Origin of the sequence: Aeromonas sp. ZOR0001, assembly GCF_000801015.1 — a bacterium.
In the GTDB taxonomy this organism is placed as follows: domain Bacteria; phylum Pseudomonadota; class Gammaproteobacteria; order Enterobacterales; family Aeromonadaceae; genus Aeromonas; species Aeromonas veronii.
Genome location: NZ_JRJY01000110.1, coordinates 108,604 through 166,274, shown reverse-complemented (window position 1 = coordinate 166,274; position 57,671 = coordinate 108,604). Strand labels below are relative to the sequence as shown.

50 protein-coding genes are annotated in these 57,671 nt (G+C 60.0%); 38 read left to right on the top strand and 12 right to left on the bottom strand.

Annotated features, from left to right (window positions below; translation table 11 throughout):
* The first annotated feature begins 20 nt into the window (after positions 1-20).
* From L972_RS15125 to L972_RS21500, 3 genes are all read left to right on the top strand, one after another.
* Positions 21-929: a hydrogen peroxide-inducible genes activator gene (locus L972_RS15125; protein WP_047439225.1), complete on the top strand. Its 909-nt coding sequence runs from the start codon at positions 21-23 to the stop codon at positions 927-929.
* Positions 930-1,123: 194 nt separating this feature from the next.
* Positions 1,124-1,573: a C40 family peptidase gene (locus L972_RS15120; RefSeq protein ID WP_005337703.1), complete on the top strand. Its 450-nt coding sequence runs from the start codon at positions 1,124-1,126 to the stop codon at positions 1,571-1,573.
* 311 nt (positions 1,574-1,884) lie between these two features.
* Entirely contained in the window at positions 1,885-2,061 is a 177-nt protein-coding gene (locus L972_RS21500; RefSeq protein WP_005337704.1) for a hypothetical protein, read from the top strand.
* Between the two features lie 168 nt (positions 2,062-2,229).
* Here the strand turns inward: L972_RS21500 and dsdC are convergent, their stop codons facing one another.
* Positions 2,230-3,174, bottom strand: a complete 945-nt coding sequence (gene dsdC / locus L972_RS15115; protein ID WP_047439224.1) for a DNA-binding transcriptional regulator DsdC — start codon at positions 3,172-3,174, stop codon at positions 2,230-2,232.
* Positions 3,175-3,396: 222 nt separating this feature from the next.
* On the opposite strand from dsdC, the gene dsdX reads away from it, so the two are divergent.
* The 3 genes from dsdX (at position 3,397) to L972_RS21495 (ending at position 6,567) form a co-directional block, all read left to right on the top strand.
* A complete protein-coding gene (gene dsdX / locus L972_RS15110) occupies positions 3,397-4,734 on the top strand; it encodes a D-serine transporter DsdX (RefSeq protein ID WP_047439223.1) in 1,338 nt (445 codons plus the stop codon).
* Between the two features lie 16 nt (positions 4,735-4,750).
* Positions 4,751-6,082: a D-serine ammonia-lyase gene (locus L972_RS15105; protein ID WP_047439222.1), complete on the top strand. Its 1,332-nt coding sequence runs from the start codon at positions 4,751-4,753 to the stop codon at positions 6,080-6,082.
* Between the two features lie 308 nt (positions 6,083-6,390).
* Positions 6,391-6,567 (top strand): hypothetical protein, encoded by a 177-nt coding sequence (locus tag L972_RS21495; protein WP_005337712.1) that lies wholly within the window; start codon positions 6,391-6,393, stop codon positions 6,565-6,567.
* A gap of 72 nt (positions 6,568-6,639) precedes the next feature.
* Here the strand turns inward: L972_RS21495 and icd are convergent, their stop codons facing one another.
* A complete protein-coding gene (gene icd, locus L972_RS15100) occupies positions 6,640-7,893 on the bottom strand; it encodes an NADP-dependent isocitrate dehydrogenase (RefSeq protein ID WP_005347179.1) in 1,254 nt (417 codons plus the stop codon).
* Positions 7,894-8,049: 156 nt separating this feature from the next.
* Positions 8,050-8,925, bottom strand: a complete 876-nt coding sequence (locus L972_RS15095) for a helix-turn-helix transcriptional regulator (protein WP_005361632.1) — start codon at positions 8,923-8,925, stop codon at positions 8,050-8,052.
* 129 nt (positions 8,926-9,054) lie between these two features.
* On the opposite strand from L972_RS15095, the gene manA reads away from it, so the two are divergent.
* From manA to L972_RS15070, 5 genes are all read left to right on the top strand, one after another.
* Positions 9,055-10,254, top strand: a complete 1,200-nt coding sequence (gene manA, locus L972_RS15090; protein WP_047439220.1) for a mannose-6-phosphate isomerase, class I — start codon at positions 9,055-9,057, stop codon at positions 10,252-10,254.
* 863 nt (positions 10,255-11,117) lie between these two features.
* Positions 11,118-12,758, top strand: a complete 1,641-nt coding sequence (locus L972_RS15085; protein ID WP_005353179.1) for a methyl-accepting chemotaxis protein — start codon at positions 11,118-11,120, stop codon at positions 12,756-12,758.
* 523 nt (positions 12,759-13,281) lie between these two features.
* Positions 13,282-15,174: a PTS fructose transporter subunit EIIC gene (locus tag L972_RS15080; RefSeq protein WP_047439218.1), complete on the top strand. Its 1,893-nt coding sequence runs from the start codon at positions 13,282-13,284 to the stop codon at positions 15,172-15,174.
* 233 nt (positions 15,175-15,407) lie between these two features.
* Entirely contained in the window at positions 15,408-16,160 is a 753-nt protein-coding gene (locus tag L972_RS15075; RefSeq protein ID WP_047439217.1) for a DNA/RNA non-specific endonuclease, read from the top strand.
* A gap of 326 nt (positions 16,161-16,486) precedes the next feature.
* On the top strand, positions 16,487-17,590 hold the full coding sequence (locus L972_RS15070) for a YdcF family protein (protein ID WP_047439216.1): 1,104 nt from the start codon (positions 16,487-16,489) through the stop codon (positions 17,588-17,590).
* An 81-nt stretch (positions 17,591-17,671) separates the two neighbouring features.
* On the opposite strand, the gene L972_RS15065 is transcribed toward L972_RS15070, so the two are convergent.
* Positions 17,672-18,046, bottom strand: a complete 375-nt coding sequence (locus L972_RS15065) for a DUF805 domain-containing protein (protein ID WP_005337730.1) — start codon at positions 18,044-18,046, stop codon at positions 17,672-17,674.
* 366 nt (positions 18,047-18,412) lie between these two features.
* Here L972_RS15065 and L972_RS15060 point away from each other — a divergent pair, with 366 nt between their 5' ends.
* Positions 18,413-20,338, top strand: coding sequence for an NAD(P)-binding protein (locus L972_RS15060; protein WP_043821315.1), 1,926 nt, complete (start codon positions 18,413-18,415; stop codon positions 20,336-20,338).
* On the top strand, positions 20,335-21,540 hold the full coding sequence (locus L972_RS15055) for a c-type cytochrome (protein ID WP_047439214.1): 1,206 nt from the start codon (positions 20,335-20,337) through the stop codon (positions 21,538-21,540). Before L972_RS15060 ends, L972_RS15055 begins: the two co-directional genes overlap by 4 nt.
* Before the next feature lie 88 nt (positions 21,541-21,628).
* Here L972_RS15055 and L972_RS15050 read toward each other — a convergent pair whose 3' ends face one another.
* The 3 genes from L972_RS15050 to L972_RS15040 form a co-directional block, all read right to left on the bottom strand.
* A complete protein-coding gene (locus tag L972_RS15050) occupies positions 21,629-21,964 on the bottom strand; it encodes a DUF3634 family protein (RefSeq protein WP_005353195.1) in 336 nt (111 codons plus the stop codon).
* A 106-nt stretch (positions 21,965-22,070) separates the two neighbouring features.
* The gene (locus L972_RS15045) at positions 22,071-23,039 is read right to left on the bottom strand and encodes a nucleoside hydrolase (protein ID WP_047439213.1); all 969 of its coding nucleotides are present in this window, start codon (positions 23,037-23,039) and stop codon (positions 22,071-22,073) included.
* 219 nt (positions 23,040-23,258) lie between these two features.
* A complete protein-coding gene (locus L972_RS15040) occupies positions 23,259-23,552 on the bottom strand; it encodes a hypothetical protein (protein WP_005337735.1) in 294 nt (97 codons plus the stop codon).
* A gap of 212 nt (positions 23,553-23,764) precedes the next feature.
* Between L972_RS15040 and L972_RS15035 the strand changes: the two genes are divergently transcribed.
* The 4 genes from L972_RS15035 to L972_RS15020 are packed head-to-tail and all read left to right on the top strand — an operon-like array spanning position 23,765 to position 27,556.
* Positions 23,765-25,210 (top strand): coniferyl aldehyde dehydrogenase, encoded by a 1,446-nt coding sequence (locus L972_RS15035; RefSeq protein WP_042056461.1) that lies wholly within the window; start codon positions 23,765-23,767, stop codon positions 25,208-25,210.
* A gap of 11 nt (positions 25,211-25,221) precedes the next feature.
* Positions 25,222-25,854, top strand: coding sequence for a TetR/AcrR family transcriptional regulator (locus L972_RS15030; RefSeq protein ID WP_047439265.1), 633 nt, complete (start codon positions 25,222-25,224; stop codon positions 25,852-25,854).
* Positions 25,823-26,353, top strand: a complete 531-nt coding sequence (locus L972_RS15025; protein WP_047439210.1) for a hypothetical protein — start codon at positions 25,823-25,825, stop codon at positions 26,351-26,353. The genes L972_RS15030 and L972_RS15025 overlap by 32 nt, the downstream gene beginning before the upstream one ends.
* A gap of 18 nt (positions 26,354-26,371) precedes the next feature.
* Positions 26,372-27,556, top strand: coding sequence for an iron-containing alcohol dehydrogenase (locus L972_RS15020; protein ID WP_005337745.1), 1,185 nt, complete (start codon positions 26,372-26,374; stop codon positions 27,554-27,556).
* 3 nt (positions 27,557-27,559) lie between these two features.
* Here L972_RS15020 and L972_RS15015 read toward each other — a convergent pair whose 3' ends face one another.
* Complete coding sequence (locus tag L972_RS15015; protein ID WP_136501573.1) at positions 27,560-27,865, bottom strand: hypothetical protein; 306 nt, start codon at positions 27,863-27,865, stop codon at positions 27,560-27,562.
* Positions 27,866-28,059: 194 nt separating this feature from the next.
* Between L972_RS15015 and L972_RS15010 the strand changes: the two genes are divergently transcribed.
* From L972_RS15010 to L972_RS14965, 10 genes are all read left to right on the top strand, one after another.
* A complete protein-coding gene (locus tag L972_RS15010) occupies positions 28,060-28,320 on the top strand; it encodes a GNAT family N-acetyltransferase (protein ID WP_005337747.1) in 261 nt (86 codons plus the stop codon).
* The gene (locus L972_RS15005) at positions 28,307-28,897 is read left to right on the top strand and encodes a nucleotidyltransferase family protein (RefSeq protein ID WP_047439207.1); all 591 of its coding nucleotides are present in this window, start codon (positions 28,307-28,309) and stop codon (positions 28,895-28,897) included. Before L972_RS15010 ends, L972_RS15005 begins: the two co-directional genes overlap by 14 nt.
* A 71-nt stretch (positions 28,898-28,968) precedes the next feature.
* Positions 28,969-30,792, top strand: coding sequence for a SulP family inorganic anion transporter (locus tag L972_RS15000; RefSeq protein ID WP_047439206.1), 1,824 nt, complete (start codon positions 28,969-28,971; stop codon positions 30,790-30,792).
* A gap of 121 nt (positions 30,793-30,913) precedes the next feature.
* A complete protein-coding gene (locus L972_RS14995; RefSeq protein WP_047439205.1) occupies positions 30,914-32,275 on the top strand; it encodes an MATE family efflux transporter in 1,362 nt (453 codons plus the stop codon).
* Entirely contained in the window at positions 32,272-32,883 is a 612-nt protein-coding gene (locus L972_RS14990; RefSeq protein ID WP_005337761.1) for a hypothetical protein, read from the top strand. Before L972_RS14995 ends, L972_RS14990 begins: the two co-directional genes overlap by 4 nt.
* Positions 32,884-33,159: 276 nt before the next feature.
* Positions 33,160-33,375, top strand: coding sequence for a YdcH family protein (locus tag L972_RS14985; RefSeq protein WP_005337763.1), 216 nt, complete (start codon positions 33,160-33,162; stop codon positions 33,373-33,375).
* Positions 33,376-33,537: 162 nt separating this feature from the next.
* Positions 33,538-34,731 (top strand): sugar ABC transporter substrate-binding protein, encoded by a 1,194-nt coding sequence (locus L972_RS14980; protein ID WP_047439204.1) that lies wholly within the window; start codon positions 33,538-33,540, stop codon positions 34,729-34,731.
* Positions 34,728-36,866: a diguanylate cyclase domain-containing protein gene (locus L972_RS14975; protein ID WP_047439203.1), complete on the top strand. Its 2,139-nt coding sequence runs from the start codon at positions 34,728-34,730 to the stop codon at positions 36,864-36,866. Before L972_RS14980 ends, L972_RS14975 begins: the two co-directional genes overlap by 4 nt.
* A 139-nt stretch (positions 36,867-37,005) precedes the next feature.
* The gene (locus L972_RS14970) at positions 37,006-37,665 is read left to right on the top strand and encodes a YceH family protein (RefSeq protein ID WP_047439202.1); all 660 of its coding nucleotides are present in this window, start codon (positions 37,006-37,008) and stop codon (positions 37,663-37,665) included.
* An 84-nt stretch (positions 37,666-37,749) separates the two neighbouring features.
* On the top strand, positions 37,750-38,307 hold the full coding sequence (locus L972_RS14965; RefSeq protein ID WP_047439263.1) for a HutD family protein: 558 nt from the start codon (positions 37,750-37,752) through the stop codon (positions 38,305-38,307).
* 84 nt (positions 38,308-38,391) lie between these two features.
* Here the strand turns inward: L972_RS14965 and azu are convergent, their stop codons facing one another.
* Entirely contained in the window at positions 38,392-38,832 is a 441-nt protein-coding gene (azu, locus tag L972_RS14960; RefSeq protein ID WP_005337768.1) for an azurin, read from the bottom strand.
* Between the two features lie 335 nt (positions 38,833-39,167).
* Between azu and L972_RS14955 the strand changes: the two genes are divergently transcribed.
* The 11 genes from L972_RS14955 (at position 39,168) to L972_RS14905 (ending at position 55,577) form a co-directional block, all read left to right on the top strand.
* Positions 39,168-40,214: an FAD:protein FMN transferase gene (locus L972_RS14955; protein WP_047439201.1), complete on the top strand. Its 1,047-nt coding sequence runs from the start codon at positions 39,168-39,170 to the stop codon at positions 40,212-40,214.
* A 159-nt stretch (positions 40,215-40,373) separates the two neighbouring features.
* On the top strand, positions 40,374-42,020 hold the full coding sequence (locus L972_RS14950) for a tetratricopeptide repeat-containing response regulator (RefSeq protein WP_047439199.1): 1,647 nt from the start codon (positions 40,374-40,376) through the stop codon (positions 42,018-42,020).
* 66 nt (positions 42,021-42,086) lie between these two features.
* Positions 42,087-43,049 carry an ion channel gene (locus tag L972_RS14945; protein WP_047439198.1) on the top strand — a complete coding sequence of 321 codons (963 nt, stop codon included), beginning with the start codon at positions 42,087-42,089 and terminating at the stop codon, positions 43,047-43,049.
* A gap of 251 nt (positions 43,050-43,300) precedes the next feature.
* Complete coding sequence (xthA, locus tag L972_RS14940) at positions 43,301-44,107, top strand: exodeoxyribonuclease III (RefSeq protein WP_005337776.1); 807 nt, start codon at positions 43,301-43,303, stop codon at positions 44,105-44,107.
* 397 nt (positions 44,108-44,504) lie between these two features.
* The gene (locus L972_RS14935; RefSeq protein WP_042056448.1) at positions 44,505-45,704 is read left to right on the top strand and encodes an efflux RND transporter periplasmic adaptor subunit; all 1,200 of its coding nucleotides are present in this window, start codon (positions 44,505-44,507) and stop codon (positions 45,702-45,704) included.
* Positions 45,705-45,713: 9 nt separating this feature from the next.
* Complete coding sequence (locus L972_RS14930) at positions 45,714-48,824, top strand: efflux RND transporter permease subunit (RefSeq protein WP_047439197.1); 3,111 nt, start codon at positions 45,714-45,716, stop codon at positions 48,822-48,824.
* A gap of 116 nt (positions 48,825-48,940) precedes the next feature.
* Positions 48,941-49,693, top strand: coding sequence for a substrate-binding periplasmic protein (locus L972_RS14925; RefSeq protein ID WP_047439196.1), 753 nt, complete (start codon positions 48,941-48,943; stop codon positions 49,691-49,693).
* Between the two features lie 58 nt (positions 49,694-49,751).
* Entirely contained in the window at positions 49,752-50,252 is a 501-nt protein-coding gene (locus tag L972_RS14920; RefSeq protein ID WP_081990739.1) for a hypothetical protein, read from the top strand.
* Between the two features lie 293 nt (positions 50,253-50,545).
* Positions 50,546-52,054, top strand: coding sequence for an efflux RND transporter periplasmic adaptor subunit (locus L972_RS14915; protein WP_047439194.1), 1,509 nt, complete (start codon positions 50,546-50,548; stop codon positions 52,052-52,054).
* The gene (locus L972_RS14910; protein ID WP_047439192.1) at positions 52,051-55,179 is read left to right on the top strand and encodes an efflux RND transporter permease subunit; all 3,129 of its coding nucleotides are present in this window, start codon (positions 52,051-52,053) and stop codon (positions 55,177-55,179) included. The genes L972_RS14915 and L972_RS14910 overlap by 4 nt, the downstream gene beginning before the upstream one ends.
* Before the next feature lie 44 nt (positions 55,180-55,223).
* Positions 55,224-55,577: a copper-binding protein gene (locus L972_RS14905; RefSeq protein ID WP_042055517.1), complete on the top strand. Its 354-nt coding sequence runs from the start codon at positions 55,224-55,226 to the stop codon at positions 55,575-55,577.
* 119 nt (positions 55,578-55,696) lie between these two features.
* Here L972_RS14905 and L972_RS14900 read toward each other — a convergent pair whose 3' ends face one another.
* From L972_RS14900 to L972_RS21965, 3 genes are all read right to left on the bottom strand, one after another.
* Entirely contained in the window at positions 55,697-56,614 is a 918-nt protein-coding gene (locus tag L972_RS14900) for an ABC transporter substrate-binding protein (RefSeq protein ID WP_042055514.1), read from the bottom strand.
* An 83-nt stretch (positions 56,615-56,697) separates the two neighbouring features.
* A complete protein-coding gene (locus L972_RS14895) occupies positions 56,698-57,501 on the bottom strand; it encodes an ABC transporter ATP-binding protein (protein ID WP_005361712.1) in 804 nt (267 codons plus the stop codon).
* Positions 57,501-57,671, bottom strand: coding sequence for an iron chelate uptake ABC transporter family permease subunit (locus L972_RS21965; RefSeq protein WP_442853370.1), 171 nt, complete (start codon positions 57,669-57,671; stop codon positions 57,501-57,503). The genes L972_RS14895 and L972_RS21965 overlap by 1 nt, the downstream gene beginning before the upstream one ends.

Genomic DNA, 57,671 nt, shown 5'->3' with positions numbered 1-57,671 from the left:
AGCATTAATCGGGTTTTTCTATGCAACGTTGGCCCAGCCTCAAACAGCTGCAATATCTGGTCGCTCTCGATGAGCACAAGAACTTCAACCGCGCCGCCAAGGCCTGTCATGTCAGCCAGTCGACCCTGAGTACCGGGATCCAGACGCTGGAGGACATGATGAACCTGCAACTGGTGGAGCGGGACCACAAGAGCTTCATTATGACCCCGGTCGGCATGGAAATCGTCGAGCGCGCTCGCAATTTGCTCTCCGATGCGCGGGATCTGATGGAGCTCGGGCAACATCAGGGCGGCGTGATGCAGGGGACGGTACGTCTTGGCTGCATTCCCACCATCGCCCCCTTCCTGTTGAGCAAGCTGCTGAAAGAGTGCAGCAAAACCTATCCTGACCTCGAATTGTTGCTGCGTGAAGACACCACCAGCAATCTGCTCAAGCAGCTGGAACAGGGTCAGCTCGACTTGCTGATCCTCGCCCTGCCCATCGAGATCGGGGGATTTCACTGCAAGACCGTCGGCCAGGATCCGTTCCACATGGTGATGCCCGCCAGCATAGCGGCCGGTCTGCATACCCCGTTCGACTACAAGGAGCTGCCCAACCAGAGCATCTTCCTGCTGGAGCGGGAGCACTGCCTCACCGAGCACGCAGTGAGCGCCTGCCGCCTGCGGGACAAGAGCAAGATCAACCCGTTTGCCGCCACCAGCCTGCACACTCTGGTGCAGATGGTGGAAGCGGGTCTTGGCACCACCTTCCTGCCGCAGATGGCCATCGATGCAGGCATTCTTGCCAACTCCGATCTGGTGGCCATCCCGCTGCCGGGAGAGACCTCCTATCGCGAAATCGGGTTGGTCTGGCGCCCCAGCACCACCCGGGTGCAGACCTTCTACAAGCTGGCCGAGCTGCTTAAACCGCTGATCAGCCACAACGAGTGACAACAAACGCCAGCCCTCGGGTTGGCGTTTTTCAGTTCCCCACCACATTTTTCCTCTCGGAGACTAGGTCTGGAGCCAGCTCCCTGTTTATGATGGAAAAGTTGTCGCGTGCCCTCCTGCCCCCAGAACGATTTGGCAGGATATGGCGTTCGATAAATGTCTCGTTTGGTAGACCCGTCCGTGGAGAGAGCCCGATGTATCGCAAGCTGCTGCTATCCCTGCTGACTCTGCTGCTGGCCGCCTGTTCCAGCACGCCGGAGCCACCTCCGGCCCCCCGGCAGAGCAGTGCCTTTGATGGCTTCTACCAACAGTGGCGCGGAGTTCCCTACCGCATGGGCGGCGCCAGCCGCGCCGGGCTAGACTGCTCCGCCTTCACCCAGCTCGCCTACAGTCAGGTGCTGGGCTTCAACCTGCCAAGAACCACCGAATCTCAGGCCAGCATTGGCAAACCGGTGGATCGCTACCGGCTGCAACACGGGGATCTGGTCTTCTTCAAGACCGGCTGGCAACAGTACCATGTGGGGGTCTATACAGGTGCCGGCGAGTTTATTCACGCCTCCACCAGCAAGGGAGTGATCCGCTCCCGCCTCGACAACGTCTACTGGAACAGTCGCTACTGGCAGGCACGTCGGGTGACCCAGTAACCGCTCAAACGCCTGCTTGCGGCACAAGTTGCGTGCCGATACTCTCCGTCAATTCCTGTCGCTATGTCGGGACACACAACCCGCGCTTATAACTCAATTGGCCCCAAAGCCTGCATATCACACCATTTTGTGATAAGGTGGTGGCCAATTTTTAACACTTTCGCCTTTTTCTCATACGCTCTCTGTCCTGATTGACAACAAGCGAGGCAATAACAAGCAGCGCGCGGCGAAAGTGGAGTGTGGCGCGACACTGCCGGACGGGTGGCCCACAGCTGCAGTATCAAGGGTTAAATAGATAAGGAGATCGTGCAATGAAACAGTATCAAAGCTGGCTGGGGCAATACCTGATGAGTCGCCGTGACGGTGACCACGCCATGGCATGCGAGATGGCGAGTTCCATCTGCGAGTTCTGGCAGCAGCAGGGTGATGAAAACGAACTGGACAAGTGGCAGCAGATTTACCAGAACCATCTGGAAAAGACCACCTGATCCCGACCGTTGCCTTGCTGCCAGCCACCCGGTGTTGGCAGCAAGGCCACTCGCGACCAACCACCATCAGCCAACCCCCCTCCCCCTATTTTCCCGCTACGTTAAACCGCTACCTTCGTTCACTCGCGCTTTACCATCTTCATTTTGCTCTTGCGCACCGGCCTCTGTTCATTCCATCTCGGCAGCCATTTCCTTCGCCCAGTCGATAAAGGCCTGGATCTTGGGACACGCCCGATTGGGCAGGGTCGCCATGTAATAACGCTGCTCGCACTTGATCTCCAGCCCGGCAAAAGGGGCCACCAGCTCGTTGCGTGCCAGTCGCTTGCTCACCAGATTCTTGCGCCCCATGGCGATCCCGGCGTGATTCATGGCGGCGATGATGGCGAGATCCGAGCGATCAAAACCCATGCTCAGCCGGCATGCCTCGAGGCTGACCCCGGCGTGGCGAGCCCAGCTGCTCCATTCGTCGGTATCCGAGTCAAATCCCCATGCCTGCCGATCATGAAGCAGACGGCACAAGGACAAGTTGGCGGGATTACCGACAAGCCCGTGCTGCTTGGCATATTCCGGACTGCAGACCGGCAGCATGAACTCATCCATCAGCGGGTGGATGGCAAGCCGCTCCGGGCTCTTCTCATCGAAATAGAGGGTCAAATCGATGCCATAACCATGCAGGTTGATGTTCTCGTTACCGGTGATGATATTGAGCTCGATCTGCGGATGCAGGCGGGAGAAATCAGCCAACCTGGGCACCAGCCAGCACTGGGCGATAGAGGGACGCGAATAGATGGTCAGGGTACCGGAGAGTTCCTGATTCTTGATCTCCAGGATCTCCTGATTGATGAACTCCAGCGAGGATTTGAGCGCCCAGAACACCCGCTGCCCATCCGCCGTCAGTACCACCTTGCGGTGAAAATGCTCAAAGAGCTTGAACCCCAGCTCCTCTTCCAGTGCGCTGATCCGGTGACTCACGGCACTGGGACTCAGCGACAATTCATCAGCTGCCATGGCAAAGGATCCGTGGCGGGCGGCCGCCTCGAAGGTGTGCAGCTTGGCCAGCTGGTAGCTGCTCAGCAGCTTGTTGCGCGATATGTAATTATCCCCGTTATACATTCATCCCCCTCTTCGCAATGGCCGCCGATCATACACCCACAGGCCACCTTCAGGATGAAACCAAAATACCCAAAGAGTGTAATTTCGATAAATTGTGACCAATGTAGCGCCTTTGAATCACCTCAGTTCACCCAAGTGGTCGATTTCATCATTTGTCAGCCCCGCCTCATTTTCATTCAATAGCGCATAAACAATCACACACAACAGATGTCGAGGCGCAGTATGAGTTCAGAGGTATGGGTCATCGCTACCTTGCTAAGTAGCATCGTTCTTATCGTGGTCACCATAGTGAAGGGCAAGGTGCATCCTTTCCTCGCCCTGCTGCTGGCGAGCTTCTATGTCGGCACCCTGATGGGGATGAACCTGGTCAACATGGTCAATGCCATGGAAGCGGGCATTGGCGGCACGCTAGGCTTTCTCGCCGCCGTCATCGGTCTTGGCACCATACTTGGCAAGATGATGGAGGTGTCAGGGGCAGCGGAGCGCATCGGTCTCGCCCTGCAGAGATGCCGCTGGCTCTCGCCTCAGGTCATCATGGTGCTGGTTGGTCTGGTGTGCGGTATCACCCTGTTTGTCGAAGTGGGGGTAGTGCTGCTGATCCCGCTCGCCTTCTCCATCGCCCGCAAGACCAGAACCTCGCTGCTGACCCTGGCCATTCCGCTCTGCACCGCCCTGATGGCCGTGCACTGCATAGTGCCGCCCCACCCGGCAGCCCTCTACGTCACCAATCAGCTGGGGGCTGACGTCGGCTCCGTCATTGTCTATGGCCTCGCGGTCGGCCTCTTTGCCTCGCTTATCGGCGGCCCCCTGTTCCTCAAACTGCTGGGCAACAGGCTCCCGTTCAAGGTGGTACCCGCTGCCTTTGCCGACATCAAGGCCCGCGATGAGGCAACTCTCCCGACCTTAAGCGCCTCGCTCTTTACCGTGCTGCTGCCCATCCTGCTGATGCAGGCCAAGACGGTCGCCGAGCTCAATATGGAGCACGCCAGCCACCTCTACACCGTGCTGGAGTTTATCGGCAACCCCATCACCGCCATGTTTATCGCCGCCTTCACCGCCTACTACGTGCTGGGGATCCGCCAGCAGATGAAGATGGAAGGGCTGCTCAACAAGACCGAGGAGTGCTTCTCCTCCATCGCCAATATCCTGCTCATTATCGGAGCGGGCGGCGCCTTCAACGGCGTGCTCAAGGCAAGCGGGCTGGGCGATAGTCTGGCCACTATCCTCTCCCAGCTGGATATGCACCCCATTCTGCTGGCCTGGCTGGTGGCCATCGTGCTGCACGCCGCCGTGGGCTCCGCCACCGTCGCCATGATGGGCGCCACCGCCATCGTCTCCCCCATCATGGTGCACTACCCGAACATCAGCCCGGAGATCATGACCCTGGCCATCGGCTCTGGCGCCATTGGCTGCACCATGGTGACCGACTCTCTGTTCTGGCTGGTCAAGCAGTATTGCGGCGCCACCCTGAACGAAACGCTCAAGTACTACACCACCGCCACCTTGGTCGCCTCCCTGATGGCGCTGGCCGGTACTTTCCTGCTCTCCTATATCGTGTAACAAGACCGAGAACACTATGAAAAACATCGACGTCCAACAACTCACAGCGCAATTTCCACTGGTGCAATCCCTGATCGCGCTTGAGCCAGTCACCTGGTTCAACCCCAACACCACCACTCTGGCTGCCGGTCTGCCCTATGTGGGGCTCGATAGCAGCAATGTGGCAGACGCATCCGCCCGCTTGGCCCGCTTTGCCCCCTACATGTGCGAGGCCTTCCCCGAGACCCGCACCAGCAACGGCATTCTGGAGTCCGAGATCGCCGCTATTCCGGCGATGCAGGCTACGCTCAACCGGCGCTACGGGGTTGAGGTCACCGGTCGGCTGCTGCTGAAAAAAGACAGTCACCTGCCCATCTCCGGCTCCATCAAGGCCCGTGGCGGTATCTACGAGGTGCTGACTCACGCCGAACAGTTGGCGATCAAGGCGGGACTTCTCTGCGAAGAGGATGACTACCGAAAACTGTTCAGCGACGAGTTTCGCCAGTTCTTCAGCCAGTACAGCATCGCAGTGGGCTCCACCGGCAACCTTGGCATGTCCATCGGCATCATGAGCGCCAAGCTCGGCTTTACCGTCACCGTCCACATGTCGGCCGATGCGCGGGAGTGGAAGAAGCGCAAGCTGCGCGAACACGGCGTCATCGTGGTCGAATATGCCGAAGATTACGGGGTGGCGGTGGAACAGGGGCGCAAAGAGGCCGAGCGCGATCCCAACTGCTTCTTTATCGACGACGAGAACTCCCGCACCCTGTTCCTCGGCTACTCGGTGGCGGGCGAGCGGGTGAAAGCGCAGTTCGACCAGATGGGTATCAAGGTGGATGCCGACCACCCGCTGTTTGTCTACCTCCCTTGCGGCGTGGGTGGCGGCCCGGGCGGCGTGGCCTTTGGTCTCAAGCTCGCGTTCGGAGACAACGTTCACTGCTTCTTCGCCGAGCCCACTCACTCCCCCTGCATGTTGCTGGGGGTCCACACCGGATTGCATGATGCCATTGCGGTGCAGGATCTGGGCATCGATAACCTCACCGCAGCCGACGGCCTCGCGGTAGGACGCGCCTCCGGCTTCGTCGGCCGCGCCATGGAACGGCTGCTCGATGGCTTCTACACCCTGAGCGATCAGGAGATGTATGACCTGCTCGGACTGCTGGCGCGCGATGAGCAGATCACACTCGAGCCCTCCGCTCTGGCTGGTATGGCCGGCCCGTGGCGCGTGGCGGCCAATCCCGAGTGGCTCACCGGGCGCGGTTTCGATGCCGCAACCATGGCACAGGCCACCCATCTGGTGTGGGCCACCGGCGGTGGCATGGTGCCCGCCGAAGAGATGACAAAGTACCTGGCCAGCACCAAGATCTAGGCTGTTTTGCCACATTTATCTGCAAATAAACCCGCCATCACGGCGGGTTTTCTGTTTTGGGAACAAGGGGATGGGGCAGTTCTGTCGCAATCCATGGCGACAATTTCCCCAAGTTGGTCAGTTTGTGCTAAAATGGCGCTCATTTTTTGACATCTCGCGTCACGTTCGCCGCCAGATTGCCCATCGGGCTCTCTGCCCGGGTCGTGACTTTGCACCATCATGTCTGATGATGTTTCCTCCAGGATGAGCCGACAGGCTCCCGTCAAGGTGGGCACCCTCATGGGCACATGAGATAAGGAGATCGGGTAATGAAACAATATCAAAGCTGGCTGGGAGATTATCTGATGAGTCGACGTGACGGAGATCACGCGATGGCTTCGGAACTTGCCAACACCATCTGCGCCTTCTGGAAGGCCCAGGGTGATGAAGCAGAAACCAGCAAATGGCAGCAACGCTATCAGCAACACGTAGAGCAGGCGCAATAAGCCCCTGCACTCTTTCGCGATAAAAAAACCGGCGCACATGGCGCCGGTTTTGCGTTTCTGGCAAGCAGCAGATTACATCTGGTCGATCATGTCCTGAGCAAACTGGGAGCAGGAGCGCAGGGTGGCCCCTTCCATCAGACGCTCGAAGTCATAGGTGACGGTCTTGTTGCGGATCGCCGCTTCCATCCCCTTGATGATGAGATCGGCCGCTTCGACCCAACCCATGTGGCGCAGCATCATCTCGGCGGAGAGGATGAGGGAGCCCGGATTGACCTTGTCCTGACCGGCATACTTAGGTGCAGTACCGTGGGTCGCTTCGAACAGGGCCACGCCGTCACCGATGTTGGCACCCGGCGCGATACCGATACCGCCTACCTGAGCGGCCAGCGCGTCGGAGATGTAGTCGCCATTGAGGTTCATACAGGCGATGACGTCATACTCGGCCGGACGCAGCAGGATCTGCTGCAAGAAGGCATCGGCGATGACATCCTTGATGACGATGGTCTTGCCGGTTTTCGGGTTCTTGAAGGAGCACCAGGGGCCGCCGTCAATCAGCTGGGCACCGTACTCGTTCTGAGCCAGAGCATAACCCCAATCCTTGAAGGCACCTTCGGTGAACTTCATGATGTTGCCCTTGTGCACCAGAGTCACGGAGTCGCGATCATTGTCGATGGCATACTCGATGGCGGCACGCACCAGACGCTCGGTACCGGCCTTGGACATCGGCTTGATGCCGATACCACAGGACTCGGGGAAGCGAATTTTCTTCACGCCCATCTCGTTTTGCAGGAAGGCGATCACCTTGTTCGCTTCGGCACTGTCGGCCTTCCACTCGATGCCGGCGTAGATGTCTTCGGCGTTTTCGCGGAAGATCACCATGTCGGTCAGATCAGGACGTTTCACCGGGCTCGGGGTGCCGTCGTAGTAACGCACCGGGCGCAGGCAGATGTAGAGATCCAGCTCCTGACGCAGGGCTACGTTGAGGGAGCGAATACCGCCACCGACCGGAGTAGTCAGCGGGCCCTTGATGGCCACGCAATATTCGCGAATGAAATCCAGGGTTTCGGCCGGCAGCCAGGCACCTTCGCCATAGACATGAGTCGATTTCTCGCCGGTATAGATCTCCATCCAGGCGATCTTGCGCTCGCCCTTGTAGGCTTTCTCGACCGCAGCATTCACCACATTCAACATGGCCGGGGTTACGTCAACACCGATGCCATCCCCTTCAATAAACGGAATGATCGGATGGTTGGGAACCTGCAGCTTGCCGTTGGCATCGACTGTGATTTTTTGACCCTGGGTCGGGATTACTACTTTGCTTTCCATCGGCATCTCCTAACTTCCGTTTGTTATCAACTTGTTTGTTGCGCGCGGCCATCTTAGCCCATTCATTTTCATAATAAAACGACAAGAAAGCATGTCAGACCAAAGAGGTAGCCACCCGCCAGTGCGCCGTCACCACGCCTTCCCGACACAGCCCCGTTATCCCTCCAGCTCGCTGGCCGCCGCCTGCGGCTGACTCAGGGAACGGTACTGGGAAGGGGTCAAACCGGTCTTCTGTTTGAACACCCGGCAGAAGTAGTTCACGTCACTGTAACCGCAGCGACTGGCCACCTCTTCAAGACGAAAGCGGTACTTTTTCAGCATGAATTTGGCCCGATCGATCCGCACCCAGCTGATGTAATCGGCAAGGCGCATATGACCCTGCTCGCGAAACAGGTGGGAGAGATGGCTGGCTGAAACGTTGAAGCGGTGGGCAATGGAGTCACGGGTGATGGGACGGTGAAAGTTCTCCTGGATATAGATGCAGATCCCGTGAAAGAGCTCTGCCCCCCGTGGCCGATCCGTGGCGGACTCCAGCAACAGCTGACGGGCACTCGCCAGCAGGGCCTGCAGCAGGTGATCATCGGTGGGGGAGCGACCGGGATCCTCGGTCAGCACATTGAGAGCAGCCAGAATGTGTTCGATTACATGGCCAGCCCGCGCCATGATGCTGTGCTTTTGCACATCGAAAAAGTCCGGATCTTCACGGCGCTTGCTCACCAGACTGAACCCCAGCTGGCGTTTGCCAAACAGCAGGCTCAGCACCGAGCAGTCGGTGGTCCAAAGCGGCTTGTTCCAGCCGTTGGGAGGGATATAGAGCGCCTGTCCCGGCAATACACTGATCTCTCTGACCCCCTCCTCCCTGTCCCAAATTTGGTTGAGATACTCGCCGCTAAAGACCAGCTCGAGGCGGGGAAAGTTGACCTGATAGCTGAAACTGGGTGGCACCCCCTGTTCACTGGCAAACCAGATTTGGTCAAATGGAACCTGTTCGCTCAGGGCTCCGTCGAGCAGTTGGCTGAAGATGAGAGACATGGTGATCCTGATCAAGAGAGAGGCAAGCGGTTGCGGCGCGCACGACCGCCCATGTTATAGTCCGGTCCACAGCAGTAATGCCACCCTTTTCTGCACCCGATTTTCTTCAAACTAGACGAGGCGTCCCTTATGAGCAGTAGCGATCTGCCCTCCTTTCTGTTGATGCAAAACCCGATTCAAGGCTATGACTGGGGCAGTCATGACTCCCTCACCACCCTGTTTGGCATTCCCAACCCACAAGGCAAACCCCAGGCCGAGCTCTGGATGGGCGCCCATCCCAACGGCTGCTCCGAGGTAACGCTGGCGGGCAGTGTGCAAAAGCTTTCTACGGTGATCGACCGGGCCCCGGCCGCTGCGCTGGGTGAGGCCACCTTCGCCCGTTTTGGCAGCCTGCCGTTCCTGTTCAAGGTGTTGTGTGCCGAGAAGGCTCTCTCCATTCAGGTGCACCCGAGCAAGGCTCAGGCCGAAGCAGGCTTTGCCAAAGAGGAGGCCGCAGGCATCGATATCAAGGCGAGCAATCGCAACTACAAAGACCCGAACCATAAGCCGGAGCTGGTCTTTGCCCTCACCCCCTATCAGGCGATGAACGGCTTTCGCGCCATTCCCGCCATTCTGGCACTGTTCGAGCGGGTCAATCTGGCGGCCATCGCCGATCTGACCGCAGCCCTTGCCGCCAGCCAGAATGAAGCGGGCCTGCAGCACTTCTTCCACCAGCTGCTGGTACTGGAAGGGGCGCGCAAGGAGGAGGCGCTGGCAGGGCTGCTAACCTATGCCGCCGCCCATCAGGATGAGGAGACGTTTGCCCTCATCACCAGTCTGGCGGCCCAGTACCCGGGAGATGTGGGCCTCTTCTCGCCGCTGCTGTTGAACGTGGTGACCCTCCAACCCGGTCAGGCGATGTTCCTCGATGCCTGTACCCCGCACGCCTATGTGCGCGGCACCGGCCTCGAAATCATGGCCAACTCGGACAACGTACTGCGCGCCGGCCTCACCCCCAAATACATCGACGTGGCAGAGCTCTTGGACTGCACGCGCTGCTTGCCCAAGCCGGACGACCAGATCCTGCTGGCCCCCCGCTGTGATGGTGCGGTACAGCACTTCGACGTGCCGGTACCTGACTTCACTTTCAGCGTCTACCCGGCTGGCGAGCATCAGCTCACCACTGCCAGCGCCGAGATCCTCTTTGCCATCGATGACACAGTGACCCTCAAGCAGGGCGAACAGTCACTGCGTTTGGAAAAGGGGCAATCAGCCTTTATTCCTGCAGCGACTGGCAATTATCAACTGCTGGCCGAAGGACGGGTCGCCCGCGCCGGCAACCGCTGCTAATCAACATAAGAGCCGACTCTCGTTGGAGGGGGAATATGCCTCCCCCTCCCAACAGAGCAATATGGCCTACCAGTCAAGTCCGTCTGTATCTCTACTGCTCTCTTATGCCTACCTTCCTTCAGGCATCTCGCTCTGAAGTCCATCCCTGACTGCATCCTGCCCACAACCAGCTCCACAGGTTTGTCGCCCAAGCTTGGCGCTACCCTGATGCAGATGACTGGGTTTGCTGATACGAAGAAAATTCCAGCCTGCACAAGCAACGGCGACACTCTGAGTATCCGAAAAAATGGAGGCAATAAAAATAACAACTCTACTCTCTACTATTTTCACCCCCTGATGAAAGCTAAAACAGCACATAGATGCATCGCCATTAAACCTTTCCCAGGCCATCATCATTCGGTCTGTAAACATTTAGCAGCCGTAGTCATACAGAACCATTAATAATGCAAACGAAAGGGTTCTCTTTTGATTTTTCGAGATGCGGCCCTATTTTTTAGTCGTTCTATAATTTAATTCCAAGCAGACCATTCGATCTTTGCTGAGAATAACAGCATAAGAAATCAACATTAAAACACTGATATATAAACAGATTTATTTTTAACTCTACTTTAAGTTGACGTAATCCGTAAAAAAGCCAGGCCGCATTAACTGACAATCCAATCAATTTAAAGGCAGGATAATGAGAGATTTGATATTTATTTTTTGATATGCCAGCCAAACCTCATTGCAGTAAAGAAATAGACCTTAAATACCCTCTGTGATTAAGATCTCTTTTATTTGATTTATTTTTAAGGTATCACATCTATTCGCCGCTATAAATTTCACACAAAGATCCCCTGACAAAAATAGATAAAAGAGGATATATGCTGACAAAAATGACAATTGGGCAAAAGCTGACCATGGCGTTTACCACTCTCGCTTTGTTGATGCTGGGTTTTGCCTGGTTTGCCACTTTACAACTCTCCAATATTTACCGTGACGCCAGTGAGGTCAGCGATAATATCGTTCCCTCCATCCGGGCATCCAGCCAGATGCATGTGTCCTTGCTGGACGCGCGCCGTGCCGAACTGAACATGGTGATAGATGCACTGGGCAAGGATCCCGACTCCCTCAACAGCAGCACACAGTCTTTCGAAGCGGCAAAGAGTCAGTATATGGCCGCCGAGCAACGGTATGGATCGATGCCTTTCGTGTCGGAGCGAGATCGCAACATGTTTGCAGAGCTGAAAACTGCAGCAGCCAAATATTTTTCAGCCCATGGTGACTTGGAAACAGCCATACGGCAGGGAGATATTGCCAAGGTGCAGTCGCTGATCAAAAACGAATCTCGTGCAGCCCTCGAGCAGGCCGGACAGGATGGTCTGGAGCTTCGCAAGGAGAACGATCGGGTTGCCAACCTGCTGACCAAGCAGAGTGAGGCTTCCTATGAACGGGCAAAACTGCTGAGCACTACAGTCGGTGCGCTAACCTTGCTGTTCGTCGTTATTGTGGCCTGGTTGCTGATCCGGCAGATCCGAAATCCTGTGATGACCCTGCTGGAGCAGACCCGCCAGGTGGCGGCAGGCAACCTCACCAGCCAACTCGACATGAAGCAATTCTCCCATGACGAACTGGGTAAGCTGGCTCAAGGGTTCAACGAGATGCAATCCAATCTGCGCATGCTGGTCAACGAGGTCTCCGGCTCGGTAGTGCAGTTGGGCGCGGCCGCCGAAGAGATCAGCGCGGTGGCACAGCAATCGGCCAACAACATGGGTGCCCAGCAGCATGAGCTCAATCAGCTGGCCACAGCCATGAACGAGATGCAAGCCACGGTACAGGAGGTGGCCCGCAACACCAACGACGCCGCCAGCGCAGCAACGTCGGCCAGCGACACAGCCGCACAAGGCAGCGAGACCGTCAATGACTCAATCGGCAGGATTGAAAAGGTGGCTACCGCCATCGAAGAGACTGCCCTGGTGATCCGCCAGCTGGGTGATGACAGCCGAAATATCGGCATGGTGCTTGAAGTCATTCAGGGGATTGCCGAGCAAACCAACCTGCTGGCACTGAATGCAGCAATCGAGGCAGCCCGAGCCGGTGAACAAGGTCGTGGTTTCGCCGTGGTAGCAGATGAAGTCCGCACTCTGGCCAAACGAACCCAAGACTCCACTTCCCAGATCAACCACATCATCTCCGAACTGCAGCAGCGTGCTAACGAAGCGGGCGTCACCATGCAACAGAGTCAGGATATGATGTCCGAGACGGTCCACACTGCTCGCGAAGCGGGAGCCTCTATTGCCGAAATAAGCAGCTCGGTTAACAGTATCTCCCACATGAATATTCAGATTGCCACCGCAACTGAAGAGCAGGGGGCGGTAAGCGAGGAGCTCAATCGCAATGTAGTCAACATCAGCAATGCCTCGGAAGAAGTGGCGACCGGCGCCAAACAAATGGCTCAGGCTTGCAACGACCTCAACCTGTTGGCAACACAACTGCAGGAGGTTGTACGCAAGTTTCGGACATAACGCCCGATTCTCCTCCTCTCATTAATCAGCTCAATAAGGCTGAAGCACTAAACAGCCCGCCATCCATAAAAGTGGCGGGCTTTGTCAAATAAAGAACCATACAAAACCCGAAGACACCCATGCTGCACATAACAAGTGATCAGTGGAGGGATTGACTCACATCAAGAGCTGCTCTCCCTCTTTCTGATTGTTCTCTCAACGCGTTTTGCCAGCACCTTCACATTTTCCGCCCTCAAAGCAGCACACAAATCTCCATACCTCCGAAGGCGAAACCTTTTCGTTGCACTCATGCAAGTAGCAAGACACATTCACAATCCATTGTTTTTATTTAAAAAAATAAAAATATCGGTATGAATTTGCTTTCATGATGATATGCGAGCTGGGTCACATGACGACTTGCGCAGCACAAAAATCCAGTAAACGGCACATTTCTCCGATTTCGGCACCGCGCCAACGGGAGAACAATATCCAGGTCAATTGTTCCCCCCATCATGCGGCTCGGCAACGGAGCCAGGAGAGTAATATGTTACCCACCATGACCAACGGCAGACTCATCTGCCTGGAGTTGAAGGCCACCAGTAAGGAGGCGCTATTCGACGAGATGGCACAGATGCTGGCGCGCGATGGCGCCGTGTCTGATCAACAGCAATTCGTCAAGGATATCTGGGCCCGCGAGCAGCTGGACTGCACCGGCTTCGAGCAGGGTGTCGCCCTGCCCCACGCCAAGAGCAAGGCAGTCAGTCGTCCGGCCATTGCCATCGGTGTCAGCCGCCAAGGTATCGAGTACGGCGCCGAAGATGGCAAACCGACCCAGTTGATCTTCATGATCGCCTCCCCAGATGGCGGCGCCAACCACCATATCGAAGTGCTGGCGGAGCTCTCTACCCGTCTGCTGGAGCCGGGTTTTATCGAGCAGATGAAGGCGGCCACTACCGTCGAGCAAGCCCTGACTCTGCTCAAGCAAGGCCCGAAAATGGAAAAACCCGCCCCTGCCGCCAAACCGGCTGCCACTGCTCCGGTTGAACCCACCGATCGCACCTTCAAGGATCGCCTCAACACCATGAAGCAGCACCTGCTGTTTGGTACTTCCCACATGATCCCCTTCATCGTGGCAGGCGGTGTGCTGCTGTCACTGTCGGTGATGATGAGCGGCAAGGGCGCCGTGCCGGAAGCGGGCTTCCTCAAAGACATGGCGACCATGGGTATCGCCGGTCTGACCCTGTTTACCGCCGTACTGGGTGGCTACATCGCCTACTCGCTGGCTGACAAGCCGGGCCTGGCCCCGGGCATGATCGGCTCCTGGATTGCCGTACAGCACTATCAAACCGGTTTCCTCGGCGCCATTCTGGTGGGCTTTATCGCAGGTTTCGTGGTCAATCAGCTCAAACGGATCAAGCTGCCTGACTCCATGACCTCCCTTGGCTCCATCTTCATCTATCCGCTGATCGGTACCTTCCTGGTGTGTGGCATCGTGATGTGGGGGATCGGTGCCCCGATCGCCGCCATGATGGAAGGGATGAACCACTGGCTCTCCAGCATGGCGGGCTCAGGTAAAGTGATGCTGGGTGCCATTCTCGGTGGTATGACCGCCTTCGATATGGGCGGCCCGGTCAACAAAGTTGCTACCCTGTTTGCCCAGACTCAGGTCAACACCCAGCCCTGGCTGATGGGCGGCGTCGGTATCGCCATCTGTGTGCCGCCGCTGGGTATGGCGCTGGCGACCTTTATGTCTCCGAAGCGTTACAAGAAAGAGGAGCGTGAATCCGGTAAAGCGGCCGCCATCATGGGCATGATCGGTATCAGTGAAGGTGCTATCCCGTTCGCCGCTGCTGACCCCATGCGTGTTATCCCGGCAATCGTCGCAGGCGGCATCGTCGGCAACATCACCGGCTTCATGATGCACAGTATCAACCACGCCCCCTGGGGTGGCTGGATTGTCCTGCCGGTTGTTGAAGGCAAGATGGGCTACATCCTGGGTACCATCCTCGGCGCCCTGACCACCGCCATCATCGTCAACCTGCTGAAGAAGCCGGTGAGCGAAGAAGATGACGTCACTACCACCCAAACCAGCTTCGAAGTCATTGAAGCGGAAGGAGAAGCAGACGTACTGGCCATCACTGCCTGCCCGTCTGGCGTTGCCCACACCTTCCTCGCCGCCAAAAGCCTGCAGAAGGCCGCTGCCCAGCAGGGGATCAAGATCAAGGTCGAGACCCAGGGCGCCAACGGCATCATCAACCGCATTACCGCCAAGGATGTCGCCAACGCCCGCTGCGTCATCTTCGCCCACGATGTGGCGATCAAAAACCGCGAGCGTTTCACCAATATCGAGGTCATCGATGTGAAGACCAAGGAGGCGATCCACAATCCGGAAGCACTGCTGGCCCGCACGCTGGGCAACAAGGCAAACGCCGCCTGATAGCAGTCAGACAGCTCATCACAAGGGGCCCATCGCGGGCCCCTTTTCGTTGTCTGCCGAGCAACCGCATATCATCCCACCGACCAAGCCACTGATTTAAAACATATTAACCAGTCACATCACGGATCTTGGCGAGCCGTCACAGAACGGTGACGTGTAAAAAAACAGCAATTGAAGCGCTGGTCAGATCTCATGTCAAATGGCTCCGCCTACTAAACTGGAGCATCACAAAAATGATAAAAATCAATAAATTGGTTCTGGCTGTTACCCTCACCCTCACTGCCACCCCCTTGCTGGCCGCCCACTGGGAGTGCGGTGAGCACGTGCGCTTTGGCCTGCCCTCCGAATCGGATCAGAAGCTCTGCCGTGAAGGGTATGCCGTCGGCTACAACTACGACTACAAGGTGGCGGACTGGGTCTCCTACCGGATGACGGCCCAGAGCGCACAGGGCACAGTGCCCCGCAAGGATGCCTTCGCCGAGGACAGGGAGATCCCGGTCGCTTATCGCGCCACCCTCTCCGACTACAAGGGCTCGGGCTACGACCGTGGCCATCAGGCCCCAGCGGGGGACATGAAATCGAACAAGAACACCATGAAAGAGAGCTTCCTGCTGAGCAACATGACACCTCAGATCGGGGTGCTCAACCAGAAGGCGTGGCGCGTGCTGGAGGACAAGGTGAACAAGTGGGCAGTCTCCCGCAAGGATGTGCAGGTGATCACCGGCCCCATCTTTACCGGCTCTGAAGAGTCCATCGGTCAGGGTGTGGCGATCCCGAGCGCCTACTACAAGATCGTGATGGACCCGGCCAGACTGCAGGCCATCGCCTTTATCATGCCGCAGGAAGAGGTGCCCATCAGCCAGATCGCCGACTACCGGGTCTCGGTACGCGAGGTGGAGGAGCAAACCCAGCTCAACTTCTTCAGCGATATGCCCGAAGAGCAGCAAGAGACGCTGGAAGCTCGCATCTCCCCGATGTGGAACTGACCGCGAATACTCATCAGCAGATAGATTGACACCCCATCTATCTTGCATCGCGATAGATAGAGGGAGGGGCCAGCGCCCCTCCCAGCAGGGGGAGTCACGCTCCCCCTGTCCCTTTCAGATGGCAGCTGATCCGTTGCGGCCACTTTTGCGGCCACTGGTGTGGCATCACCCGACGACTCGCCCCGACTCACAGTTTGCCACGCCGTTAGCTGGTATATTGCCCTCTCTTTGGCACTAACAGACTGAATTGACGCACATTTGCCTTATCCCATCGGCCCACAAGCCGCTGCGCCACGGCGCGATTCAGCCCGACAGAGGACCTTTTGATGAAACAGACCCTTCTAGCCCTCACCCTCGGCGGCCTGCTGGCGCTCTCCCCCCTCGCCCTGCAAGCGGCCGAGAGCTCGATGCAAATGGAGCACGACCTCAATACCCTGGTCAGCAAACGCCAAGCGGTGGACATGTTGCTCGGCGAAGCGCTGCAGATCTACAAGTCGCCAGCCAAGATCTCCCACGCCGGTTTTACCGCCAAGATGCCGAGCAATATGGAGTTGGTGACCGAGCGGCTGCTGGCCGCCTACCAGCTTGAACCCTACCGCACCGACCTGCTCATCTCGGCAGCCAACGCCCAGATCTACAACAGCAACCTGAGCCGCGCCATCACCTTGCTGGAGCAGGCGCAGGCTGTCGCCCCCGATGATCTCGACATCAACAGCTATCTCGCCATCTGGCAGCTGGTGAAGGGTAACAAGGAGGCTTCCCGCAGCTATCTGGCGAAAGTGGCGGATCGCAACAGTGGCCGGGCTGCCGATCTGGAGGAGATCATCGTCCGAGTGCAGCGGATCACCGCCGCCCCGCTGCAGACCGAACTGACCGAGGATCAGGTCAAGGCCAGCAGGGAGGGCAAACGCGCCATCGTCACTCTGGGCTACGCCCTCAATCCCGACGGCAGCATGGACAAGATCCTGCTGGGCCGCCTGCAAACCACTCTGGCGCTGGCCAAGGCCGACCCGGAGGCGCTGATCATCCTGACCGGTGGCGTGCCCCAGAACCGCCAGACCGAGGGCAAGCTGATGGCTGACTGGCTGGCCAACCATGGCATCGACCGCAGCCGCCTGATTGAAGAGAACTACGCCACCAGCACGGTGGATAACGCCCTCTACAGCGCCTATGCCCTCGCCCGCCACCAGATTGACTATGCGGTGCTGGTAAGCTCCGCCAGCCATGTACGTCGCGGCCAGACAGTGCTGGAAATCGCCTGCGACCAGATTGGTCCGGCCAACATCAAGGTGGCGAGCGTCAGCTACCCCGACAAGCCCCTCGAGGAGCTGGCTACCCCGAGCGAGAGCGAGCTGCTCGGCATCTACCGCGACGCCCTGCGCACCTACGGCATGTGGAGCTACCGCTCCGCCCCGCTGATCGAGCGTTGATCGGCCATCAACACGAAAAAGAGAGGGAGGCGCGATGCCTCCCTCTCTTTTATTGACCGATGATTGGCCAAGCCGCGCCCGTTAGCTGACGATAAAGCCCTGTGAGGGGGCCGCTTTGGGATCATCACCGAAGCGGTTTGGCCCCTGCTGACCGTTGCAAACCATAAAGTAGATAAGCACCAGGGTGCCGATAATGGGGATAAGCCCGAGCAGCAGCCACCAAGCGCTGCGGTCGGTATCGTGCAGGCGACGGGCCGCCACCGCCAGCGAGGGCAGCAGCACCGCCAGCGAATAGATGGAGCTGATCAGCTCATTGTCGCCGCCAATCAGCTTGTCCACCATGCCTAGCAGCAACATGACGATGACGTTGCACAGCACGAACATCCAGTATTCGGTGCGACGGGCCCGCCCGCTGAATACCGCATATTGCTTGAGGACCGAGATGTACCAGTTCATTGCGCCTCCTGAGTGGCCTTTATGCCTATGAATAAAAAGAGAGTCGATAAAACAAGTAGTTAAGAGCTTAGCGCGATCATCCCCCCGAGTCGACAATGATGCCCGAACGCCTCCCAAACTAATCAGCTGCGGCAATCATTGACCGACCGAGCCGGAAGATAATTTGCCCTGCAACAGGGCAAATCTCCCCCATCAGCGCATCACTCTCGTCACAAGCAGGAAAATGGTGCTTAATAATCCATTAGCAATCGTATGGACTCAGCGTGAGGATAGCGGTAGATTCGGCGCCCAATCCTGAACAGGATCTGTGTCTCCCTCCCATAATGAATCCACTTATTCATTACTTCTCCTAACACAGGGATAGCCATGAGTATTACACGCAGAGATTTTCTCAACGGCGTTGCCATCACCATTGCGGCAGGCGTCGCCCCCATCAATCTGCTCAAGGCTGCCGAAGGCGGCAGCACGCTGGCGGATAAAACCCTGGCCTACCCGCCCGCCCTCACCGGCCTGCGCGGCAACCACCCGGGCTCCTTCGAACCGGCCCACAGTATCGCCCGTGACGGCAAGCAGTATGATTTTGCCAATATTCCCCTTGAAGGGGAGTACGATCTGGTGATCGTCGGCGCCGGGATCAGCGGTCTGGCCGCCGCCTGCTTCTATCAGCAACTGCTCGGCGCGGATAAAAAGATCCTGCTGCTCGACAACCACGACGACTTTGGCGGCCACGCCAAGCGCAACGAGTTCACCACCCCCGATGGCCTGCGTCTGGGTTACGGCGGCAGTGAGTCCCTGCAATCACCGCGTTCGGTCTACAGCCCGGTGGCGCTCGGTCTGCTCAAGGCGCTGGAGGTCAACATCGACGAGCTGGCCGCCGGTTTCCAGCAGACCTTCTATCCGGATCTGGGGCTCAGCCGCGGCGTCTATTTCGACGAGAAGCACTTTGGCGTCAACAAGATAGTGAACGGGGATCCGGGTCACAACGTGGCGGACGATATCCCCCGCGATCGCCTGAACGGCCGACCACTGGCAGAGTTTATCGGTGACTTCCCCCTCGATGATGCCGACAAAGCCGCCCTGTTGGCCCTGCACGAATCGAAGATAGACTACCTGAGCGGCATGACCCGCGAGCAGCAGGATGAGTGGGTGACTCGCAACAGCTACACCACCTTCCTGCGCGATAAAGTGGGCCTCAGCGAGCGGGCGATCACTTACTTCCAGCAGCGCACCAACGACTTCCAGGCGGTCGGCATCGACGCCACCGCCTGCGCCGATGCGCGCCTCTGCGCCTTGCCGGGGTTCGACGGCCTCAATCTGACGCCGCTGGATGCCGAGGAGCAGGCGGAACTGGACGACCCCTACATCTTCCACTTCCCCGATGGCAACGCCGGTCTCACCCGCCTGATGGTGCGCAAGCTCATTCCGCAGGTGGCGCCGGGTCACACCATGCAGGATGTGGTGCTGGCCAAGTTTGACTACAGCAAACTCGACCTGCCGGAGCACAAGGTGCAGCTGCGCCTTGGCAGTACTGCCCTGCAGGCGAAAAACGTGCGCCTCGCCGATGGCAAGCTGGCGGTGGATGTCACCTACATCAAGGAGGGGAAACTGCACCGGGTGCGGGCCAAGCAGTCGATCATGGCTGGCTACAACATGATGATCCCCTACATGGTGCCCGAGATGCCGGAGCCCCAGAAGGAGGCGCTGCGCCAGAATGCCAAGGCGCCGCTGGTCTACACCAAGGTGGTGATCAAGAACTGGCAAGCCTTCGTCAAGCTGGGGGTGCACGAGGTCTACTCCCCCGCCGCCCCTTACAGCCGAGTCAAGCTCGACTATCCGGTCAGTATGGGTGGCTACGAGCATCCCAAGAGCCCGGATCAGCCGATGTGCCTGCACATGGTCTATGTGCCGACCCTGCCGGGCAGCGGCCTCTCGGCCCGAGAACAGTCCCGCAAGGGGCGCGCCATGATCCTCGGCATGCCGTTCGAACAGCATGAGCAGATGATCCGCGAACAGTTGCAGGGGATGCTCGGCAGCGCCGGTTTCAACCATGAGCAGGATATCCTCGCCATCACGGTCAACCGCTGGTCTCACGGTTACTCCTATGTCACCAACACCCTGTTTGATGACGAAGCGCAGTGCGAAAAATGGATTGAACTGGGTCGCCAGCCAATCGGCAACATCACCATCGCCAACTCGGATGCAGGCTGGAGCCCCTACGCCCACGCCGCCATCGACGAAGCGTGGCGCGCCGTCAACGAGCTGGTTGCCATGAGCAAGGGAGGTGCCCAATGAGCCGCGCCCTGTCACTGACCGCCAGCGCCCTGCTGCTGGCCCTGCCGACCCTTGCCGCCAACGCAGCCCCCGCCATGTCGGCAGGCGAATACGTGGCCAAGCTGGGCGATTGCGCCGCCTGTCACACCAGCGAAACCAGCAAGCCGCTGGCGGGCGGCAAAGGGTTCCCGACCCCCATCGGTACCGTATTTGCCACCAACATCACCCCCGACAAGACCCACGGTATCGGCAACTACAGCCTGCCGGAGTTCATCAAGGTGATGCGCGAAGGGGTGGCCCGCGATGGCCATCGCCTCTATCCGGCCATGCCCTACACCGCCTACGCCAAGATGAGCGATAAGGATCTCGAAGATCTCTATCACTATCTGATGAAGGAGGTGCAACCGCTGGCCATCGCCAACAAGGAGAGCGACATCCCCTGGCCCCTCAACATGCGCTGGCCGCTGATGGGCTGGAACTGGATCTACCACGATGACAGCCGCTTCACCCTGGTCGCAGGCAAGAGCGAAGAGTGGAACCGCGGCGCCTATCTGGTGCAGGGTGCCGGCCACTGCGGCAGCTGCCACACTCCGCGCGGGCTTGGCATGCAGGAGAAAGCGCTGACCGAGGCGGATCCCGTCTACCTGAGCGGTGCGGCGCTGGATGGCTGGTATGCCCCCGACATTCGTGGCAGCCGTTACAGCAAGCAGGCGCTGATCGACCTGCTGAAAACCGGCCGCAGCCAACATGAAGCGGTCGCGGGCCCCATGGGGGAAGTGATCACTCACAGCAGTCAGTATTTCAGCGACGCCGATCTGGCCAGCATCGCCACCTATCTGACCGATCTGAAAGATGAGCCGATGGCGGAGAAAGGGGCCCGCGCCTACGCCAGTGCAAGCGGCAAGGCGGACTACGCCATGTACTGCTCCACCTGTCACGGGGTCAACGGCCAGGGCAATGACCACGTCATCCCCTCGCTGGTGAACAACCGCACCGTGCTGGCGAGCGATCCGTCGAGCCTGATCAATGTGCTGCTGCACGGCGCCGAAACACCGGTCACCCACGGCCATCTGGGTTACCACATGCCGGGCTATGGCTGGACCATGGATGACGAGCGGCTCGCCGAGCTGGTCAACACCCTGCGCGCCTCCTGGGGCAATGAAGGCACCGCCGTCAAGGCGGCGGCGGTCAAGGCCCAGCGCGAGCTGCACGGCAAGGAGTAAGGGCTGTCAGCTCTCTCTTGGCCAAGTGCCATAAAAAACGGGCCTCCACTGGAGGCCCGTTTGCTATTGATGAACCACGTTCCGGTGCTTATCCCTTGCGGGATTTGGGCCCCGGCAGCGGCGCCGTTGGCTGGCGGTAATCGCCATAGGGGAAGATATTGCGAAACCGCTGGGCCACCGGCTCGGGGATGGATCGGGAGAAGATCAGCTTGACGCCATCGCCATCGCGCTGCCCCACAATGCGACCGCGCACCGTGTCGTGACGCAGGATCTGCTTGGCATGCTCAATAAAGGCGGGTGACACCTTGCCCTGCTTGACCACTACCTTGCCGGGGGCAAGGCGGATCTCGAACAGGGCACCACGCCCCAGCTTCATCAACCACCAGATCAGGGCTATCGCTACGATCAAGGAAATCCAGGCCATCTTCATCCCTCCCAAGCTCTTGATATAAGGCAGTATAAGCGGCCGTGCGCTCCGATTGTTTGGCGCCGATCACAGCCCCCGCGTCAGCGCAATAGCGCCTCTTTACTCAGCAATCCTTGCCCCAGCCCACCAGCGTCTCGCGATAGAGCGCCAGCAAGGCTTCATCGCGCACCGCCACCCCGACCTGCTGCGGGCGATAGGCTGCCCAGTCATCGTGGGAGTGGCGCTTGCCATCGAACTTTTGCAGGGTGTGGCCGATGGCCGGACCGCTGGTGATCACCCGTACCGGCCCCTCGCGCAGGGTAAAGAGGGTCGGGTCAATGACATAGGCGATGGCGGACGGGTCGTGCACGTGGCAACCCGAGAGCCCCAGCTTCTCGGAGTAGAAGCGCAGGTAGAAGCAACTCACATCCCAGAGGAAGCGGCCCGGCTCCCCCGCCTTATCCCTGAGCTCATCCAGATAGACGCTGCTGAAGAAGCTCTGCTGGGTCACGTCAAGCCCGATGATCACCACCGGCCAGTCGGCGGTAAAGACCCGGTCGGCGGCATCGGGATCGTCGTGGATATTGGCCTCGGCATAAGGGGTGACGTTGCCGCGATGGCCGTTGACGCCAAAGGCGCCCCCCATCACCACCACCTGTTTCACCAGCGAGACAATCTCGGGCGCCTGTTGCAGCGCCAGCGCCAGATTGGTGAGCGGGCCGATAGTGACCAGGGTGATCTCCCCCGGCGCAGCTTTCACCGCCTCGACAATATATTGCCAAGCGGGGCGAGGATCCGGAGCGATAGTCACCTCTCCCGCCTCCATGTCGCCAAAGCCGCTCGGGCCGTGGACTATGGTGGTGGGGCCGACCGGCTCACGCAGCAGCGGGGCGGCAGCGCCTTTGGCCACATCCGCCTTCATGCCGTACTTCTGCTTGAGCCAGAGGGCGTTGCGGGTGCCATTGTCGATGGTGGCGTTACCAAAAACTGTGGTGATGGCGAGCAGCTCGATGGCGGGGTGGGCCTCGGCAAACAGGATGGCCATGGCATCGTCGATACCCGGGTCGGTATCCAGAATGATTTTATGGGTCATGAGAAATTCCTACGGTGACAAACCCTGCGACAAAAGGGAGAGTCTACCCGGCTGACGGTCTCGTATCCCGGCATGGGATCACAGACCGGGCCTTTGCTCCCGGCAACGACACGCTGCTGGCGACAATTAGCATAAAAAAACGCGGCCCTGTTGCCAGCGCCGCGCCCTTTATCGTTGTTCGTTATCTGCTATCTGGCAGTGATCTGCCTGACCGGATCCTCAGTGTTTACGGTGCCAGCGTGGTGAGGTGGATTTCTCTCCCCAGGGGGTCACACAGGGGAGCAGCGCCCCTTCAATTACCATCTCGCTGCCTGCCAGCGCCTCAGCGATCTTCTGGTGCAGCACCCGCAGTACCTTGCCCTCGTGCTCGGCCAGAGAGTGGCCCGCGGCAAAGAATTCCGGCTGATATTGCAGTGCCAGCTTCTGGGCGAATTCGTAGGTGTTGAAGCAATCCGGCATCCGCTCAACCACATCTTCAAGCCGGGCCAACAAGCTGTTCAGTTCCCTGGTCATAGTGCTCTCTCCGTGTAGGTTAATAGCCAAAAACTACCCCTTATTAGATAAGCCACCAACGAGCAAACCACAAAAGTGTGGGGAGACACACAGTTCTCTCTTGCGTCCGGCTCGTGGTGAACGGCAGACAGCTTGCCAGCTTTACATTCCGGTAACAAATAGCTAGATTTAGACCGACTAATCAGTCGGTCATTTTTCATGCGGAGAACAACATGGGTGCGGCGCAGCTTCAACACACTCCTGAGGATATCCTCGCCATCAAATTGTCCCTGCCGGATCAGCTGGCGCGGCTCAAACGGGCGAGTCTGGCTCACCCCATGCCTACCCTGGCCGAGCGCCGGGCGCAGCTGACCAAACTCAAACAGGCGTTGCTCGCCCACAAGGGGCAGCTGTGCAAGGCGCTGGCAGCAGATTATGGCCAGCGCAGCCACTACGACAGCCTGATCGCTGATGTGCTGCCCTGCATCATGCAGATCAACTACACCCAGAAGCGGCTCAAGCGCTGGATGCAGCCTCACCGCCGTCACACCGGCCTGCTGCTGGCCCCCGCCAAAGTAGAGGTGCACTTCCAGCCGCTCGGGGTGGTCGGCATTATCGTGCCGTGGAACTTTCCGGTGATGCTGAGCCTTGGCCCCCTCATCACCGCCATCGCGGCGGGCAACCGGGCGATGCTGAAACTCTCCGAGTTCACCCCTCATACCAACGCCGTGCTGCGCACCATGCTCACCAGCGTGTTTGACGAAAACGAGATCGCCATCATCGAAGGGGATGCCCAGATGGCGGCGGCGTTCAGCTCACTGCCGTTCGATCACCTGCTCTTTACCGGCTCCACCATGGTGGGCAAGCTGGTGATGGCCGCCGCCGCGCCCCAGCTCACCCCCCTCACCCTTGAGCTGGGTGGCAAGAGCCCCTGTCTCATCGCCCCCGACATGCCGGTCGCCACCGCGGTCGAGCGGATGATCTTCGGCAAGAGCCTCAACGCCGGGCAGATCTGCGTCGCCCCCGACTATGTGCTGCTGCCCCGCAGCGAGGTGGATAACTTTATCGCCGCCTATCGCCGCCACTTCAGCAAGCTCTACCCGCAGGGGCTCAATAGCGCCGACTACGGCGCCATCATCAACGACCGCCAGTATCAACGTCTCGTCAGCTGGCTCGATGAAGCCGAGCAGGCGGGTGCCCAGCTCCACCCCTGTGGCAGCCCGGCCCGCGATGACCAGCGTCGCCTGCTGGTGCCCCACCTGCTGACCGGGGTACCAAGTCAGTGTCAGGTGATGCAGCAGGAGATCTTTGGCCCGCTGCTGCCGCTCATTCCCTACGACACCCTGGAGGAGGCGCTCGCCTATGTGGCTGAGCGGCCCCGCCCGCTGGCCCTCTATCTGATGAGCTTCGATCCCGAGTTGCAGGCACGGGTGACCCGGGAGACCCACTCCGGTGGCATGGCCATCAACGAAAGCCTGTTTCAGGTAGCTGCCGATGATGTGCCGTTTGGCGGCATCGGCGCCTCCGGCATGGGCCACTACCACGGCCACGAAGGGTTTCTTACCTTCTCCAAGGCGAAAACCGTGCTGACCCGCGGCAAGTTCACCACCGGCTCCCTGATCCATCCCCCCTACCACAGCTGGATCCAGAAGCTGATGATGGCCTTCTTCCTGCGCTGATGGAGATGACCATGAACCAGGCTATCCCGCAGCCACAAAACATGACCGACAAGCGCCGCCAGATCCTGGATGCCGCCCTCGCCCTCTGCGCCGAAGATGGCCTGCAGGGGGCCGCCACAGCCCGTATCGCCAAGGCGGCCGGGGTGGCCAACGGTACTCTGTTCCACCACTTTCCGAGCAAGGAGGCGCTGATCCTCGCCCTCTATCAGGATGTGAAAACCCGGATGGGGAGTGCCATCCATGAAGCAGATCCCACCCTGCCGCTGTACGACCAGACCCGCCACTACTGGCAGCTGGCGATGGAGTGGATGCAGGCTAACCCCAATGAGCTCAAGTTTGTGCTCGGCTTCTTTCACTCTCCGCTGTTGGCCAGACCGGCCCGCAGCCAGATCCTGAACGATGCCCTGCGCTTTCTGCCTGCCCTGCTGGCAAAGGGGCAGGCCAGCGGCGAGCTGATGCAGGCCCCCGCGCCACTGTTGCTGGAGGTGTGTCAGGGCCAGTTCCTCGCCTGCGCATCACTGTTTGTCGATCAACCGGAGCTGGGACAGGACGACTACTGGCAAGCCAGTGCGTTCGCCCTCTTCTGGTCAGCCATCTCAGGAGCCAATCCTCATGCGCCTTTCCATACCAACATGGACGTTTGAATCTGCGGCAGCCCTTGGCCGCCGCCTCTGGATCACCACTCTGCTCTGGGTGGTGGGTCGTACCCTCTGCCGCGCCGCCCGCACCGATGAGGCAGTACGCCGCGAATTGGCGCCGTTGCCGGACGGGTTGGCAATCCGCCTCGAAGTAGGCGGCATCGGATACGCCATGAACATGCACAAGCAGGGTGGGCGCTGGTATCCCGGTGCGCCAGCCGCCCCCCATGCCACCATCCATCCGCTGCGGGTGCGCTTCAAGCATCCCAATATCGCCTTTCGCGCCCTGAGTTTTCGGCTCGGGGTCAATCAGGCATTTGGCGAAAACAGGCTGCTGGTGGAGGGGGACCTGACCGTCGCCATGCATCTGGTGCGGGGGCTTGAGCAGTTGCAGTCCCTGATCCTGCCCGCCTTTATCGCGCGGCCGCTGCTGCGCCACTATCCCGCCCCGACCAACAAGATCGGCCGGGCTTGCAACATCTATCTGGGTCTGGTGACCGGCTAACGCGCAAGGAGCCTTGAAATGAGCCGCTATTACGATTTCTTCTGCCCGGTCAAACTGCTGGCCGGTGAACAGGCGCTGGAGCAACTGGCCAGCGAGCTGGCCAGCCTAGGGGCCCGTCGCCCGCTGCTGCTGACCGACAAGGGGGTCAATGCCACCGGCCTTGCCACCCTGCTGGCCAATGTGCTGGCCGAGGGGGAGCTGCCGGTCGCCGCCATCTGGGACGAGATCCCGGCCGACTCTTCCACCGCCGTGGTGGAGCGGATCGCCAAACGCTATCGCGAGCTCGACTGCGACAGTCTGGTGGCGCTGGGGGGCGGCTCGGTCATCGACACCGCCAAGGCAGTCAACATTCTCACTTCCATGGGGGGGGATCATCTGCTCGACTACTCGGGCGCCGGTTGCCTGACCCGTCCCCTCAAGCCGCTGGCGGTGGTGCCCACCACGGCGGGCACTGGATCAGAAGTGACATTGGTTGCAGTGATCAAGGATGAGGCGAGCGGGCGCAAGGTGCCCTTCACCTCCCCCTTCCTGCTGCCCCAGCTGGCGGTGCTCGACCCGCGCCTGACCCAGGGACTGCCCCTCAATATCACCGCCGCTACCGCCATGGACGCCATGACCCACGCCATCGAGGCCTTTATCGGTACCGCCAAGAACCCGGTGAGCGATGCACTGGCCCTGATGGCGGTGGAGAAGATCGCCAGCGCCCTGCCGCAAATCATCCACGACCCGCAAAACAAGCAGCTGCGGCTGCAACTGGCGGAAGGCTCCACGCTGGCTGGCATGGCTTTTTCCAACTCCATGGTGGGGCTGGTGCACGCCCTCGGCCACAGTCTGGGAGCCCGCTGCCATCTGCCCCACGGGCTGTGCATGAACCTCTTTTTGCCGACCGTGCTCGACTACAACCGCCCCGAGGTGGATAGCGAGTTGGCCCGGCTGCTGTTGCCGCTGGTGGGGGCAGAGCGCTTTGCTGCCACCCCGGCCCATCAGCGGGCGGAGGCGACCATCACAGCCATTCGCACCCTGCGCGACACCTTGTGGCAAGCGGTCAAGCTGCCGCGCACCATGAGCGAGGCTGGGGTAAGCGATCGCTCGCTACTGACCGAGATCCGCGATCTGGCGATCAACGACGGTGCCCTGCTGTTCAATCGCAAGGACGCTGACCGTGAGCAGTTACTCACCCTGCTGGAGCGAGCCTGGGCCTAGTGGCTAATCGGCCGCAACCTCACAAATAAACTGGAATGGCGCATCAGGATGGTGCGCCAACAATGAAAAGAGTTGATCAAAATCCTCTTGGTTCTTTTTGCTCGCGTGGTTGTGGCTATACCAAATAGCCCCCGTATCCCCCATCCACAATGAGATTCTCTTGGCCAACAACAGCCGAATTTTTCTATTTTTACCTGCCGTTTCAAACTGAGCCTTGAGTTCAGGGTTGGATGCATCAGAAATCGCAATCTGCCGCTGATCTGGGCTGTTCTGACTTTGAACCAACACCTTCCGGGTAACTTTCAACATTACCGTGTCCATTTTTACCTCTTCCGAACTTGCTGATTATTGCCACATCGATTCGTGCCAAGATAAAAGCCAGAGAGCAAGAGCTGGCTCAATAATCCTGATAACAATCGATACATCATCCACTATCTGTTCTATACCTTGGCTAACAGTTATGTTGTGCCGAGAGACCCAACTTTATGCCAGAGGTGCCCACCATGAGCGACATCATCCATCAGGCCAACCAGCAGCAGTTCATCTGTATGGTGGAGGGGAAAGAGTCGAGACTGCGCTACCGGCGGCTCGATGCCAAGACCATCGACGCCTACAGCACCTTCGTGCCCCCCGAGCTGCGGGTGCAGGGGATTGCCGATCAGCTGGCGCGCGCCTTCTTCAACTGGACTCAGGCGGAGGGGCTCACTATAGTGCCGAGCTGCCGCTACATTGATGTCTGGTTACGCCGCAATGCCAACAACTGAACCTCTGAACACCGTCCTCGAACAGCAATTCCAAGCCAAAACTGAAGCCCTGCTGCGGGCCGATCCGCAGCGGATGGCCTGCCTGCAAGCCGCGGCCGAGCTCAATCTGCCCGACTGGGCGCTGGGAGCCGGTTTTATTCGCAACCTCATCTGGGATCACCTTCACCACAAGGCGGTGCCCACCCCGCTCAACGATATCGACCTTATCTATCTCGATAAAAGCGACCCGCAAGGGCTGGCCGAAGCGGAGCACGAAGCTTGGCTCGCCAAACGCCTACCCGACCAGCAGTGGGAGGTGCGCAATCAGGCCCGCATGCACACGCGGCAGCTGGTAACGCCGTTTGCCAGCAGCCTTGAGGCGCTCAGCCACTGGGTCGAGGTGCCCACCTGCATCGGCGTACGCCTCACCCGAGATGGCGAGTTCGAGTGGCTTGCCCCCTACGGCTTTGCCATCAACTGGTCGCTGCAAGTGAGTGCCAACCCCAAATGTCGCCAGGACAAACAGATTTTTACCCAGCGCATCAAGGAGAAACGCTGGCAGGCTATCTGGCCTGACCTTCAGGTAAACTGGCCATAACCTGATTGCAATCTTTCGATAACCTTGGGCACACTAGGGGAAAAGCTGGTTGTAACTCAATGGGTTAAATAATGCGCGACTTCTTCTCTCTCGAACGCTGGCTACCGGGCCTCGCCGCCCTGCTGCATTACCAGCGCGCCTGGTTGATGCCAGATCTTCGCGCCGGACTCTCGGTGGCGGCCGTGGCGCTGCCCGTCGCTATTGCCTATGCAGAACTCGCCGGAGTGGGAGCCATCGTCGGTCTCTACTCCTGCATCCTGCCCATGCTGGTCTACGCCCTGTTTGGCACCTCCCGCCAGCTGATTGTCGGCCCCGATGCCGCCACCTGCGCGGTCATTGCCGCCGTGGTGACGCCGCTGGCCGCAGGCGACCCCACCCGTCACTGGCAACTGGTGATGACCATGACCGCCATGACCGGCTTCTGGTGCCTGATTGCCAGCCGCTTCAAGCTGGGAGTGCTGGCGGACTTTCTCTCCCGACCCATCCTGATGGGGCTGCTCAATGGTGTGGCCATCACCATCATGGTGGGCCAGCTCTCCAAGATCTTCGGCTTCACTTTCAGCGAACGTTACCTCATCGAGCGGATCGCCAGCGGGGCCACCTATATCACCCAGACCCATCTGCCGACCCTGGCCATGAGTCTGGTGACTCTGCTCACCCTGCTGCTGGCCAAGCGCTACAAACCGGCATGGCCCTCCTCCATGGTGGCCATGGTGGTGACCGCTGCGCTGGTGTGGGGCTTTAATCTCGGCCAGTTTGATATCGCCACCCTGGGGACGGTGGGCTCCGGCCTGCCCGCCTTCCAGATGCCGGAATTTCCCCCCGGCCTGATGCGGGAGCTGGTGCTGCCAGCCCTTAACCTCGCCATGGTGAGCTTCGTCTCCATGATGCTGACCGCCCGCAGCTTTGCCGCCAAAAACGGTTATGAGATAGACGCGGACAAGGAGTTTCGGGCCCTCGGTATGGCGAACCTCGCCTCCGCGGTCTCACAGGGTTTTGCCATCAGCGGCGCGGATTCACGCACCGCGGTCAACGACGCCAACGGCGGCAAGAGCCAGCTGGTCTCTATCATCGCCGCGGCGGTGATCGCCCTCATCACCTTCTATCTGACGGCGCCGCTCAAATATATACCCACTGCCGCCCTCGGGGTGGTGCTGGTGATGGCCTCCCTGTCGCTCACCGATTTTCGCGGTCTTTGGGCCTTGCGCCACTCCGATCGCTCCGCCTTCTGGCTGGCGCTGGTCACCTTTATCAGCGTGCTCACCATGGGGGTGATCCCCGGGATTACGCTCGCCGTGTTGCTCGGCTTGTTCCAGTTTCTGCGCAATGTGATGCGTCCCACCGATCAACTGCTCGGCATGGATGACGAGGGGGTGGTGCGCACCCTGGGAGACAACGAACAGGCCAAGGCGATCCCGGGTATTCTGGTCTATCGCTTCAACTCGCCGCTCACCTACTTCAACGCCCCCTACTTCAAGCGGCGGGTGCTGGCCCTGCTGGTGCAGGATCCCCGAGCCCCCAAGTGTCTGGTGATCGATGCGGTCGCCTGCTTCACCCATCAGGACATCAGCGTGATGAGCATGGTGGGAGAGCTGCACAAGGAGCTGAAACGGCGCGGCATCCATATGGTGATGGCGGGTCGCCACGGTCAGATGACTCACTGGTTAAAGCAGGCGGGCGTGCGGGTGGGCGACGAGGGGATCATCCTCTGCCCCGACATGTATCAGGCGCTGCGCCTGACCCGCTGCTATCGCGAGCCGGTGTTCAAGGATGATGCGGTGGTGGAGAGCACCACTGATGCCATCCGCTCCAACTGGCCGCAGGATGATGCCCTGCCCGACTCGGCGCGCCTCACCCTGCCAAGCGAACAGGAGGCGGGCGCCACGCCTGCCTGACCCCTTGGCCTGCTCCCCTGGCCGGTGCAATCCTGCACAAGGATTGCACCGGCCAGGGCCTTGGTGTTAAATGCGCCCCCAGAGGGCACTTCCCCGTACCCTCCCAGCTGTTGGACATGCCATGCAATCTCAATCCCACGCAGGCCCGGGTACCCTCTTTGCGCTGACCTGGCCGCTCTTTATCGATCTCGCCCTGCACTTTCTGACCGGTGCCCTCAATACCTTCATGGTGGGTCACGTCTCCTATCAGGGAGTGGCCGCGCTGGCGGTCGGCAATCAGGTGTTCGATCTCGCCATCACATTGTTCAGCTTCGTCAGCATCGGTACCAGCGTGGTGATCACCCAGTATCTGGGAGCCGGCGATCGGGAGAAGAGTCAGGTGGTGATCCACACCGCCATCGGCTTCAATCTTCTGATCGGTCTGGTAGCGGCCATTGGCGTGATGGCGGGGGCCAGCACCATGCTGGCGCTGATGAACCTGCCTGCCAATCTGATGAGCGACGGGACGCTTTACTTGCAGATCATCGGTCTCTGCCTGTTACCGGAAGCGGCAGCCCTCTGTCTGGCGGCGACCCTGCGCGCTCACGGCCACACCCGTCAGGCGATGTATGTGACCCTCATCGTCAACCTCATCACCTTCGTCGGCAACCTGCTGCTGCTCTACGGCTGGTTCGGCTTGCCCCAGCTGGGGGTCGCCGGTGTCGCGATCAGCACGGTCGCGGGCCGCCTGATCGGCGTGGTGCTGCTGGTGTGGCTGGTGGCCCGCAAGACCGGCATTCGACTGGTGATGCGCAATATCGTCCACCCCAGCCGGGAGATGCTCGGCAAGGTACTCCATATCGGCCTGCCGGCGGCAGGGGAGAACCTCTCCTGGATGCTGCAGTTTATGGTGGTGACAGCCTTTGTCGGACTGCTGGGGGACAAGGCGCTGGCGACCCAATCCTACTTCTTCCAGATCTGCCTGTTTATCCTGCTGTTTGGCCTCTCCATCGGCCTTGGCAACGAGATCATCATCGGCCATCTGGCGGGGGCCAGGCAGTTCGATCGCGCCTATCAGCAGCTGCTCAAGAGCCTCAAGCTGGGGCTGGCAGTCACCTGCGTCATCGCCGTGGCGGCGGCACTCAATGGCCGCACCATCATCAGCCTCTTTACCGATGATGCCGACATCATCACCCAAGTGGCGCAACTGTTTCTTATCAGCCTTATCCTCGAACCCGGCCGCACCTTCAATCTGGTGGTGATCAACGCCCTGCGGGCTACCGGGGATGCCCGTTTCCCCCTCTACATGGCGTTGCTCTCCATGTGGGGAATTGCCGTGCCACTCTCCTATTTCCTCGGTATCATGCAGGGTTATGGACTGGTCGGTATCTGGCTGGCGCTGGCCTGCGACGAGTGGGTGCGCGGTCTGGCCATGTTCTGGCGCTGGCGCAGTCGTCGCTGGCAAAACAAAATTCTTGTTGAAACAAAAGCGGAATCACAATGAAGAAGATAGGACTCTTGCTGGCTGCCATCCTGCTCAGCCCCCTGGCCATGGCGCAAACTGCCCCTGCCGCTCCCAAGGCTCAAGCCACCCAGACCTGGTATGTGGCCCCCATCGCCATCGATGAAACCAGCGACGCCCAGAAGGCGCTGACCAAGGACTTCATGGCCCAGATGATCAAGACCATCAAGATCAACGAGTACCAGACCGGCAAGGCGGTGGGCAACACCAAAAAGCCCAAGTGGCTGATCCGCACCAAGCTGATCCCCGCCAGCAACGAGCCGCTGGTCGGCAAGAAGCACCCGCAGGGTCTCACCTACGGCAAGGGCAATCCGACCCAGGAGATCGTCGGCGAGCTGCTGATGAACGGCACCCTGGTGGCCCACATCGGCCAGGGCTGGCGCGAGCCTATCGTCCCGGGCACGCCGGTGGCTGACAAACTCTCTATCGCCAACTATCGCTACGCCATCGGGGATCAGGCCAAGTCGGCGGATCTGGAGGAGCTGGCGGCCCAGATTGGCTTTGAAGCGGGCAAGGTGATCCACCGCGACGGCAAGCCGCTACCCGAGAAGAAAAAGAAAAAAGAGCAGGCGGACGAAGAGAAAGAGTAACGTTGCCTGCATCCATAAAAAGGGGCCACTCGGCCCCTTTTTTGATCCTGCACCCTCACGCCAACCCTGCCCCTGTTGTGACTTGTCGCACAGTTTGGCTCACCATTCAGATTGACAAATCACTTATCTTGTTTTGATTCAACAAGTTATAAATATCCCGCCGAATACTCCAAATCATTGCCCCCAAATCCGATCAGGATCACATTTATCCCCGGCACTAAGGGGTAGCTTTGGTCTTACAGGCACAATCAAACGAAACCAAGGAGGCTCCATTACATGTTCCCAGAGTACAGAGAACTCATCTCGAAACTGAAGAGCAGTGATGTCCATTTCCAGAAGAAGTTTGACTTGCACAACGACCTGGATGCGGAGATTAGAAAGTTGGAAAAGCATCACGCCAGCGACTATAGCGCCGAGGTGAGAGATCTGAAAAAACAGAAACTCAAACTGAAAGAGGAGATATACGACATCCTCAAACAACATCCACAATAGATGCCTCGAAGAATATGCGGATAAGCAATTTATCCCCCAGCCCGGCCCACGCGCCGGGCTTTTTGTTGTTTCAGTCAATTAGTTGACACCCGAGCCTACCGATCTTGCCGGTAGTTTGTTACATTTTTCCCTTGGAATTCAGGGAATAACGGTGATGATAACATGAGCAGAAAACGATCTTTTTATCATCTCTTGCTGCTTTGCCTGTTCGCATTGAGCCACCCCCTGCAGGCTCAGGAGCCTGAACTGGAGCTGTGGCACTCCCAGCAAGCCGGTTACGTGATCGACGACGTGATCGCCCGCTTCAATCAGGAGGGGAACCACAGAGTGCGGGTCACCCAGATTGAGCCGGGCAAGATCAAGGCGGATCTCCTGCTGGCAGCTCAGGCCAGGGGGCTGCCCGATCTGATGCTGATCCCCTCCGATTTTATCGGCCTCTATCGCCAGATGACCCTTGCTCCCCTCCCGGCCGAGTGGTTTTCCCCCGCGCTGATGGCTAGTGCCTTGCGTTATGTCACCCTGGATAGGCAACGCTGGGGCATGCCCATGATGCAGGGCAACCATCTGATGCTGTTTTACAACAAGGCGCTGGTCTCGACTCCGGTGACCCAATGGCAGCAACTGACTGCTATCACCCCGGCCCTCAAGGCCAAGGGGGTCGACCCCGTCAGCTGGCCCTATCACGACATGTACTACTTCGCCGCCTTTTTACACACCTTTGGCGGCTCGCCGGTGACCGAAGGGCGCATCACCCTCGACAGCCCGGCCATGGTGCAGGCACTGGAGGCCTACCGCACCGTCGTCAGCGAACAGTGGGTCGATCCCGAGTGCGACTATGACACCGCCCTCGCCCGCTTCAATGAGGGCAAGAGCGCCTACCTCATCAATGGGGACTGGGCGTTCAATGATCTGGTGAAGAACATGGGGGATAAGCTGGGCGTCGCCCTGCTGCCCCGCTGGCAAAGCCATCCTATGCACTCCATGAGCGGCGCCTACGTGTTGGGGGCCTCCCGCTGGGCGATGGACGATGAGGATCGGCAACCCGTCATCAAGGCATTGATGGCCTTTATCCAGCGTCAGGATATTCAGCAGTTCATCTATCATCAGGGGGCGCTGTTGCCGGTCAATCAGCAGGCTTTTACCGCCATCAGCCGCCGTCCCACGCCTCAGGAAAAAGTGCTGCTGGAACAGTTCACCCTCAGTACCCCCATGCCCTCCGACAGCGCCATGTCCATCGCCTGGCAAGCGATGGAGAAAGGGTTCGAGCGCTTTAAAGAGGGGATCAGTGCCGCCGACACCGCCCGCTATATGCAGCAGCTGGCCGATCAGCAGTACCGGCAGGTCAAAGCACCATGAAACATCGCACCTTTCGGCTTGGACCGACCCTCATCATCATCCTGTTCACCGTCGCCCTGCTGCCGGCGCTGCTGGCCAGCACTGTGCTGCTGATCCGCCAGCACCAGATCATCGCCCAGAGCGAGCAGTCGCAGCTGGAGCGAGCCCTCACCAGCATGACCCGCGAGGCCCGCTTTCGCAGCGAGCTGATCGGCACCCAGCTCAATCAGCTCAGCCAGGATCGGGTACTCCATCAGGCCCTCGACAACTTCCTCTTCTCCAGCCATGCCCGGCTGGCGCTGGCCACCTTTGTCAAATCCAACAGCCTGATCACCTCGGCCTACCTCATCGATGACAAGGGGTTGGTGGTGGAGTACATCAATGGCCAGGCCTCCCACCTCGAGTCGAGCGACCTGATGCCGCAGCTAATGGCCTGGGGCAAGACCCGCGAGGCGAAACAGGGCAAGCATCTGCTGCTGCCCGTCGATGATCCCTTGCTGGTCGACGACATGGAGCAAAACCGCAGCGGCGGGCTGGCGCTGGTAGCCCCCATCTATCGCAACCACCAGCGAGCAGGGGTGATGCAGACCCCTTCCGGCTTTGTGATGGCCATCCTCCCCTGGCGACAGATGGCCCAGTTGCTGGAGCCCTATCTCAAGGGGAGCGAATATCTGGTGATCTCCCAGGGCGAGAACCGTCTTTACGAAGGGGCTCACCAGAGCGCCAACGCCATGGATGACAGGGAGCCAAGCAAGATGGCGCAGCCCCTGGCCATTGGCTGGCCCCAGCTGGAGCAGGAGATCACCCCCACCATCACCCTCTACAGTTACAGCAATGACAGGGTCAGCGAGCTCAACAAATCCCAACAGCTGCTGACCGTCAGCATCGCCGTCATGTTGCTGCTGGTAGCCATCGGCTGCGTCTGGCTCACCCGCTGGCTCACCCGACCGCTGCGCTCGCTGGCCGCGCTGGTGCGCAGCTATGGCAAGGGCAATTACCAGCAACGGCAGGCGCCGCTGCGCTTTGTGGAGTACGACGAGGTGCGCCAGTTGCTGCAGGAGATGGCCAGCACCATCTCGGATCAGGTGCGGGCGCTCTATCAGCAAAATGAACAGCTGCAGCAGGCCAATAGCGAGAAAGAGGCCTTCAACCAGCGGCTGCTCGACTTCAACGACGAACTGGAGCAAGAGGTCGCCTCGCAAACGACCGCCCTGCGCTCGGCCCTGAGCCGGGAGGAGCGCAGCCGCCATATCCTGCAATCCTGGTTGCAGTTCGGTCTGCATCAGCAGCTGGATATCGATATTGCCGAGCTGGCCAGCTCCGCCCTGCTGCAGCTCTCGCAGCTCTATCCCGGCCACCGCTGGGGACTGGTGATCCGCCGAGACGGGCAGCCCCACTACTCCCTGACCCAGGGGGTCGATCTCCCCTTGCGGGATGCCTTGCAGGAGAAACTGGCTCAACTGATGGATGAGGAGGTTAAACACTCCGAATGCCAGTGGGATGACGCTCTCTGGAAGATCATGACTCTACCCGGTAGCCAAAGTGGCGTGCTGTTTGGTTATCTGATGGTGAGCGCCGAAGGGCTGGAGTCCGAAGACAGGGCCATCTTGCGGCTGTTTGCCAAGCAGTTGGCGGTGGGCATCGAGGGGCGCCTCTTCACCGACGAGCTGGCGCGGGTCGCCCGCACCGACAACCTCACCGGGCTGCCCAACCGACAGGCGTTCGAAGAGACCTTCCATCACTATCAGGCGGTGCTGGCACGCCATCCCGAGCGTCACCTCGCCCTCTTCATGCTCGACCTCAACGGCCTCAAGCGTACCAATGACCAGTATGGGCACGAGGCAGGCGACGCCCTGCTGATCCAGATGGCTCGCCAGCTGCGCACGCTGTGCCGTCAGGATGAGAAGATTTTCCGCATCGGCGGCGACGAGTTCGTTCTGCTGGCGGAGGCGGATCACCTCGCCAGCCAGCAGCTGGCAGGCAGGTTGGAGGCAAGCCAGCAGCACGCCATCGTGCAGCATGGGGAGCACAGCTTCCCGCTGCGTTTTGCCATCGGCTGGAGCAGCAGCGACCAGACCCCGCTGGCGGAGCTGAGCCGGGTGGCTGACGACGCCATGTATGCCAATAAGGCGCGCTTCTATCAGGGGCAGCGATAAAAAGCAGAGGTCTGTAGCGTTGGCGAGCCTTTCGCCAACGCCCTGATCAGCTCGCAAAAATGGCGCGCAACGCTAGACGCGGCGCGGACCATGACTAAGATAGGGGCTCTTGATGTCTCGATTTGGAAGGGAGTAGGAAATGGAGTTAGTACTTGGCCCACTGGAAGCCCGCGTCATCGGCTGTCTGATTGAAAAAGAGATCTGCACCCCGGATCAATATCCCCTCTCCCTTAATGCACTGGTCAACGCTTGCAACCAGAAGAGCAACCGCGAGCCGGTGCTGGAGTTCTCCGAGCTCGATATCCGCGCCGTGGTAGACGAGCTGATCCGCAAGCGGCTGGTGGTCAACACTGCAGGCTTCAACGCCCGGGTGCCCCGCTACCAGCACAGGTTCTGCAACACCGAATTTGGCGAGCTGAAATTCAGTGCCCAGGAGCTCGGCATCGTATGCGAACTGCTGCTGCGCGGCCCGCAAACCCCGGGGGAGCTGCGCTCGCGCACCAACCGCCTCTGCAGTTTCGATGATGTCACCGAGGTAGATGCGGTACTGACCCAACTCATCAAGCGTGGCCCCTACGTGGTCAAGCTGCCGCGCGAACCGGGCAAGCGCGAATCCCGCTACGCCCACCTGTTTAGCGGGGAGGTGGATATTCAGCCGATGATGGATGCCGCTCCCGCCGCGGCCTATGCCTCCCCTGCCGCCGATCGTCTGAGCGAGCTGGAGCTGGAAGTGAGCGAGCTCAAGAGCCGTCTCGCCGCCATGGAAGCGCGGCTGGCTGCGCTGGATGGTCAGGGCTGATCGCCTTTACCATCGCCACTCTCTATCAGGGAGCCGGGGCTGATGTCCCCGGCTCCCTGCGTTTTTTATCGTGAGGAAGTGCCCGTGATCACCCTGATTAAAGAGTCTGACCACCAGAAGATGCCCTGGAAAAACCAGCAGGGCACCACCAGCCAGATCCTCATCTCCCCCAAGGGGAGCAGCCTTGCCAAACTCGACTTTGACTATCGACTGAGCTCGGCCCCCATCAAGAGCGCGGGTCCCTTCTCCCCCTTTCCCGGCTATCAGCGCATTTTGCTGCCGGTGAGCGGGGCAGGCTTTGTGCTCAACGGCCACCCCTACGCCACCTTCGAGGCGGCGCACTTTAGCGGCGATGAGGAGACCCACTGCGAATTGCTGAAAAAAGAGGTGACCGATCTGGGGCTTATCTACCATCCGGATCGCATCAGCGCCAACGTGCGGGTGCTGAACCTCCCCTTCCCGCTGACCCTTACCCTCGAGCCAGAGAAGACCTACCTCTGTCACCTGCTGAGCGGCCAGCTGGCCGTGCAGGGCAAAGAGATGGCCATCAACGAGACGCTGGTGGTGACCGGTGAAGAGAGCATTCACTTCGAATGCCAGAAGAAGAGCACCATTGCCTTCTTTACCCTGCAAGGGAAGTAGCGGCGGGACAACAAAAGAGCATGAAAAAGCCGGGCAATCCCGGCTTTTTCTTGTCAGGCGCCCGGCACTATGCCGGTCATAGCCTTAGTTCACCTTGAAGGAGCCCTTCATCATGGCGAAGTGGCCGGGGAAGGAGCAGAAGAAGGTGAGATCCTTGCCCGCCAGACCGTCGGTCTTGAAGGTGACGCTGCTGCTCTCGCCGCCGCCAATCAGCTTGGTGTGAGCCAGCACACGAGGATCATCCTTGGGCAGATAGCCGTTCTCGGCCCCGGCGCTCATCCCGGCAGTTGCCACGGTCTGATAGTCGGCGGTGCTGGCCAGCACCCAGTTGTGACCCATGGCGGTCACAGGCAGCTTGCCGGTGTGGTTCAGGGTGACCGTCACCTCCTTGCAGGTGGCCGGCACGCTCATCTCTTTGAGGTTGTACTGCATGGCATCATTGCCTTCAATGACCAGTGCACACTCATCCGCCAGCACGGGGGCAGCCAGGGTACTCAGAAACAGCAGGGTAATCGCCTTTTTCATCATCTTCTCCTTTGATTGGCAATGGATGGCAACGACTTGGCGGATGCGGTTAACGCTTCGCAAAGATGCCGTCTAAATCGACCTTCATTTTACTCAATTGTCTTCAATCGGCTATGGCTTTTGACCAAAGCTGCGGGCCAGGTCACCAGACGGTGCTCTACTCGCCACTCTCTCCCTCACGGAGGGACGATACGGCGCTCGGCTGTCACAGGTTCAAAACTGTTTAATTTTTTCTGCCCTTTTCCCTCCGATTGGCCCTATCAGGGCTCGCCCGACGGGCGCCCCTTGGCTAAGCTAGCGCCCCGATATGAACCTTCTCCAGATGAGAGCGCCGGATGAATGCAATAACCCCTGTGGCGGCCCTGCGCGGCCTGCTGCTGACCCTGCTGCTGGCGCTGGCCGGCTGCCAGCCCACCCCGCCTGCCCAGACCCGTATTCAGGGCAAGACCATGGGTACCTACTATGTGGTGACCCTGAGCGATAACTACCCCGGTGGGGAGCCCGCCCTCAAAAGCGACGTAGAGAGCCTGCTGGCCCGGATGAACAAGGAGATCTCCACCTACGCTCCGGGCTCGCTCATCTCCCGTTTCAATCAGGGACCCGCCAACACCCCGTTTGCCATCCCGCCCGCCATGGCCATCATAGTCCAGCAGGGGATTGATGCCGGTAAGCTGACCGACGGTAAGCTGGATGTGACCGTGGGGCCTCTGGTCAATCTATGGGGCTTTGGCCCGGACAAACGGCCGGTCAAACGGCCCGATGAGGCGGCCATCGCCGCCGCCCGCCACAAGGTGGGGATCGACAAGATGACCCTGACCCCGCAAGGGGATCACTTCCTGCTCGAAAAAAAGATCCCGGATCTCTATCTCGACCTCTCCACTCTCGGCGAAGGGGCGGCATCGGATGAAATCGCCACCCTGCTCGAGGGCAAGGGGGTACACAACTACCTGATCGAAGTGGCCGGTGCGGTGCGCAGCAAGGGCAACAACAGCAAGGGCTCGCCATGGAAAGTGGCCATCGTCGAACCCTCCGATCAGCCGGGGGCGTTTTCCGATATCGTCATCCCCAACGGCATGGCGCTCAGCACCGCGGGCAGCTATCGCAACTACTACGAGATGGATGGCCAGCGTTACTCCCATATCATCGACCCCGCCACCGGCCAGCCGGTCACCCACAAGCTGGTCTCCGCCAGCGTCATCACCCCGACCGCGCTGGAGGCCGATGCTCTCGATACCGCGCTGATGGTGATGGGGCCAGAAGCGGGGATGGCATTTGCCAAACAGCACCAGCTGGCGGTCTATCTCATCATCAAGACCGAACAGGGGTTCAAAGCCGAGTACACGCCGCAATTTGCTCCCTATCTGGCAGAGAAAAAACGGTGAGTTCAAGGCCCTGGCAACAGGGCCTTTTTCTTTCACTCATCGCGGACAAAAGGCGGACAAACGGAGATGGTTCGCAATCGACAACTTGGCCAATTGCCTCTTCGGGCGCTTTGGTGGCACACTTTCTCCCATCAGCCCGTAGCGCCTCGACCCAGACAGATGCAGACACCTGAACAAGAGCCAGAAAAAAAGAGCCCAGCCAAGCCACAACGCATTCTGATGGTCAATGAGCAGCGCTCGTTTCAGGTGATGATGAAGGCGATGCTGCTCAATCTGGGTATCAGCAACATCACCTACTCCAATACCGCCGAGGATGCGCGGCGCCGCTGCCAGAAGGGCTGTTTCGACATCTATCTCATCGATTACGATCTGGGGGTTGGCGAGAATGGCCGCCAGTTGCTCGAGAGCCTGCGCGACAAAGATCTGATCCCGCCCCAGAGCGTGGTGATCATGGTGAGTGGCGACAGCTCCCGCGCCATGGTACTGAGCGCGCTGGAGGCCGAGCCCGACGAATACCTGATGAAGCCCTTCTCTCAGGAGCAGTTCTCGTTTCGCTTGAAGCGTGCCCTCGCCCGGCGCAATGCGCTGGCCAGCGTCTTTACCGCGCTGGCCGATGACAATCTGGCAGCCCTCATTACCGCCTGTGCCGAGCGGGCCGATGCGGTGCCCCGTTTTGCCAACTACTGCCGCTGCCTGCAGGCCGATACCCACCTCAAGCTGGGTCAGGCACAGGAGGCGCGCTCTTTAATGCGCCAGCTGCTGGCCGGGCAAGAGAACAGCTGGGCCCGCCTGACGCTGGGCAAGGCGTGCAACACCCTGGGGCTCCACGAAGAGGCGGTCAGCCATCTGCAGGCGACCCTCAAAAATACCCCACTGATGGTGGAGGCTCACCTCTGGCTGGCAGAATCCCTGCTGGCCCTTGGCAATGACGAGCAGGCGCAGCAGGAGCTCAGACGGGCAGTGGATATCTCCCCCCAGTCGGTGCAACTCTCCCGACGACTGGCGGAGGTGTGCCTGCAGCGCCACGACTACGCCCAGGCCAAGGATGTGCTGATGTCGCTGATCGACCTGTCGCGCAACTCCATTCACCGCACGCCCCACTATCTTGGAGCCTATATCCAGACCCTGACCCTCTACGCCCTCAACAGCAACGACAGCTACCACATCGCCAACCTGCAAAAGCAGGTCAATTCCGCCCTGTCGCGCATCCGCGACTCGTTGATGATGTCGGAGTTCAACTACCCGGTGTTCGAGCAGATCTGTCAGGCCCGGGTGCAGATTGCGCTGGGCGAGCTGCTCAAGGGCAAGAAGATGCTCTATCGCGCCAACCAGAACTGGCTCGATGAACCGGCCACCATGCCCCCCGCCCTGCTTGGCGAGACCATCCTTGCCCTCTACCAGCTCGGCGAGTTTGAATATGCCGAAAGCCTGCAAGGGCTGCTGGCGGAGGACGAAGATCGGCTGCTCACCACCTGCATTCAGGCAACCCGGGATGACAAGACGGTGCTGGAGCGGCGTCAGCGCTACCAGCAGCTCAACGATCTGGGGATCAAGGCCTATCAGAGCGGCGAGCTGGAGCAGGCCCTCGGCCATTTTCGCGAGGCCCTGCGCCGCGCCCCCGCCAATACCGGTGCGGCTCTCAACAAGATCCAGGTGCTGCTGCAACTGATGCAGAAAAACCGCAAGAGTCCGGAATTTGGTGCCGAGTGCAAAGACACCCTGGACGTGCTCGACGGCATCCCCCTCAACCCGGCCCAGCAGGAGCGTTTTCGCAAGCTGCGTCAGGAGTTCAACCAGTTCAGCTAAGACGCCGCCGCGCCCCCCTTTCCCCGCCTATGCTGAAACCAGTTCGGCAATGCGAGGGAAACGAAGATGGCGATGTGTCGTTATCTGGTGGCCGATGGCCGCCACTGCAGTGAAGAGGCTGGCGAGCACGATCTCTGCCACTGGCATGATCCCCACCATACCCATCAGGAAGCCCGCAGCGCCGAGGCGCTTGAACAGTACGTCCGCGCTGGCGGACTCTGCCACGGCCTGCAGCTGTCACGGGCCAATCTGGCTGGCCTCAATCTGGTCAACAAGGAGTCCGATCAGGGATTTTTGCTGGAGCAGTGCAACCTCTATCGCGCCAACCTGCGCGGTGGTCACCTCTACGGCCTGCGCATGAAGGGCGGCAGCCTGATGAAGGCCGATCTCAGTGATGCCAACCTCCAGTGCGCCACCCTCGATGACGTCAACCTGCTCGGCATCCGCTGGCACAACACCCGGCTCGACAACATGCAGACCGGCAAACGGGTGATGCAGGATCGCAAGGGGCGCCGTGAACGGGATCCCAAACAGGCGCGCATCTGGTTCAAGGAGGCGGAAGAGACCTACCGGGATCTGCGCAAAGCCTCCGAGGCACAGGGGATCTTCACCATGTCCGGCAACTATATCCAGCAGGAGCTCACCATGCGCCGCCTGCAACTGCCGTTCTGGTCGGCCCAGCGCTTCACCTCCTGGGTGGTCGATCTCTTCTGTGGCTACGGCGAGGCCCCGATGCGGGTAGTGCTCTTCTCGTTGCTGCTCATCTTCATCTGCAGCATTTTTTACTTCTTCTGCGGCCTCAACTTCGCGGGCAACTACCTGATCTACCGACCAGAGGCATCCTTTGAAGAGAACGCCATCTTCCTGCTCGAATGCCTCTACTACAGCGTGGTCACCTTCACCACATTGGGGTACGGCGACTTCACTCCGGTCGGCCTCTCCAGGATCTTCGCCGCCTTCGAGGCCTTCACCGGCAGCTTTACGCTGGCGCTGTTTGTGGTGGTATTCGTCAAAAAGATGACCCGCTGAAAACCTGTCCACGATCCTACTGCGAGGCTGTGATCAAGGCTCATGTGCTGCTCGCTTTTTTGTACCCAAGAGTGCTCATGTATACATATACAATCCGGTTCCTGCGCTGCGCTTCACCTTGCTGACAACCTCTCGCGACGGATCGTGAACAGGTTACTAAGCAGCTGCACCAGTCACAGCCCCCGAACTTGCATCCACCGCCGATTCCTAGTCCAATAGCCACTTATAAAAATGACATGAGCATCCCGGACATGAAGATCATCTCTTTCAATATCAACGGCCTGCGCGCCCGTCTGCACCAGCTGCAAGCCATCATCGACAAGCACCAGCCCGATGTGATCGGCCTGCAGGAGATCAAGGTGCACGATGAAGCATTCCCGCTGGCCGATGTGGAGGCCATGGGCTATCACGTGGAGTTTCACGGCCAGAAGGCCCACTACGGGGTCGCCATCATGAGCAAGCAGAAGCCGGTCAAGGTGGAGAAAGGCTTCCCCACCGATGACGAAGAGGCCCAGCGCCGGATGATCATGGCCACCTTCGAACGTGAAGACGGCTCTCTCATCAAGGTGATGAACGGCTACTTCCCGCAGGGTGAAAGTCAGGATCACGAGACCAAGTTCCCGGCCAAGCAGAAGTTCTACGAGGATCTGCAGCACTACCTCGAGACCAACCACACCCCGGACGACCAGCTGGTGCTGATCGGGGATATGAATATCTCCCCCACCGATCTCGACATCGGCATCGGCGAGGCAAACCGCAAACGCTGGCTGCGGGATGGCAAATGCTCCTTCCTGCCCATCGAGCGCGAATGGATGGAGCGACTGAAAGGGTTCGGCCTGACCGACACCTTCCGCGCCGCCAACCCCACCGAGTGCGAGCGTTTCTCCTGGTTTGACTACCGCTCCAAGGGCTTTGACGAGAACCGCGGCCTGCGCATCGACCTCATCATGGCCTCCGACGCCCTCAAGGACAAGGTGACCGAGACCGGCATCGACTACGAGCTGCGCGGCATCGAGAAACCCTCCGACCACGCTCCCATCTGGGCCTGCTTCGCCTGATGCGGCACAAGATTAACCGATGAGCCGCGACGAATTCGTAAATTGTGAAGCGGCTCGCGGTTGCCCGCGATAAAAGGGCGTAAAAAACCCATCCAGACAAGGTGCCTTATGGCACCTTATTTTTTGCAGCAAGGAGTGGCTGGCGTGATACGGTTGCGAAGAGCCCTGGCCCGGGATGAACATCCCCGAAGCCCCCCGCCCAAATCGGAAAAGTCAGACTTTTTTCGTCAATCGGCAACCCTAATTGCCACTTTGAGAAGGTTGTGTTCAAGGTTGCCGCCCTATCATCTCCCATTCCAATCATAAATAAGTTGTTTTTTTAATCATGAAGTTAATGATGTGTATGGAGAAACATGCTGAACGCAGCAGCCGAAATCGATCCAACAGGAGTGTGATGATGAAGGTGCCCAATGCCGGAAGAGAGGTTTACAAACGCAGCTTGCTGACACTGGCGCTGATCAGTGGTCTGAGCGCCTGTGGCGGCGAGACGACCCAGACGGCCCAGACCATGCCCGCCGTCCCTGTGGTGGTCGCCGAGGTCAAGCTGACCGATGTGCCGCTCACCACCGAGATGGTGGGAGAAACCGCCGGTTTTCGCGAGATCGATGTGCGCTCCCGGGTCAGTGGCATCCTTCTCAAGCGCACTTATGTGGAAGGCCAGCCGGTTACCGCCGGTCAGGAGCTGTTTCTGATTGACCCTGAGCCCTACAAGGTGGCGCTGGAGCAGGCCAAGGGCACCCTGGCTCAGGAGCAGGCCCGTCTCAACAAGGCCCGTGCCGATCGGGATCGCATCATTCCCCTCTTCAAGCGTCAGGTGGTCAGTCGCAAGGACTATGACGACACCATCGCCAACTACGAAGCGGCCATCGCCAGCCATCAGGCCGCTCAGGCCAAGGTGAAAGAGGCGGAGCTCAACCTCAGCTACACCCAGGTGACCGCCCCCATCAACGGCATGGCGAGCAAGAGCTCCCAGTCCGAGGGGAGCCTTATCTCCACCAGCGGCGACAACGGCCTGCTCACAACCATCACCCAGTTTGATCCGCTCTACGTCAACTTCTCCTACTCGGAGCAGGATCGCCTCAACTTCGAAAACTCGGTAAAGAAAGGGGTGATTGAGGCGAAGGATGCCACCACCTGGCGCACCCATATTCGTCTGGCCGATGGCTCCCTCTATCCGGAGGCGGGCAAGCTCAACTTTTCCGACAACCGGGTCGATCCCCAGACCGGCACCATCCGTGCCCGTGCCATCTTCGACAACAAGGACGGCGTACTACTGCCCGGCCAGTTTGTCCGCATGACCATCGATCTGGGCCTGCGCAAAAACGCCATCGTGGTGCCGCCGCGCGCCATCGTCCAGTCCCAGGCTGACCGCATGGTGATGGTAGTCGATGCCGACAACAAGGTGGTGCCCCGCCCGGTGACCCTGGGCGCGGCAGTCGACTCCGGCGTGCTGATCGAGAGCGGCCTGCAGGCAGGTGAGCGCTATATCGTCGAAGGCTTGATGAAGGCTCGCCCCGGCGCTGTGGTGAAACCTGTCTCTGCCGACGAGATGAAGGCGATCACCGGCAAGGTGGTCAGCCAGTCTGCGGCCAAGTAAGGAGCCCGTATGTTTTCCAAGTTCTTCATAGAACGCCCCATCTTCGCCAGCGTGATTTCGATCATTATCGTGCTGGGCGGGTTGGCGGCGATGCGGGCGCTCCCCATCGAGCAATATCCCCAGATCACCCCGCCTGTGGTCTCGGTCACGGCGTTTTATCCGGGCGCAACCCCGGAGGTGATCTCCCAGACCGTGGCTGCGCCGCTGGAGCAGCAGATCAACGGCGTCGAGCGGATGATCTACATGCAATCGGGGTCGGCCTCCAACGGCCAGATGAACCTCAACGTCTACTTCGAGATCGGCACCGACCCGGATCAGGCCACCATCAACGTCAACAACCGGGTCTCGGCCGCCATGGCCCAGCTGCCGGAAGAGGTGAAAAAGCAGGGGGTGACGGTCAAGAAGAAATCGACCTCCATCCTGCAGGTGGTCACCCTCCAGTCACCGAACGGCTCGTTTGATACCACCTATCTGTCGAACTACGCCCTGCTCAACATCATCGACGAGCTCAAGCGGATTCCCGGCATCGGTGATACCACTCTGTTTGGCGGTACCGACTATGCGATGCGTATCTGGCTACGGCCGGATCGACTGGCCCAGCTCGAGCTCACCCCGAGCGACGTGATTGGCGCCATTCGCGAGCAGAATACCCAGTTCGCGGCGGGCAAGATCGGTGCCCAACCCACCACGGCCCCCATCGACTTCACCTACACGGTGCAGACCAAGGGGCGCCTTGAGGATGTGAAGGAGTTCCAGAACATCATCGTCCGCTCCATGCCCGATGGCTCCAAGATCCGGGTCCGCGATGTCGCCCGGGTCGAGCTGGGGGGCAAGGATTATGATCTGGTCGCCCGCGCCAACGGCAAACCGGCCATCGGTATCGCCACCTATCTGCAACCGGGCGCCAACGCCGTCGCGGTTGCCGATGCGGTACACGCCACCATGGAGCGACTCAAGGAGCGCTTCCCGCAGGATATCGAGTACCAGATCCCCTACGACACCACCGAGTTCGTGAAGATCTCCATCGAAGAGGTGGTACACACCCTGTTCGAGGCGATCGTACTGGTGTTCGTGGTGGTCTATCTGTTCCTGCAGAACTTCCGCGCCACCCTGATCCCCTGTATCGCGGTGCCGGTGTCGCTCATCGGGACTTTCGCCGGCATGCTGGTGCTGGGCTTCTCCATCAACCTGCTGACCCTGTTCGGCATGGTGCTCGCCATCGGCATCGTGGTGGATGACGCCATCGTGGTGCTCGAGAACGTCGAGCGGATCATGAGCGAGAAGAAGTGCTCCGCCAAAGAGGCTGCCATCCTCGCCATGCAGGAGGTCTCCGGTCCGGTGGTCGCCATCGTGCTGGTGCTCTGCGCCGTGTTCCTGCCGGTCGCCTTTATGGGCGGCATGACAGGGGTGATGTACAAGCAGTTCGCCATCACGGTCGCGGTCTCGGTCGCCATCTCCGGTCTGGTGGCACTGACTCTCTCCCCGGCCCTCTGTGCCGTGTTGCTGAAAGAGGGACACCACAAACCGGCCCGCTTCTTCGTCTGGTTCAACGAAAAATTTGACCAGCTGACCCGCGGCTATGTACGCGGTGTGGCCTTCCTGAACCGTCGGGTGGGGGTCGCCTTTGCCATCATCGGCGTGCTGATCCTCTCCATCTACGGCCTCTTCCTGAAAGTGCCGGGCGAACTGGTACCGAACGAAGATCAGGGCTACCTCATCTCCGCCGTCATGCTGCCGGATGCGGCCGCGATGAGCCGGACCCAGGCGGTGGCGGATCAGTTCGACAAGATCGCCATGGCCAACCCCCATGTGAAGGATGTGATCACCTTCTCGGGCTTTGACATTCTCTCCAATGCCATCATCAGCAACAGCGGCATGACCTTCATTACCCTGAAGGACTGGAGCGAGCGTCAGGGGACAGGACAGGACTCCTTCTCGCTGGCCAAGACCTTCCAGGGCTTGAGCCTGATGGGGCTGGCGGATGGCTTTGTCGCCTCCTTCAACCCGCCTCCCATTCAGGGGATGTCCACCACAGGTGGCCTTGAGGCCTATCTGCAGAACCGTGGCACCGGCAACGCCCAGGCCTTCTCCGGCGAAGTGCAGCGCTTCCTCGAAGCGGCCAAGGCGCGCCCGGAGTTTGCCAGCGTCACCAGCACCTACCGCGCCAACGTGCCGCAGGTCTATCTCGACCTGGATCGCGAAAAAGCCAAGGCGCTGGGGCTGCCCATCAACGCGGTATTCGACACCATGCAGGCCACCTTCGGCCAGGTCTATGTCAACGACTTCAACCAGTTCGGCCGTACCTACCGGGTGCAGTTGCAGTCCGAGGCAGACTATCGCGCCAAGAAGAGCGACATCCGCAACGTCTATGTCCGCTCCGACAAGGGAGAGATGATCCCGCTCAGCAGTCTGGTGACGGTGCGTGATGCCACCGGCCCCGAACTGGTCGAACGCTTCAACATCTTCCAGGCCGCCAAGATCATGGCCCAGCCCGCCCCTGGCTACAGCTCGGGTCAGGCCATCGCCGCGCTGGAAGAGGTCGCCAATGAGGCTCTTGGCAACGACGCCAAGCTGGAGTGGACCGGCTCCGCCTATCAGGAGAAAGCGGCCGCAGGCAGCGCAGGCATGGCCTTTGGTTTCGGTATCGTGATGATCTTCCTGATTCTGGCTGCCCAGTATGAACGCTGGAGCCTGCCGTTTGCGGTGATCACCGCCGTACCGTTCGCCCTGTTCGGTGCCCTGCTCGCCACCTGGCTGGTGGGGCTGACCAACAACGTCTACTTCCAGATCGGGCTGGTGACCCTGGTCGGCCTTGCCGCCAAGAACGCCATCCTGATCGTGGAGTTCGCGGTGATGAAGCACGAAGAGGGGATGAGCCTCATCGAGTCGGCACTGGAGGCGGCACGCCTGCGTTTCCGTCCCATCGTGATGACCTCGCTCGCCTTCATCCTCGGCTGTGTGCCTTTGGTCACCTCCAGCGGGGCCGGTGCGGCAAGCCGTCACGCCCTCGGCTGGCCGGTCATCGGCGGCATGCTGGCCGCTACCTTTATCGCCATCTTCTTTATCCCGCTCTTCTTCCGCCTCATCATGAGAGGATCGGAAAAGCGCGCCAAGCAGTAACGCTCTCCCCAGGCGTTCCACCGATAACAAACTACCCCCGCCCGTGCGGGGGTATTTTTTTGTCTGCGGTGTGCTTCAATGACACACATCGAGACTTTTTTGCACAGGATCCGGATATGCTGGCTCAGCTCTGGCTCGCGACGACCTTGACGACCACTACCCTCTCCGCCTGTGGTCATCACGATTATCCCCCCTGGAACTGGCTGAGCGATGGCAAGATCATCGGCGTTTGTGCCGAAGTCGTCAGTACCCTCTATCAACGGTTGGGTTTCAATGTGGATCTCTCCTATGTGGGCCCCTGGGCCCGCTGTCAGCAGAAAGTGGCGAAAGGAGAGGTCGACATCAATATCTGTGCGCTGCGCAACGAAGAGAGAGCGCACTACTCCCGCTTTACCCGAACCCCCATGGCCATCAATGACATGGCGGTATTCGTGCGCCAACCCGGCAGCCGCTTGCTGCAACGAAGGGAGGATCTGACCGGACTGCGGGGCGCCATGATGATAGGCGTCAGCCTTGGCAGCGAAATGGATGGTTTTTTACAAGCGAATACCCGCATCTACAGGGTCAACTCCCTCAAGCAGGTATTTGGCCTGCTGGCCAGTGACCGGGTCGACTTCGTTCCCTATGGCCGCTCTTCCGGCCGCCTGTTTCTGAGCGAAAATTACCCGAGCAGCGGAATGGCTGTTCTGCAGTGGCCACTGCAGCGCGGTGAGCTCTATATTTCTGTTTCACTGCAATCCCCCCATCTTGGCACCCTCGAACAACTGGAGCCCATGTTGCAAGCGCCCGGCATTAGTCAATGGATAGACCAGTTGCTGGAAAAATACAGTGACCTCTACCTGCAGCAGCAACGCCAGCAGAAGCCTTGACCTTCTCGTGCGAGCAAGGTTTAGAGTTTGGCAACTTGCCCCCCTAAGGATGCCCGGATTGTCACTCACCCAGCTTGCTGCAAGATTGCCCTGCGTTGCTCTGGCCCGGCTATTGCTGGTGCTGCTGCTCGTCTGCAATCTGACCCTCTGCATCAGCTGGCATGGTTCTCCCCTCTCCTCCGAGCCGACCCCAAGCAGCGCCCAATCGATGGTGATGTTCGATTCATCCATGGCGATGGCGGATGGCGATATCTCTCATGCAATGTCCGCTATGGATCACCCGGGCGATCTCATGCCCCTCTCCTGCCATCAGGGAAACGAGGGGTCAGCCATGGGCGATGAGTGCCAGATGCAGACAGGCGTAAATGCTCTCTCCTTGGGCGCGATGGCTCTACTGGGTGTACTGGTCGCCCTGCTGATCTTCCCCCTGCTACTTTGCAACAACGTCGCAGCGTCACTGCTTGATAACTGGTTGCGGGATCCCTTCCTGCGCTCGCGCGGTACTCACCCTCCCTCCTGGCCGCGCCGACATCTGATGCTGTCGGTGTTACGCCACTAGAAAGTCCTTCTCTTGCGGCAGCGGCAAGCCTCGGCTTGTCCGTTTTCTGCTGCCTTGCCTGACCCTGTGACGACTGGCCCCGCCAGCAACAGGGAGCCGTGCGCGCTGATACAGCTGCGCCCCGTTTGCCGCCAGCCCCTTTGGTGATGCCTTGCACCTCACCCGACCGGCGGCCTGCAAAAGAGAAGACGTATTATGTCACCAGCCCACTTTTCACCGTCCAAGGTTGCTGCCTTCGCGGGCGCCTTATCCTCCTGCACTTTCTGCATGCAGACCCGCGCCGGAGGCCAGTCATGAACAAGACCATCCTGATGTCGGCCCTGCTGCTGGCCCTCGGCGCCGGTGGCGGCTACTGGACCGCCAAACAGACCACCGCTGACACCGCGGCCAAGGAGAAGACGCCGCTCTACTGGGTCAACCCCATGGATCCGCGCGACAAGCGCGATGCCCCCGCCAAGGACAACATGGGGATGGACTTTATCCCCATCTATGAGGAACAAAAAAACGGCTCGCCGGGTACAGTCACCATCAGCCCCGAGATCCAGCAGAACCTGGGGGTGCGACTTGCCAAGGTGGAGAAGCTGCCTATCCACCAGCAGATCGAGACGGTGGGCTATGTCGGGTATGACGAGGACAGGCTGGAGGCGGTCAATGCCCGCATGGCAGGCTGGATCCGCACCCTCGCCATCAAGAGCGAGGGGCAACAGGTAAGCAAGGGGAGCCTTATTTACGAGCTTTACGCCCCGGATCTGGTTAACGCCCAGCACGAATACCTGCTGGCACTCAACACCGCCAACCCACTGCTGCTGCGCGCTGCCGAGGGCAAGCTCAAGTCCCTGCAGGTACCGGCAGATCAAATCTCAGCCCTCAAGCGCACCCGTCAGGTGCGCGAAACCATCAGCATTTACGCCCCCAGCAGCGGTTATGTCTCCGAGCTCAAGGTGCGCGAGGGCCAGTATGTGGATCCCGCCGCAGCGCTCTTTAACATCAGCACCCTCAAGCAGGTGTGGGTGAGCGCCGAGGTGTTCGAACGTCAGGCCGCTCAGCTGAAAGTGGGGGATCCGGTCACCATGACTCTCGACTATGCCCCCGGCCGCAGCTGGCAAGGTAAGGTGGATTACCTCTATCCGACCCTCGATGCCGCTATTCGCACCCTCAAGGTGCGGCTGCGCTTTGACAATCCGGACGAGTTTTTGAAACCCAATATGTTTGCCAAGGTGAGCATTCGCACCGGGCAGGGAGAGCCGCAATTGGTGGTGCCGAGCGAAGCGGTGATCCGCACCGGCAGTCAGGATCGGCTGGTGCTGGCGTTGGGGGATGGCAACTTCAAGTCGGTCGCCGTCACTCTCGGCCCCCAGTTTGGCGACAAGGTTGCCATCAAGGCAGGGGTAGAGGCTGGGGATAACATCGTCAGCTCTGCCCAGTTCCTGCTCGACTCCGAGTCTGCCATCGATTCGGACTTCCAGCGCATGACAGCAGTGCGCCCCGCCCAGGTGTGGACCCAGGGCGAGGTTGAAAGCATCGATCTGGCCAACCGCACCCTGATGGTCTCCCACCAGCCCATCCCCGAGTGGCACTGGCCCGCCATGGAGATGGAGTTCACCGTCGCCGACGGGGTCGATATCAGCAAGCTGGCCGAAGGGCAGACCCTGCACCTGCAAGTGATGCAGGAGGGGGATGAGTACCGCATCACCACCATCCATCAGGAGAAGGCCCCGACCAGCGGCCATGCTCTTGAGCAGGCAAAAGATGAGATGGAAGGCATGGGCCATAGCCAGCACAATATGGGAGCCAAGCCATGATCCCCTCGATTATTCGCTGGTCGGTGGGCAACCGCTTTCTGGTGCTGCTATTGACCCTTATGCTCACCGCCTGGGGGCTCTGGTCGGTCAAACAGACTCCAGTGGACGCCCTGCCGGATCTCTCCGACGTGCAGGTGATCATCAAGACCTCCTATCCGGGCCAGGCTCCACAGGTGGTGGAGGATCAGGTGACCTACCCGCTCACCACCGCCATGCTGGCGGTACCGGGGGCGACCACGGTGCGCGGCTACTCCTTCTTCGGCGACTCCTTCGTCTATGTGTTGTTTGACGACAACACCGACCTCTACTGGGCCCGCGCCCGGGTGCTGGAGTATTTGAGCCAGGTGGCCCCCAATCTGCCCGCCTCCGCCCGTCCCCAGCTCGGCCCAGATGCCACCGGGGTGGGCTGGGTCTATCAGTACGCACTGGTGGACAAAACCGGCAAGCATGACCTCAGCCAGCTCACCTCACTGCAGAACTGGTTCCTCAAGTACGAGTTGCAGACGGTGGACGGGGTCTCCGAGGTCGCCACCGTCGGCGGCATGGTGCGCCAGTATCAGGTGCGGGTCGATCCGGACAAACTGCGCGCCTACGGCATCCCGCTCTCCCTTATCGAGACCGCCATCAAGCAGGGCAATCAGGAGACCGGCGCCTCCGTCATCGAGATGGCGGAAGCGGAGTACATGGTGCGCTCCAACGGCTATCTGAAAAGCGTCGAGGATCTGAAGCAGATCCCGCTCGGTACCAATGTGCGCGGCGCCCCGCTGCTGCTGGGTGACGTGGCGGATGTAGTCACCGGCCCCCAGAGCCGGCGCGGCCTGGCCGAGCTCAACGGTGAAGGGGAAGTGGTGGGCGGCATCATCGTCATGCGCTACGGCGAGAATGCCCAGCACACCATAGACGGAGTCAAGGCGCGGCTCGCCCAGCTGAAAAGCAGCCTGCCGGAGGGGGTGGAGGTGGTCACCGTCTACGACCGATCCGATCTTATCCAGCGCGCCATCGACAACCTCTCCGGCAAGCTGGTGGAGGAGTTCGCGGTGGTGGTGCTGGTCTGCCTCGCCTTCCTGTTCCACCTGCGCTCATCCCTGGTGGTGGTCATCTCCTTGCCCATCGCCATCCTGACCGCCTTTATCGTGATGCACCTGCAGGGGATCAACGCCAACATCATGTCGCTGGGGGGCATCGCCATCGCCATCGGCGCCATGGTGGATGGCGCCATAGTGATGATCGAGAACGTCCACAAACACATGGAGCGGGAGGCGCTCACCGACAAGAACCGCTGGCGCATCATCACCGAGGCGAGCATAGAAGTGGGGCCCGCCATCTTCTTCTCCCTGCTGATCATCACCATCAGCTTCCTGCCGGTGTTCGCGCTGGAGGCACAGGAGGGGCGGATGTTCCACCCGCTCGCCTACACCAAGACCTACGCCATGGCTGCGGCGGCCGGGCTCGCCATCACGCTGGTGCCAGTGATCATGGGCTACTTCATCCGTGGCAAGGTGCTGGCGGAGCAGGCCAATCCGCTCAACCGCTGGCTGAGTCAGGGCTATGTGCCTTTGCTCAAGGCCGTGCTGGCGCGCCCGAAAACCACCTTGGCCATCGCCGCCGTGGTGACGGTGGCGGGATTCTGGCCGCTCAAGTATCTGGGCTCCGAGTTCATACCGCCGCTCGATGAGGGGGACATCATGTATATGCCCACCACCGCGGCCAATATCTCGGTGGGCAAGGCGCGGGAGATTTTGCAGCAGACCGACAAGCTCATTCGTACCGTGCCCGAGGTGCAGAACGTGTTCGGCAAGGCGGGGCGCGCCGAATCGGCCACCGACCCCGCCGATCTGGTGATGATGGAGACCAGCATCCAGCTCAAGCCACGCGATCAGTGGCGTCCAGGCATGACCCCGGAGAAGCTGAAAGAAGAGCTGGATTCCCTTATCCGCTTCCCCGGTCTCACCAACGCCTGGGTGCCCCCCATCAAGACCCGCATCGACATGCTGGCCACCGGCATCAAGACCCCGGTGGGCATCAAGATAGCGGGGCCCGATCTCAAGGTGATCCAGCAGCTCGGCCAGCAGCTTGAGCAGATCGTCGGCAAGGTGGAGGGCGCCTCATCGGTCTACGCCGAGCGGGTGGCGGGCGGCCGTTACGTCAAGGTGGATATCGACCGGCTCAAAGCGGCCCGTTACGGCCTCAACATTGCCGACGTACAGGCGGTGCTCGCCACCGCGGTGGGCGGCATGGAGGTGGGCCAGACCATCGAGGGGCGCGAGCGCTACCCCATCAACCTGCGCTACCCCCAGAGCTATCGCGACTCGGTGGCAAGCCTGGAGCTGCTGCCGGTGGTCACTCCAAGTGGCGCGCGCATCGCGTTGGCGGATGTGGCACAGGTCTATATCAGCGACGAAGCGCCCATGCTGCGCAGTGAAAACGCGCGCCTCAACGGCTGGGTCTACGTTGATATTCGCGGCCGCGATATCGGCTCGTTCGTCGATGAGGCCAAGGCCGAGGTGGGCAAGCAGCTGGTGCTGCCGGCGGGCTACGCCCTCACTTGGTCCGGCCAATACGAATACATGGAGCGGGCCAAGGCGCGCCTCGCCTACGTGGTGCCTCTCACGGTCGCCATTATCGTGCTGCTGCTCTATCTGGCGTTTCGACGCGTTCAGGAGGTGCTGCTCATTCTCACCACCTTGCCACTGGCGGTGGTGGGCGGGATCTGGACCCTCTGGTTGCTCGACTTCAACCTGTCAGTTGCCGTAGGTGTTGGCTTTATCGCCCTGGCCGGGGTAGCGGTGGAGACCGGCGTCCTGATGCTGGTCTACCTCAACCATGCCTGGGATAACCTGGTGGCCAGTGGCAAGCCGGACAAGGCGGGTCTGCATCGGGCGGTGATCCACGGCGCCGCCCTGCGCCTGCGTCCCAAGATGATGACGGTGGTGACCATTATCGCCGGCCTCTTGCCCATCATGTGGAGCCACGGTACCGGATCCGAAGTTATGCAGCGCATCGCCGCCCCCATGATCGGCGGCATGGTGAGCGCGCTGGTGCTGACCCTCTTGGTGCTGCCAGCGGCCTATTACCTGTGGCGCAGCCGCAGCCTTGGCAAGGGCGCGAACCCGCAATCCGAATAACCCGATTTCACGATCCATATTGACTGAACGATGAGGAAACCATCATGAACTACAAGACCCTGACCCTGACCCTGCTGCTTGGCCTTGCTACCCACACCAGCCTGCAAGCCGAAGAGATGATGCACCATGAAGGGCACGATATGAGTCAGACGGGTGAGATGAGCGAACAGGGCGCAATGGTGATGACCAAGGGGGTCATTACCCGCCTCGATGAGGGGAGCGGCAAGGTCGGCATCAAGCACGAGGCGATCGAGAATCTCAAGATGCCCGCCATGACCATGGTCTTTCGAGTGGCAGATCCGGCCCAGCTCAAAGGGCTCAAGGTGGGGGATGCCATCCACTTTCATGCCGAAAGCCAGAGCGGCAAGCTCACAGTGACAGCCATCCAACCGCAATAAACGGCTCTGGCTCGCCGAAGAGGTCACGATAGACAGTGACAACGCAAGAGGGAGGCATCAGCCTCCCTCTTCTTTTGCTCAACCTGTTCGTTGGGTCAACCTCTGGCGCGCGATAGCACTCAGCTGCGGGTTGCCAGCAACTGCTCCACATCCTCGATCACCTTGAGGGCCGCCTGCGGGCCGCCGCTGGAGGTCCAGAGCGACCCGTCAACGGCACCAAAGCGCTTTGCCTTGATCACCGGCAGTTGCTGGAACGCCGGGGTCTGCTCCGCCTGACGCATGGCATCCACCGCATCACCGCTGGCGCTCAGAGTGCCGACCACCAGCCAGTCAGCATCCAGCAGGTTGAGGGACTCCAGACTGAGCGCCGGTGAGTGGGGCGCGCCAGTCCCCTGTTGTTTGTCCGGACGCACCAGGCCCATCGACTCCACTACGCTGCTGGCAAAGGTGCCCTGATACATAAAGCTCGGCCCCTTGGGGTTCCAGCGCACTATGCTGATGCTCTCCCCCTGATGTTTGGCCAGCTTGCTGCGGGCCTGAGTCAACCGCTCGGCATACTGCAGCAAGAAAGTATCCCCTTGCTGGTCGCGGTTGAGGGTGTGGGCGGTGCGGCGGAAGCTATCCTGCCACGGCTCACCCCACTTGCTGGTCACCACGGTCGGCGCGATCTCCCCCAGTAAGGTCAGCAGCTCTGGACGGGTCTGGCCTGTCAGGATAAGGTCGGGCTCCAGCGCAATCAGCGACTCCAGATTGGGGCTGTCGAGATCGCCGATCACCTGGATCCCCATGCCCGCCTTGTTCAGCAAATAGCGGGGCAAAGTGGGTTGACCACGGCCATTGACGGCGCCGATGGGGGTCAGCCCCAGGGTCAGGGTGCTGTCGAGTTCGAGCTCGCTCAGCACCACCACCCGCGTTGGCTGGACTGGCACCTGCACCTTCTGGCCAAACGCATCGGTCACTTCACGCATCTCCTGCGCCTGAACCAGCGGCGCGGCCAGCATCAGGATGGCTGCTGCCAGGGCGGCAAAACGCTTCATCATCTCACTCCTTCTCGTTGCACGGCCCGGATAATCGGCCGCGTGAATACACTCGGTGGGCCCACAGAGCAGGCCCATATGACTCAACTCGCCGAACGCAGGGTGCGGCCATGTTCGTGGCGACGGGGCACGATAATGGGCGCCCCGTCACCGGGGGCATGCAGAATGTCAACACTGGTCTGGTAGAGCCGGTCGATTAGATCCTTGGTCACCACCTCCCGGGCCGGGCCCATGGCGGCAATGGTCCCCTCGCCGATGGCGATCAGCTCGTCACAGTAGCGGGCCGCCATCGCCAGATCGTGGATCACCAGCAGCACGGTTTTGCCCTCGGCGGTGATGCGGTGGATTGCCTCCATCACCTCGGTCTGGTGGCCGATATCGAGGGCGCTGGTGGGCTCGTCGAGCAACACCATGTCGCTGTCCTGCGCCAGGATCATCGCAAGCCAGGCCCGCTGTGCCTGCCCGCCGGAGAGGGACGCTGCGCTCTGCTGCCAGATGTTTTCAAGCTGCATCCGCTCGCAGGCAATACGCACCATGCGGGCATCCTCCTCGCCCCACTGATTGAACCAGCCCTGATGGGGGTGGCGGCCATACTGCACCAGCTGCTCCACCAGAATGCCGGCAGGCAGGGTTGGCCGCTGGGGCAGGTAGGCGAGCTCCCGCGCCAACCCCTTCATGGGGTAGCTGGCAAGCGGCTTGCCTTTGAGCAGGATCTCGCCGCGTTGGGCTTTCATCTGGCCGGATAGCAGCTTGAGCAGGGTCGATTTGCCGCAGCCGTTGGGGCCGACGATCCCCACCAGCTTGCCCCTCGGCACGCTGAAGGAGATGTCCCGCAAAATGGGGGTCTGCTGATAGGCGAAATGGAGGCGATTTACGGTGAGCGTCATCAGTCAGCCCTCTGGCGATCGTTAACGAGAAGAAACAGCAGCAACAGGCCGCCGAGAATGCGGGTCATGATGCCGGTCGCCACCTCGTGGGGGCTGGCCAGCACCCGGACCAGGGTATCGCTGGCAAGCAGCAGCAGGGCGCCGCTAAGCGCCGCCAGCCAGAGCGGCAA

Coding starts and splice junctions, on each gene's coding strand:
- L972_RS15125 (WP_047439225.1), top strand. CDS start 21: ATGCAACGTTGGCCCAGCCTCAAACAGCTGCAATATCTGGTCGCTCTC.
- L972_RS15120 (WP_005337703.1), top strand. CDS start 1,124: ATGTATCGCAAGCTGCTGCTATCCCTGCTGACTCTGCTGCTGGCCGCC.
- L972_RS21500 (WP_005337704.1), top strand. CDS start 1,885: ATGAAACAGTATCAAAGCTGGCTGGGGCAATACCTGATGAGTCGCCGT.
- dsdC (WP_047439224.1), bottom strand. CDS start 3,174: ATGTATAACGGGGATAATTACATATCGCGCAACAAGCTGCTGAGCAGC.
- dsdX (WP_047439223.1), top strand. CDS start 3,397: ATGAGTTCAGAGGTATGGGTCATCGCTACCTTGCTAAGTAGCATCGTT.
- L972_RS15105 (WP_047439222.1), top strand. CDS start 4,751: ATGAAAAACATCGACGTCCAACAACTCACAGCGCAATTTCCACTGGTG.
- L972_RS21495 (WP_005337712.1), top strand. CDS start 6,391: ATGAAACAATATCAAAGCTGGCTGGGAGATTATCTGATGAGTCGACGT.
- icd (WP_005347179.1), bottom strand. CDS start 7,893: ATGGAAAGCAAAGTAGTAATCCCGACCCAGGGTCAAAAAATCACAGTC.
- L972_RS15095 (WP_005361632.1), bottom strand. CDS start 8,925: ATGTCTCTCATCTTCAGCCAACTGCTCGACGGAGCCCTGAGCGAACAG.
- manA (WP_047439220.1), top strand. CDS start 9,055: ATGAGCAGTAGCGATCTGCCCTCCTTTCTGTTGATGCAAAACCCGATT.
- L972_RS15085 (WP_005353179.1), top strand. CDS start 11,118: ATGCTGACAAAAATGACAATTGGGCAAAAGCTGACCATGGCGTTTACC.
- L972_RS15080 (WP_047439218.1), top strand. CDS start 13,282: ATGTTACCCACCATGACCAACGGCAGACTCATCTGCCTGGAGTTGAAG.
- L972_RS15075 (WP_047439217.1), top strand. CDS start 15,408: ATGATAAAAATCAATAAATTGGTTCTGGCTGTTACCCTCACCCTCACT.
- L972_RS15070 (WP_047439216.1), top strand. CDS start 16,487: ATGAAACAGACCCTTCTAGCCCTCACCCTCGGCGGCCTGCTGGCGCTC.
- L972_RS15065 (WP_005337730.1), bottom strand. CDS start 18,046: ATGAACTGGTACATCTCGGTCCTCAAGCAATATGCGGTATTCAGCGGG.
- L972_RS15060 (WP_043821315.1), top strand. CDS start 18,413: ATGAGTATTACACGCAGAGATTTTCTCAACGGCGTTGCCATCACCATT.
- L972_RS15055 (WP_047439214.1), top strand. CDS start 20,335: ATGAGCCGCGCCCTGTCACTGACCGCCAGCGCCCTGCTGCTGGCCCTG.
- L972_RS15050 (WP_005353195.1), bottom strand. CDS start 21,964: ATGGCCTGGATTTCCTTGATCGTAGCGATAGCCCTGATCTGGTGGTTG.
- L972_RS15045 (WP_047439213.1), bottom strand. CDS start 23,039: ATGACCCATAAAATCATTCTGGATACCGACCCGGGTATCGACGATGCC.
- L972_RS15040 (WP_005337735.1), bottom strand. CDS start 23,552: ATGACCAGGGAACTGAACAGCTTGTTGGCCCGGCTTGAAGATGTGGTT.
- L972_RS15035 (WP_042056461.1), top strand. CDS start 23,765: ATGGGTGCGGCGCAGCTTCAACACACTCCTGAGGATATCCTCGCCATC.
- L972_RS15030 (WP_047439265.1), top strand. CDS start 25,222: ATGAACCAGGCTATCCCGCAGCCACAAAACATGACCGACAAGCGCCGC.
- L972_RS15025 (WP_047439210.1), top strand. CDS start 25,823: ATGCGCCTTTCCATACCAACATGGACGTTTGAATCTGCGGCAGCCCTT.
- L972_RS15020 (WP_005337745.1), top strand. CDS start 26,372: ATGAGCCGCTATTACGATTTCTTCTGCCCGGTCAAACTGCTGGCCGGT.
- L972_RS15015 (WP_136501573.1), bottom strand. CDS start 27,865: ATGTTGAAAGTTACCCGGAAGGTGTTGGTTCAAAGTCAGAACAGCCCA.
- L972_RS15010 (WP_005337747.1), top strand. CDS start 28,060: ATGAGCGACATCATCCATCAGGCCAACCAGCAGCAGTTCATCTGTATG.
- L972_RS15005 (WP_047439207.1), top strand. CDS start 28,307: ATGCCAACAACTGAACCTCTGAACACCGTCCTCGAACAGCAATTCCAA.
- L972_RS15000 (WP_047439206.1), top strand. CDS start 28,969: ATGCGCGACTTCTTCTCTCTCGAACGCTGGCTACCGGGCCTCGCCGCC.
- L972_RS14995 (WP_047439205.1), top strand. CDS start 30,914: ATGCAATCTCAATCCCACGCAGGCCCGGGTACCCTCTTTGCGCTGACC.
- L972_RS14990 (WP_005337761.1), top strand. CDS start 32,272: ATGAAGAAGATAGGACTCTTGCTGGCTGCCATCCTGCTCAGCCCCCTG.
- L972_RS14985 (WP_005337763.1), top strand. CDS start 33,160: ATGTTCCCAGAGTACAGAGAACTCATCTCGAAACTGAAGAGCAGTGAT.
- L972_RS14980 (WP_047439204.1), top strand. CDS start 33,538: ATGAGCAGAAAACGATCTTTTTATCATCTCTTGCTGCTTTGCCTGTTC.
- L972_RS14975 (WP_047439203.1), top strand. CDS start 34,728: ATGAAACATCGCACCTTTCGGCTTGGACCGACCCTCATCATCATCCTG.
- L972_RS14970 (WP_047439202.1), top strand. CDS start 37,006: ATGGAGTTAGTACTTGGCCCACTGGAAGCCCGCGTCATCGGCTGTCTG.
- azu (WP_005337768.1), bottom strand. CDS start 38,832: ATGAAAAAGGCGATTACCCTGCTGTTTCTGAGTACCCTGGCTGCCCCC.
- L972_RS14955 (WP_047439201.1), top strand. CDS start 39,168: ATGAATGCAATAACCCCTGTGGCGGCCCTGCGCGGCCTGCTGCTGACC.
- L972_RS14950 (WP_047439199.1), top strand. CDS start 40,374: ATGCAGACACCTGAACAAGAGCCAGAAAAAAAGAGCCCAGCCAAGCCA.
- L972_RS14945 (WP_047439198.1), top strand. CDS start 42,087: ATGGCGATGTGTCGTTATCTGGTGGCCGATGGCCGCCACTGCAGTGAA.
- xthA (WP_005337776.1), top strand. CDS start 43,301: ATGAAGATCATCTCTTTCAATATCAACGGCCTGCGCGCCCGTCTGCAC.
- L972_RS14935 (WP_042056448.1), top strand. CDS start 44,505: ATGAAGGTGCCCAATGCCGGAAGAGAGGTTTACAAACGCAGCTTGCTG.
- L972_RS14930 (WP_047439197.1), top strand. CDS start 45,714: ATGTTTTCCAAGTTCTTCATAGAACGCCCCATCTTCGCCAGCGTGATT.
- L972_RS14925 (WP_047439196.1), top strand. CDS start 48,941: ATGCTGGCTCAGCTCTGGCTCGCGACGACCTTGACGACCACTACCCTC.
- L972_RS14915 (WP_047439194.1), top strand. CDS start 50,546: ATGAACAAGACCATCCTGATGTCGGCCCTGCTGCTGGCCCTCGGCGCC.
- L972_RS14910 (WP_047439192.1), top strand. CDS start 52,051: ATGATCCCCTCGATTATTCGCTGGTCGGTGGGCAACCGCTTTCTGGTG.
- L972_RS14905 (WP_042055517.1), top strand. CDS start 55,224: ATGAACTACAAGACCCTGACCCTGACCCTGCTGCTTGGCCTTGCTACC.
- L972_RS14900 (WP_042055514.1), bottom strand. CDS start 56,614: ATGAAGCGTTTTGCCGCCCTGGCAGCAGCCATCCTGATGCTGGCCGCG.
- L972_RS14895 (WP_005361712.1), bottom strand. CDS start 57,501: ATGACGCTCACCGTAAATCGCCTCCATTTCGCCTATCAGCAGACCCCC.